We start from the raw sequence: 46,070 nt of genomic DNA, 5'->3' as shown, positions 1-46,070 counted from the left end.
GGCCGGGGACGTGCGTCATTCGATCGTGCGGGGCCGCGTGATCATGCGCGACCGGGTGGTGTCCGGCATCGACCTCGGCGCGGCGCTCGCGGCCGTGCGGGGCCTCCCACCGCGCAAGTCCCCGGCGACGCGGCCGAGGCGGCGGCGGGCCCGGCCCAGCGTCGCGACGTCGACGCCACCGCTTCCCGTGTCGATGCAAGTCGAGCGGTTTCCGGAGGCGCGCGACAGGAAATCATCATGCTGCGAAGGTCGTCGCCGTCCGTTCAGGCGAGCCGTCGCCGGATCAGTCCGCACGCTCGCTTGCCGGGAAAGATGGACCTCCCGGATGGTGTGGGCGAGCAAAGCGGTTTGGAGCGATACAAGCCGCCCGAGATCATGTGAGGCGGCTTGCGCCTCGCGTCGAGATCGCCCCCTGGTTCAAGCCGCTGATGGACGATCTCGCTTTCGGGCGGCCGGGTGCCGCCCAAGGGATGCGATGGCCGGTCGCGGCGTCGACTGGCGGACGAATGCTTGCATCGTCCTTCGCCTGGTCACGACAACGGCGGCGACCGTGCCTTCGATCCGGGGAACCAAAAGCCGTCTGGGAGGTTGTGACCTTGGCCGGCGAGGGCGCGGCGCGGAACGTCGAGCGCTGCAGCCGACCCCGAACAGCAAGACGCGCCGCGCCGCCCGCAAGCCGAAGCCCGAGAAAGCGGCTCGGGGCTTCATGGGAGACAGGAAGCGATGCGGCCGGGCGGCGCCTCGTCCGATCGGCCGTGACCGAGACGGCGGTGTCGCGATTGAATCGATCGCGCCGGCGCGCAACGCCAGTCATCAATCCGGAGAGAACAGCCATGCCCCGCAAGACCGACGTGACGAGCCTGCGCACCCAGGATGGCGGCTGGGTCGGCCCGCAGGAACTGCAGGCGATCCTGGCCGAGGAGGGCTACGCCTCCGGTCAAAGAGAGCAGTCGCTGAAATCCTTGCTCACCGAGCTCGGTCGCGAGAGCGCCGAGGGGCGGGAAGGCGAAGAGCGAGGCGCGCTGATCGCCGAAATCCGTTCGATCCTGTCGGATGAGCAGGACAAGACGAATGCGTCGCCGATCTCGGACGACACGCTGTAGCGACGACATTTCGTCCAGATCGCGCCACGGCGGCCGGGCAGGCGAGACCGGCGTTCGCGAAGGCGCCGATGCGGTTCCGGCTGGGTCGAGCGCCGGCGAGACATCGTCGCGCGACCCGGGATATTCCGCGCGTCGCCTTCCGGCCGGAGCCGCTCGCCGCCTGAGGCGAGGGCGGCGGGCGAGGGGCCGGTCTTGGCGGCGGGCCGGGGCTGCCCCGCCAGGTCAGTGCGAGGCGGCGAGCTTTTCCCGCAGGTTCCCGACCTCCTCCGCCGCGACGGAGGCGGCGGAGTTGCCCCAGCTCTGGCGGACATAGGTCAGCACATCGGCGACCTCCTGATCCGAGAGCTTCCAGTCGAAGGCCGGCATCGAGATCGGCGAGGGGTAGCGGTCGGTAGGCTGCGAGCGCGCGCCCTCCAGAACGACGCGGATCAACGTGGTCGGATCGGCGGAGTTCGCCTTGGCCGAGCCGTCGAGCCGGCCGAACATCCCCTCCACGCCGCCGCCGTCGCCGCCATGGCAGGCCGAGCAGACGTCCATGTAGATCGCCTCGCCGGCTTTCATCGCGGCGGGCTCGGCCGCCTCGACCGTGTCGCGCGCCGGGCCATTCAGCGATTTGAGATAGGTGGCGATCGCCAGCAGGTCGTCCCGGGTCATCCGGGACGTGGAATTGGTCACCACTTCGCCCATCCGGGTCAGCGCGGAGCTATGGCCGTTGCGCCCCTCGCCGAGGAACGCCGCGATATCCTCCGCGGTCCAGTCCTCCAGCAGGCCGCCTTCGCCGCCGCGGATTTCGGGCGCGAGCCAGTTCTCCAGCACGCCGCCGGTCAGGTGGGCGGCGGGCTTCCCTGTCCCCAGCAGGGTCTCGGCGCTGGCGCCGGCGAGGTTCTTGTCGCTGTGGCAGGCGCCGCAATGGCCCGGCCCCTCGACCAGATAGCGCCCGCGAAGCCAGGCGTCGGAGCGGTCGGGGGCGGGAGGCAGCGGCCCCTCTTCGAAGTAAAGCGCGTTCCACGCGGCCACCGTCTCGCGCACCGTCAGGGGGAAGGGCAGCGCGTTCTCGGGTTTCGGCTTGGTCTCCGTGGGCAGGGTGGAGAGAAAGGCGTAGATCGCGTCCACGTCCTCGCGCGGCATGCGGGTGAACCACGGGTAGGGGAAGGCGGGGTAGAGCTGCGCGCCGTCCGGCTTTTCGCCCTTGCGCATGGCGCGCCAGAAGTCGTCGCGGCTCCAGCGCCCGATGCCGGTCTCGTCGTCGAAGGTGATGTTGGGCGTGTAGATCGTGCCGAAGGGCGTCTCCATCGCCCGGCCTCCGGCCAGGGGGGCGCCGCCGTGTTCGGAGTCGGTATGGCAGCTGATGCAGTTGCCGGCGGCGGCGAGGTAGCGGCCCCGCTCGACCTCTCCGAACTGGATCTGGTCGGCGAACGCGGGGGCGGCGGCGAACGCGGCGAGGGCGAGAAGCGGGAGCCTGCGTCTCATGCCTGCACCATCGGGCCGGGGTTGCGCAGGTAGTCGGCGACGATGTGGCGGGCGGACCAGTAGGTCAGCGCGCCAACCGTGTCGGTGGGGTTGTAGCCGGCGTTCTGCGGGAAGGCGCCGGCGCCCATCAGGAACAGGTTCGGGACGTCCCAGCTCTGCAGATAGCGGTTGACCACGCTGTCGCCGGGCGAGGCGCCCATGATCGTGCCGCCGGTGTTGTGGGTGGTCTGGTAGGGCATCGAGTCGTAGGGCGCGTCGCGATCGTTGCGGTTCACCGTCTTGCCCCCCATGCCCTCGGCGATCCGCATGGCCTTGTCGGTGACGTAGTCCGACATCGCCAGATCCTGGGGGGTGAAGTCGTAGGTCATGCGCAGGATCGGCCGGCCGAGGTGATCCTTGTAGGTCGGATCGAGGTCCAGGCGGTTGGTCCGCCAGGCCATCGACCCGCCATGCACGCCCACGGAGGTCTTCTTGAGGAAGTTCTCCTTCATCGCCGCCTTGAACCTGGCGCCCCATTTCGGGGTGCCTTCGGGCGTGGGGTGGGATTCGATCGGCCGGGCGTTGGTGGTGGTGCAGGAGATGTAGCCGCCATGGATGAAGCCCAGACCCGAGTGGTCGAAATTGTCGCCGTTGTAGTCGTCGACCACCATGCCCAGCGCGCCGGCCCCGACGAAGCCGTTGACGTGTTCGTCCTCGAAGAACACGTCCGCCCCCGACATCACCTGATAGCAGTAGTTCCGCCCCACCTGCCCGCGGCCGGTGGCGGGGTCGTAGGGCTCGCCGATGCCCGAGATCAGCATCAGGCGCACGTTCTCCAGCGGGTAGGCGCACAGGAACACCATCTCGGCGGGCTGGAAATATGCCTCGCCCAGCGCGTCCACATAGGTGACGCCCGTTGCCCGGCCGCCGTCGCGCGACCGCTCGACGCGCAGCACCTCGGCCTCGGTGCGCAGGCTGAAGTTGGGCTTGCGCATCAGCACCGGCAGGATCGTGGTCTGCGCCGAGGCCTTGGAGTAGTTGCCGCAACCGTATTTCTCGCAGAACCCGCAGTAGGTGCAGGGCGCGAGCTGGCAGCCCAGCGGGTTGGTGTAGGCCCGGCTCATGTTGGCCGAGGGCACCGGGAACGGGTTCATGCCCAGCCCTTCGGCCGCTTCGCGGAAACGGTGCTGGGCGAAGGTCATGTGCATGGGCGGGTTGGGGTAGTCGTCGCTGCGCGGGCCCTCGAACGGGTTGCCGCCGGGGCGGATCTCGCCGTTGACGTTGCCGGCCAAGCCGCCGATGCCGCACAGTTTCTCGAAGCGGTCGTAGTGGGGCTCCAGCTCGTCGTAGGAGACGGGCCAGTCCTGAACGGTCATCTCCTCGGGCAGCGGACCGTAGCGCTCCTCGTTGTGGGAGCGGGTGCGGAAGTCTGAGGGCAAGAAGCGGTAGGTGATGCCGTTCCAGTGCACGCCCGAGCCGCCCACCCCCGTGCCCGGCAGAAAGCTGCCCCAGCGGCGCATGGGCCGCGCGGTCTGGCCGGCCTTGTTGCGCAGGCTGACGGTGGTTCGGTTCTCGGCCTGGAACGTCTCGTGCCGCCAGTAATAGCGCAGCTCGTCCTGGGAATGGGTGGTGGGGAAGTCGGTGGGAGTGTCGCGCCAGCCTCCGCGCTCCAGCGCCAGCACATCGAGGCCGGCGTCGGTCAGCTCCTGGGCCATGATCGCGCCGGTCCAGCCGAACCCGACCATGACGGCGTCGACGGGGGACAGTCGGGTGACCATAGACGGCCTCCTTTCATCCTTTGCAGGCGATCGCTCGCCGGCCGTCACCTGCGGGGGGCGGGAGTCCCGGCGCGGCGCCAGGCGGGACGACCGGCGATGCCGACCGGGGGCAGGTCGAGCCTGCGGCCGCCATGGTCGAGCCACGGGCGGTAGTCGTAGCGGGCGCCGGGAAAGCCGACGAGCCGCCAGCCGACCATGTCGACGTTGCCCCCGTAGATCGGGTCGCAGAAGAACCCCTCGATGGTGTTCTCGCGCATCATGTCGAAAAAGGTCTTGGCGGGGACGTGGTCGAAGCTCAGCGTCTCCTCGTCCATCGCGGTCAGGACCTGGTCCTGCTCGTCCTCGGCGAGGTCCGCGAAGCCGCGCCCGTCGAAGGCCGTCGCGCAGTGCTCCTCCACCGCCTCGATGGCGGCGCGGTAGAGCGCGGCGGGGGTGAACGCCGCTTGGTAGCCCTGCGTCGGCAGCCCGTCGGAGAAGGGGCCCTGCATGTACCACAGCTCCCCCCGGCCCCAGGGCGCGGCGAGCTGACGGTCGATGAAGACCGCAGCGCCCGCCTCCCGCGCGCCGGGGTCGTTTTCGTCGCCGGGGAGGATGCGCGCGCACATCGCCTCCACGACGGCGAACTCGGCGTCGGTGAGGAAATGCGCCTCGCGGGCGCCGTGGTAAGGCGCGTCGTCGTCGGAGGCGCTCCAAGGCACTTCGCCGCGATAGGTCTCGGCGGTGAGGCGTCCCGCCCAGGCGGAGGCGGCGGCGGCGGCGGCAAGCGAGATCACGCGCCGGCGGCTGGGTCGGGGCCCGGGCCGGGGGTCGCCTGCCCTGCGGGTGTCGTGGGGTCGGCAAGTCATGACTCGAAGCAAAACCCCGCCTTTCGGCGCCAATGAGACCAGACGGCGCCATGGATGACACATTTTGCGGAGCACCCATGTCCTGCCGCCCGGCGTGTCGGCGCGCGTGGCCTGCGGGCGGTTGCGCGAGCCGGCGGTCGGATTGAGCGAGACGCGACCGGAGACGGCGGGAGACCCGCTGCAGGGCGCCCGCCCCCTTTCCGCCAGCCGCCATAGGCCTCCGGCGGGGCTGCGGGTCAAGGCGCGGCGGGGCCTGCTCGCGACGGGACGCGCCACGCTCCTCTTCAGGGAGCGGGCAGGTTTGCGCGGCCTCCCGGATCCCGCGCAGACGCACGTGTCGGGCTGAGCCGGGGGCGACGTCGCCTCGCGCGCGCCGAACTGAACTGTGGCGCACTCGTCATGTTCTTGGCTTCTGACGAACATATTTAAAAAGTCTCATAAGATCTAATGTTAAACCTGATAATATACGTCAAGGCACAAGGTGACACGACATCTTGACTGCAGAAAACTCGACCTAATTTGATTGGGGCGCCCGCTGCCGGAGCCCGATTATGAAACATGACGCAGATCACCGTATCAGACTGGGCGCGCATGACCTGCTGCGACCGGACGGACGATCCGATCCATTCGGCACGGTACGCCGTCGACCGACCAGGCGAGCCGGAAGCCATGCCGTCGCGCGCGCCGATGTCGGAGGCGCCGGAGACACGGCCGCAGACGCGCGGGCGCGGCGGAGCGCCCGCTCCGGGTCTTGTCGGGCTCGCTGGCGCTCGCGCCCTCGCGATGGTCCGATACGGGCTCGGTCAGGCGCCGCGCCCCTCTCCGGCTGATCCCCCGCCGGGGAGGTTTCGACGGCCGCCGTGGCGCGGCCGCCCCCCGTTGAACGGAAACCGACGGCGGCGCGGCGCTTCCCGCCTCGCCCCGTCCCTGGCTCTCCCGCGAACAGGTTCCGCAACCATGCTCGACGATTCCTTTCCTGGCTCTTCGATCCGCCCCCCTTCGACCTCTTCCCCGTCGATCTGCGTCTCCTCCGCCGACATTCTCGCCCAGACCTCCGCGCTCCGGGTCTTTGCGCGCTCGCTCACGCGGGGCGGGGCCGACGCGGATGACCTGCTGCAGGAGACCTTGCTGAAGGCATTGTCCCGGCGCCGTCAGTTCCGGCCCGGGACCAATCTCCGCGCCTGGATGTTCACCATCATGCGCAACACCTTCCTGACCGCGCTGCGGAAGGCCTCGCGCGAGCGGACAGGCGACGCCGACTGCGTCTCGCTGGACGTGGCGTCGCCGCCGACCCAGGAATGGACGCTGCAGGGGCGGGAAGCGATGGACGCGATCCTCGGCCTGCCGCCGCATTATCGGGCGGTCCTGTTGCTGGTGTTGGTGATGGGCGAGAGCTATGAGGACAGCGCCCGCATCTGCAACTGCAAGATCGGCACGGTGAAGAGCCGGGTCGCCCGGGGCCGCGAAATGGTGGTCGAGAAGCTGGACCCCGCCCTCCGCTGACGGGGCGCCGCGGGCGGCCGTGGATCGGCCTGCGTCGTCCGTCTCCGTGCCGCTCCCGCCTCGCCTTGGGCGCCGGAGCCGGGTCTTGCCCGCACGGATCGAAATCGCCGCTCGGCCACTGGCCGGTCTGCCGGAGGGTGCGATCCGCCGGAACCGCTTGCGCGACGCTGGGAGGAGGCGCGGCGCCGGGAAGGCTGGACTTTCATCTTCTGGCGATGGACCGGCCGCTGCCGTTTCCGCCTTTGGTCGGCGTGCCGGTCACGACCGGGCAGGCGGCGCGCGGACTCGGGACGGTGGCACGAGATACCGGGCGCCCAGTGACCGAGCGCCCGGTGTTCGGCGCGACGATCACGCCTGCCGACCTTGCGGAGAGCGATCCTGGCGATGGTCCCATGGGCGCGGGCGGGGCGCGAAGGCCCCGGCTTCGGCTGAGCCGGCGCGCCCCTCGCCTGCAACCCGCGCCTCCGGCCAGCCCGCGCTAGCCGCCGCCCGTTACCGGCAGGATGGCGCCGGTCACATAGCTCGACATCTGCGGCGAGGCGAGGAACAGGTAGGCCGGCGCCAGCTCCTCCGGCTGCGCGGGGCGGCCCATCGGATTGTTTTCGCCGAAATGGGCCACGCCCTCGGCCGGGCGGTCGGCCGGGTTGAGCGGCGTCCATACCGGCCCCGGCGCCACCGCGTTCACCCGGATGCCGCGCGGCAGCAGGCTCTGCGCCAGCGAGAGCGTGAAGGAATGGATCCCGCCTTTCGTGGTCGCGTAGTCCACCGCGCGGCCCGAACCGCGCAGGCCGGCGACCGAGCCCGAATTGACGATCGAGCCCCCCTCCGGCAGGCGGCGCGCCGCCGCGCGGCTCATATGGAAAAGGCCCGCCAGGTTGGTGCGGAGCGTCTCGTTGACGTGGTCGGGCGTCAGATCCTCGAAATCGGCGGAATGCAGCTGGAAGGCGGCGTTGTTGACCAGCACGTCGAGCCCGCCGAAAGTCTGCGCGGTGCGCGGTGCGCGGTGCGCGGTGCGCGGTGCGCGGTGCGCGGTGCGCGGTGCGCGGTGCGCGGTGCGCGGTGCGCGGTGCGCGGTGCGCGCGACCGCGTCCTCGCAAAAGGCCGGGTCGCCGATGTCGCCGGGGATCAGCAGGCAGCGGCGGCGCTCGGCCTCGACCAGTCGGCGGGTCTCCTCGGCGTCGTCGTGTTCGTCGAGATAGACCACGGCCACATCGGCGCCTTCGCGCGGGAACAGCACCGCCACCGCCCGGCCGATGCCGGAATCGGCGCCGGTGATGAGCGTGGACATCCCTTCCAGCTTTCCGGAGCCGCGCCAGTAGGGCGCATCGCACATCGGCTGCGGGTCGAGATCGGCCTCCGAGCCAGGTTTCGCCTGGTGCTGGGCGGGCTGCGGGGCGGCGGGATAGTCGCGCGCGCCGGTCTGGGGCGGGCGGCGCGAGGGCGCCTCGCCGCCGGTCCCGGCGTCCTCGCGCGCGGCGATCTCGTCCTGGATGTCGCGATGGCGCGCGGCCGTCCCTCGAGCCTCGTCCTGTGCTTCCTCCCGTCCGTTCGTCATGCGGTCCTCGTCCATCCTAGGTCCTCCTGTTCGCGGGTCTCCCCCCTGCAACCGCTCAGGGCCATGGAAGTTCCGGGGCCGAGGAAGTTCCGATCCATGTCCGTCGTCCGCTGGCGGGCCGCACGCTGGTGGCTCTGGCCTCGATCGCCACCATGGCGCCGGGCTTCGTCGTGCAGGTGCACCCCGTGTTTGCGACCGGCATCCCGTTCCTTGCGTCTTTGTTCTTCCCGCGCGCGTCCCTTGCTGACATCGTTCACTCGGCGATGGCGGCGTTCGCGCGGATCGTCTGCGAGGGCGTCGACCCCGGCGCCCGCCGGTGCGCCGGGACGGGCTGATGGGGATGTCGCGGCGCATCTCCGCCTGTCCCGTCTCCGCGGGCTGGGAAACGCTGAACCTGATCTCCGCGGCCGGCCGCGGGCCTCGCGACAGTGGTGGGTATCCCCCCGCCACCACGCTCGACGCCGAGCCGGAGGCGATCGCGTGAATGGCGAGGGACACGCCCTGGCCGCGGCTCACCTCGCTGGCGCCGGGGCTTTCGCTCGCCGCATGGCGCGGTTGGCCAAGGGCGCGGTCGCAACCCTGGTCCGAATGATGTTTCGGCTGCGGCAAGGCCCGGAGCCGTGCTGCTTCATGCGCGCTGCGGGGTCATGCCGCTCGCTTGCCAGGCGACGGCGCTGCGGACGCTGATCATGCTCGACGTTTCGGCGCCCGGGCACGGGCTATGGGGATGTCGCACGCCAACCTGCGGCGCAGGCGGAGTGAGCGGGACCGCGCCGGCGAGGTGATGGACGCGGGCGAGGGGAGCACTGGCTTCCCCAGGGTCCGGGGCGTGTGGCCGAGCGCGCTGATCCTGCCGGGCATCGGCGCTGTGACGGGCGGCTTCCGGCGCGCCTGAACCACGCTGCAGCCCGCAGGACTGGTCGGCCGCGGCCCCGGCCCTAGGTGGAACCGGAAGGAGGCCGAGACCGCGCGCGGACAGGGGATCCCGCGCGCCGGCGGAAGACCAAGGAGAGAGCCCATCGACGGAGACCGCAAGCTCGGCCGCCTCGCGCCGATCGCCGCGATCCTGCCGGCGGCGAGCTTCGTCGCGGCCTGCGATGGGCCGCAGTCGGCGCTCGCCCCGCGGGCGCGGCAGGCGGTCGAAGTGGCGGCTCTGTTCGAATGGATGGCGCTGGCCGCCGTGGTGATCTGGGCGGTGGTGATGCTGGCGGCGATCCTGGCGGTGCTGCGGCCCGCCCTGCAGGGCGGGGAGCGCCGGGCTGACAGGCTGATCGTTTTCGGCGGCGTGGTGTTTCCGACCGTGGCGCTGGCGGTGCTGCTGGTCGCGGGCCTGCGGCTGCTGCCGGACTGGGGCGCATCGCCTGCCCGGCTGCGGGTCGAGGTGGGGGGCGAGCAGTTCTGGTGGCGCGTCGCCTACGCGCGCGACGATCTCACGTCCCCGGTGCGTTCGGCCAACGAGATCCACCTGCCGGCGGGGGAGCCGGTGGAGTTCGTGCTCAGCGCCCGCGACGTGATCCATTCGTTCTGGATCCCCTCGCTGGCCGGCAAGATGGACATGATACCCGGTCGCGTGAACCGCCTGCTGGTCGAGGACCCTCAACCCGGCGTCTATCGGGGCGTCTGCACGGAGTTCTGCGGAACCGGCCACGCCCTGATGGCCTTCACCGTCGTGGTCCACCCGCCAGAGGCGTTCGAGGCCTGGCTGGCGGCGGAGGCCCGCCCGGCGGCGCCCGAAGCCGCGCCGGAGGGGCGGCGGCTGTTCCTCGAGCACGGCTGCGCCGCCTGCCATCCGGTCCGGGGCCTGGTCAAGGCCGGCGATGTCGGCCCGGACCTGACTCATTTCGCCGCCCGCGCCACCTTCGGCGCCGGGCTCGCGCCGATCACGCGCGATGGACTGGTCGACTGGCTGCGCGACCCGCAGGCGCTGAAGCCCGGTGCGCGGATGCCGGGCTACGGGGCGCTGATGTCGGAGGCCGAGCTGAACACGCTCGCCGACTGGCTGCTTGGATTGAGGTGACGCCGATGAACGATCCCCAGGCTCCCACGCGCGCCCGTTCCGAGCGGCCCCATCCCGAGCGTCAGGACGATCCGGCCCTGCGCGCGGCGCAGGAGGCGCGGCTGCGGGCGGCCTGGGCCACGCCGAAGGGCTGGCGCTATCTGACCGCGGTGAACAACACCGAGGTGGGGCTGTGGTACGCGGGCTCGGCGCTGGCCTTCATGCTGTTCGCGGGCGCGCTGGCGCTGATCATGCGCGCCCAGCTGGCCGTTCCCGAGAACGACCTGGTGGGGCCGGATTTCTACAATCAGGCCTTCACCCTGCACGGCACGGCGATGATGTTCCTCTTCGCCGTGCCGATCTTCGAGGCGGTGGCGATCCTGATCCTGCCGGCCCTGCTGGGCGCGCGCGACCTGCCGTTCCCGCGGCTCTCGGCCTTCGGCTTCTGGTGCTATCTGATCGGGGGGGTGTTCGTCTGCGGCTCGATCCTCTTCGACGCGGCGCCCGACGCGGGCTGGTTCATGTACCCCCCGCTCGCCACCGAGCAGGGCGGCATCGGCGCCGACATCTGGCTGCTGGGACTGAGCTTCATCGAGGTCGCCTCGATCGCCGCCGCGGTCGAGCTGATCGTGGGCGTCCTGAAATGCCGCCCCCCCGGAATGCGGTTGAACCTGATCCCGCTCTACGCCTGGTACGTGCTGATCGTGGGGGCGATGATCCTGTTCGCCTTCCCGCCGCTGATCGCCGGCGACCTGTTGTTCGAACTGGAGCGGTTGCTCGACTGGCCGTTCTTCGACCCGACCCGGGGCGGCGATCCGCTATTGTGGCAGCACCTGTTCTGGATCTTCGGCCACCCGGAGGTCTACATCATCTTCCTGCCCTCGATCGCGCTGCTGGCGATGATGATCCCGACCTTCGCGGGCCGCCCCATCGCGGGCTATTCGTGGATCGTGCTGTCGGCGATGGGCACCGGCTTCATCAGCTTCGGGCTGTGGGTCCACCACATGTTCACGACCGGGTTGCCCTCGATCAGCCTTGGCTTCTTCGCGGCCGCGTCCGAGGCGGTGGCGATCCCCACCGGCATCCAGATCTTCGTGTTCATCGCGACGCTGATGCTGGGGACCGTGCGTCGCTCGGTCCCGATGCTGTGGAGCATGGGGGCGCTGGCGATCTTCGTGGCCGGCGGGCTGACCGGGGTGATGGTCGCGGTCGCGCCCTTCGATTTCCAGGCGCATGACAGCTATTTCATCGTCGCGCACCTGCATTTCACCCTGTTCGGGGGGATGCTGTTCCCGCTGGTGGCCGGCATCCACTATTACTATCCCCTGGTCACCGGGCGCATGCTGTCGCGCCGGCTGGGCGTCTGGTCGTTCTGGCTGTGCTTCCCCGGCTTCGTGATCTGCTTCCTGCCGATGCATCTGACCGGCCTGCGCGGGATGCCGCGGCGGGTATGGACCTATCCCGACGACCTGGGCTGGAACACGCTGAACCTGGTCTCGTCGCTGGGCGCGTTCCTGTTCGCCGCGGGCTTTCTGGTGTTCATCTGGGATCTGATCCGACCCAAGGGCGAGACCGACCGCGCCCCGCGCAATCCCTGGGGGGGCGGGGCGCTGGAATGGCTGCAGGAGCAGCCGCCCCGAAACTGGGGCGTGCGCTGCATCCCCCAGGTCTGGTCGCGCTATCCGCTGTGGAGCGATCCGGACTACGTGCGCGACTACGACGAGGGCCGCTTCTACCTGCCCGACGCCGAGGAGGGCCGGCGCGAGGGGCTGGTGACCTCGGTGCTCGACGCCGAGCCAGAGCAGGTGCTGCGCGTCGGCGGCCCCTCGGTCCTGCCGATCTGCGCGGCCGCGGCGCTGGGCGGCGTGTTCATCTTCGCCACGTTCCACTGGTGGTGGCTGACGGCGGTCTCCGCGGCGGGCGCGCTGGTCTCGATCCTGATCTGGGTCTGGACCGGCACCGGCGAGCATCCCGAAAAGTCCGTGAAACAGATCGGGATGGGGCGGGAGGCGGCGCTCTACGTCTCCGGGCCGAAGTCGACGGGGTGGTGGGCGATGTTCATCACCATGCTGGGCGACCTGACCGCCTTTCTCGGACTGATCTTCGGACTGTTCTTCTTCCTGACGGTGCATCAGGCGTTCCCGCCGCCCGGCCTGCCGGTCCCGGGCGTGGTCTGGCCGACGGCGGCGCTGGGCCTGGCGGTGGTGTCCTGGCTCGCCACCTGGGGCGGACGCCGGGCGAACGCGGCCGGGCGGGTCGGGGCGTTCCGGGCGCTGCTGGCCCTGGCGCCGGCGTCGGGGCTGGCGGCGGCGGCGGCGCTCGCCTGGGGGCCGTGGGCGGCGGGGATGGACCCGACGGTCCATTCCTGGCCGGCGATCGTGTGGGCGCTGGTGCTGTGGTCGGCGGCCCATGCCGCGGTCGGCGCGATCATGCAGGGCTTCTGCCTGGTCGCGAGCTTCGCCGGCCGCCTGACGCCCATGCATGACGCAGACATCCGCAACACCGAGGTCTTCGCCCATTTCCACGCCTTCGCCGCCATCATGACCGCCGTCGCGTTCGCCGCCTTCCCCGAGATCGGGGAGGTCGCGCCATGACCCGCCCCGCGCGCCGCGATCCGCAGGAGGCCGCCCGCCGCGACCAGCGCTTTCACGGCGAGGCCAAACGCCAGGCGCGGGGCCTGTGGCGGATCGCGACCGGACCGCTGATCTGGGGGGCGCATTTCCTCGTCTGCTACTGGATCGGCGCGAGCTGGTGCGCCCATGCCGGCCCCGGCGCGGGGCTCGGCCCCGCGTCCTGGGGCGTGGCGGCGGCGACGCTGGCGGCGCTTGTCGCGCTGTGCGTCGCCTTCCGCGCCCTGCGCCGGGTCCGTGGTCTGAGCCTCACCGGCGACGACCTCGTCTACGAAGCCGACGACCCCGAGGAGCGGCGCCGCTTCCTCGCTCATGTCGCCACGCTGCTCTGCTTCGTCAGCTTCGTGGCGATCATCTACACGGCGCTGCCCGCGGTGATGCTGGAGACCTGCCGATGACCGCGCCGGCCCTTCTCCGCCGGGCCGACCTGGCGTTCGCCGCCGGGCTCGGCGCGCTGGCGCTCGCTTGGGCGGGGCCGCTGCCGCGGTTGAGCGAGGGCAGCTTCGCGGCCCATATGGCCCTGCACATGAGCGTCGTGGCGATCGCCGCGCCGCTGCTGGCGCTGGGACTTTCGCGCGACGCGGCCCCGATGCCCGTCTGGGCGCCGGTCGCGGCATCGCTCGTCGATCTGGCTGCGATCTGGGCCTGGCATGCGCCGGCGCTGCATACGCTGGCGCGCACGACCTCCGTCGGGCTCGCGGCCGAGCAGGCGAGCTTCCTGGGTGCCTCGCTCGCAGTCTGGCTCACGGCGCTGGCGACAGCGCGGGAGCGGCGGTCCGGGGCTCTGGCCGGAGCGGGGGCGCTGCTGTTCACCACCATGCACATGACCATGCTGGGCGTGGTGGTGGCGCTGTCGCCGCGGCTGCTGTGCCGGGCGCCGACCGAGGGGCCGACGCTGTTCGGCCTCGATGCGCTGAGCGATCAGGAGGCGGGCGGCGTGCTGATGCTGGCGGCGGGCGGAGCGGTCTATCTGGCGGGCGGGCTGACGTTGGCCGGCCGCGCGATAAGGGGCGAGGAGACGAGCGCATGATCCGCGGGCCGATCCGTCTCCGCACGCTGGCCTGGATCCTGGCCGGGCTCTTCGCGCTCGCCGTCGTCGTTTTCGCGGTTGGGCTCTCGCCCATCGGCGCCGCGGGCGGGCACACATCGGTGGGGAGCTGGGTGCTGCACACGGCCATGCGCCGCTCGATCGCCTTTCACGCGCTGGGGACCAAGGTTCCCGACCTCTCCGCCCCCGGCCTCGCGCGCCTCGGCGCCGCGCATTACGAGAGCGGCTGCGCCCCCTGTCACGGCAGTCCCGCGGCGCCGACAGGTGGGGCGGCGCAGGCGATGCTGCCGCCGCCGCCCGACCTCGCGACGCGGATACCCCTGTGGACGCCGGCCGAACTGCACCGGATCGTCGACGCGGGCGTGATGATGACCGGCATGCCCGCCTGGCCCGCGCGTGGCCGCGAGGACGAGGTCTGGGCGGTGGTGGCGTTTCTGGAGAAGCTGCCCGAGCTCGACGCCGAGGGCTACAGGGCGCTGGCCCATGGCGGACCCGGAGGCCCGTCGCGGGGGCTGGCGCTGCCGGCCGACCCGCCCTTCGCGGACTGCGTGCGGTGTCATGGGACCGGCGGACGCGGGCCGGATGACGATGCGACCGCGCCGGGGCCGATCCCGCGGCTCGACATCCAGCCGCGTGCGGCGCTGGAGGCGGCGCTGAAGAGCTACGCCGCCGACGCCCGGCCCAGCGGCGTGATGCGCCACGCGGCCGCCGGGCTGGATGCGGCGACGTTGGCCCGGCTCGCCGCGCGTTTCGCCGACGCGCCGCGCGACCCAGCCGCCGCGCTCGATCCTGCTGCGGTGGATGAAACGCTGCTGGCGCGAGGTCGGGAGATCGCCCGCAGGGGCCTGCCCGCGCGCGACGTCGCCGCCTGCGACGCCTGCCATTCGCCGCCGGGCGAGCAGATGCGCGACGTCTTCCCCCGTCTCGCCGGACAGCGCCGGAGCTACCTGGAGGCGCAGCTTCGCCTCTACACCGCCGATCCCCCGGTCGCCGGCGGGCCCCTGGCCGAGCTGATGATCCGCGCCGCCCGCCACCTGCCGGCCGCGGACGCGGCGGCGGTTTCGGCCTGGTATGCCTCGCGCGCGCCGGCGCCGCGTTGATCCGGCCCGCGCCGGACCCAGGCGCGCCCAGCCGGCTCAGGTGGCGACGAACAGCGGCACGCAGGCGGCCGTCAGCACCATCGCGATGCCCAGCGACGCGAACAGCCCGTCGCGCACCAGCACCGAGATCGCCAGCAAAGCCGTCGCAAACCCCAGCACCGACGAGGTGAACGGCACCAGTTCCAGCATCGGCATCGCGAGCCCGCACAGCAGGCACAGCGCCAGCGGCAGCCGGTCCAGCGGCCAGCGGAACAACCAGGCGAGCCGGGGCCGCGTGCGCCGGTCGACCCAGCTCGCCGGCCGGCGCAACCAGGCTACCGCCTCGCGCAGACGCCGCCCTTCGGTCTGACGGTCGAGGATCCACCGGGGCAGCCAGACGCGCGGCCGCGCCAGCAGGGCGCTCGCCGCGATCAGCGCGATGCTCACCCCGCAGATCGAGGACAGCAGCGGAACGCCCGAGGCGGGCGTGATCACCACCAGCGCCGGCGCCAAGAGCAGCGCCGGCATCGACCGGTCGCCCAGCGCCGCGACCACGTCGCCGACCGAGAGGGTGTCGTTCCGCGCCGCCTCGTCCAGACGGTCGAGCACCTCTCCGATCGGGGCGTGAGGGGATTGTCCGGCCATCAGCGGCCCGCCTCGGCGTCGCGCGCGCCCGGCCCCGCAGGATGAGAAGCGGCTGGGCAAGGGGCGGCGGGCGCGGCTAGGCGGCCGAACGCGACGGCGGCCGAAGGTCCGCGCGCCCGCGCCCGCGTCGGGCCGGTGGTCGGCGATACGAGGATCTTTGGCAAGCGTCTCTCCCTGCTCGAGGCGTCGGCGCGCCGGGCGCGTGCTCCCGCCTGCGCCTCCGGCCCGCTGCACAATGCGCGAGGACGGGAAATGTTCCAACGGGAAGGCGCGCCATCCCGCGCCGGCCCGTCCTCCTCGTCGGCGCGCGGGCGAAAGACCCGCGCCGGCTGGGGGCGCTGAATAGGGCGCTTGGCTTCTCGAGAACATTCGCGCGGAAAGCAGGTCGCTTCATCGGCGGCGGACCACGCCGGTCGTCGCCCGGAATTCGACCGGCGTCAGAGGCCAAGCAGGAGACCCGGGCATGACCATCGACCCGACAGCGCCCCACGGGACCCGCGCAGGCGAGGGCGGAGAGCGGCACCAGATCGTCGCCGACGGCGGCGCGCGTATGACCACGCAGCTAGGCATCCCGGTCGCGGACGACCAGAACACGCTGCGGCAGGGCGTGCGCGGCCCGGCGCGGGTGGAGGACTTCCATTTCCACGAGAAGATCTTCCACTTCGACCACGAACGCGTGGTCCACGCGCGCGGCTACGGCGCCCACGGCTTCTTCGAGGCGTATGGGGACCTCTCCGACCTGACCTGCGCCCACGCGCTGACCCATCCCGGCGAGAGGATCCCCGCCTTCGTGCGCTTTTCGACGGTGGCGGGCGCCAAGGGCTCGGCCGATCTGGCGCGCGACGTGCGCGGCTTCGCCGTGAAGCTTTGCACCGCCGAGGGCGACTGGGACCTCGTGGGCAACAACATCCCGGTGTTCTTCATTCAGGACGCGATGAAGTTCCCCGACCTGATCCACGCCGCCAAGCCCGCGCCTGATCGCGGCTTTCCTCAGACCCAGACCGCGCACGACAACTTCTGGGACTTCATCTCCTGGATGCCCGAGGCGATGCACGCTGAGCAAGGTCGAGACGCCCGAGATCCGCACTCGCGTGCTGGCGCATCTGCGCAACGTGCACGCGGACCTCGCCTCGGCGGTCGGCGAGGGGCTGGGCATGGAACCACCCGACCCTGCGCCCGCGGCGCGCGAGACGCTGACGGACCTGCCGGTCTCGCCCGCGCTAAGCATCCTCAAGAACGGGCCTCTCAATTTCCACGGGCGCAAGTTGGGGATCCTGCTGGCCGACGGCGCGGATGCGAAGGCGGTGGCCGGCCTGAAAGACCGCGGCGGCGGAGGTGGGCGCCATGGTCGAACCGGTGGCGCCGAAGATCGGCGGCGTGCGGCTTTCGGAGGGCGGCGTCTGGCCCGCGGACCAGAAGATCGACGGCGGTCCCTCGGCGCTCTACGACGCGGTGGCGATCGTGCTCTCGGAAGAAGGGGCGCGGATGCTCTCCTCCATGCATCCCGCGCGGGTCTGGGCCGCCGACGCCTGGGCGCACGGCAAGTTCATCGCCCATTCCGTCGAGGCCGCGCCTTTCTGATGGCGCCCGGCCTGCCCGACGCGCCCGGCGAAGGGGTGTTCGAGCTGGAGAAGAACACCGCCCCCGACGTTCTGGACGCCTGCAGCCAGCTGCGGGTCTGGGACCGCGCGCCCTGATCGGCGGCCCGGCCTCCCGCTCGGACCGGGCGGTGTGGTTTCGCGGCGACGGGAACATCGGCCCGTCGCCGCGGTTGAACAAGGGAGGCGCGGCGGCCGCTGCCCTTTCTCGGCGGAGGGAAAGCCGCATCGAAGCAAGGAGGACGAGATGAAGAGCGCGGAATGCATGATACTCAAGGCCGTGTCCGCGGCCCCTGCGGTTTGGCGGCTGACCGGCTTGGGCGGCGCGTCCCGGATCTGTCGTCACGGCGTCCGGGTCCGGGCCCGTCGTCGACTTTCGTGGAATCCAGCCGCCTGAGGAACCCATGGATGCGCTCGCCTCACCCGATGCCGCCACTCCGGCGGCCGGACGCGGTCGGAACCCGGATCCTGCGCAGGCCTGGCGCCGTCTCGTCGCGCGCCTGGGCGAGCGGATCGCCCAGGGCGGTTCCGACGTCGGCGCCGGCGGGTTCCGCCGCGTGCGCGCGCATCAGGAGCGGGTCGCCGCGGTGACCGCGGATCTTGCCGAGGGCGCGCTCAGCCTGCGTGCGCCGACCCCGGCGCGCCGACCTGCCGCAGCGGGGCGGCTGGACCAGGCGCTGGCGCGCGGCAGGCGCGGCCCGGCGGACCCGGCGATCAGGGCGATCGAGCCCCTCGCCGGCGCGCTGGTCTGGCGCGAGGGCTACGTGCGCCCGCCCGCCGGTCTTCACGGCCGCTTCGCCCAATGCGAGGTCGCGGCCCCCGGCGGACCGGTCCATTGCCGCGACATGCGCCTGGGGCTGATCCTGTTCGCCCCCGGCTGCGTCTATCCCGCCCATGCCCATCCCGGCATCGAGGAAAGCTACGTCTGCCTCGCCGGTGCGGTTTCGCAGAACGAGGCGGGGCTCCGGACGCCCGGCGCCCTGATCCTCAACCGGCCGGACCGCGTGCACCGCCTGCGCGCGGACAGGGGCGGTCCGAGCCTGCTCGCCTATGCGTGGCTCGGCCCCGCGCCCCGTCTCGCCCGCGCCGCCACGCGCTTCGTGCGCGCCACGCCCTGCCGCCGGCGCGACGGCGCCTGACACGGAAAGGCCCGACACGGAAAGGCCTGACACGGAAAGGATCGACCATGACCGACCGCTCGACTCCGACCGACCTCGCCGACGCCCTGCGCCCCGACGCCGGACCCGACGCGACGCGGGGCGACCCCCGGGACGTCTCCGGCCGCGCATCCGCGGCGTCGTCCGATGCGGCGTGGTGGAAAGGCGCGGTGATCTACCAGATCTATCCGCGCAGCTATCAGGACACCACCGGCAACGGCGTCGGCGACCTGCCCGGCGTGCTGCGCCGGCTCGACCACATCGCCGAGCTGGGGGTGGACGCCATCTGGCTGTCGCCCTTCGTCGCCTCGCCGATGCGCGACTTCGGCTACGACGTCTCCGACTACCTCTCGGTCGATCCGATGTTCGGCACGCTCGAGGACGTGCGCGCGCTGGTCGAGGCGGCCCACGCCCGCGGTCTCAAGGTTCTGATGGACCAGGTGCTGTCGCATACCTCGAACGAGCATCCGTGGTTCGTGGAGAGCCGGCGCAGCCGCGACAACCCCAGAGCCGACTGGTATGTCTGGGTCGACGCGCAGCCCGACGGCTCGCCGCCCAACAACTGGCTGTCGGTGTTCGGCGGCTCGTCCTGGCAGTGGGAGCCGCGGCGCGGCCAGTATTATCTGCACAACTTCCTGCGCGAGCAGCCGGACCTGAACTACCATTGCCCGCAGGTCCAGGACGCCATCCTCGACGTCTGCCGGCATTGGCTGGACATGGGGGTCGACGGCTTCCGGCTCGACGTCTGCGCCTTCTACTTCCACGACGCCCGGCTGCGCGACAACCCGCCGAACCCGACGCGGCCGACGGGGTCGAGCTTTATGTTCAATCCCTATTCCATGCAGCTTCATGTCCGCGACATCGGCCAGCCCGAGAACCTGGAATTCCTGCGCCGCCTGCGCGGACTGTGCGAGGCGTACGACAGCGACCCCGACCGAGAGCGCGTGCTGCTGGGCGAGCTGCACGAAAGCGAGGCGGCCTCGCTCCACCACGCCTACACCTCCGCCGACCGGCTGCAGCTCGCCTACGGCTACTGGCTGCTGGGCGCGGACGAGATCGACGCCGGCCTGATCCGCGACACCTCTCGCGAGCTGGGCGAGGAGCTGTCCGACGGCTGGCCGTGCTGGGCGCTCGACAATCACGACTTCCCCCGCTCCGCCACGCGGCTGGGGCGCGAGCGGCCGCCGCTGGCGCTGACCGCGGCGCTGACCTGCCTGCGCGGGGCCTCGTGCCTCTACCAGGGCTCGGAGCTGGGGCTGCCGCAGGCCGACGTGCCCTATGAGCGGCTGGTCGACCCCTACGGACGTGAGTTCTGGCCCGCCTTCCGCGGTCGCGACGGCGCCCGCACCCCGATTCCCTGGGAGGCCGAGGCCCCGCATTGCGGCTTCTCCGAGGCCGAGCCCTGGCTGCCGATCCCCGACGCGCATGCCAGGCTTGCGGTCGACGCCCAGCGGTCGCTGCCCGGATCGACGTTCAACCGCCTGCGCCGGTTCCTCAACTGGCGGCGGGAGGACGCCGCCCTGCGCCGCGGCTCGATCCGCTTTCTCGAGGTTCCGGAACCGTTACTGGGCTTCGTGCGCCGCCATCAGGGTCGGGCGGTGACCTGCCTGTTCAACCTCGGGCCCGACGAGGTCCATCTCGACCTCTCCGACGACCGCCTCGGCAAGCCGATGGAGGGCCACGGGTTCGAATATGTGCGCGGGCAGGGTTGCGTGACCCTTCCTGCGCAGGGCGCCTACTTCGGAGAAACGGCATGAAGGACGAGGTCAAGGGGCGGCCCGGTCCCGGCGCGGCGGCGCGCAAAGAGGAGAAATTCGCGCCGATCCGTCCCGTGGAGGGGCCGGACTGGTGGCGGGGCGCGGTGATCTACGAGATCTACCTGCGCAGCTTCCGCGACGCCTCCGGCGACGGGCTGGGCGACCTGCGCGGCGCGCTGGAGAAGCTCGACCACCTGGTCGCGCTGGGCGTCGACGCGGTGTGGCTGTCGCCGTTCTTCAAGTCGCCGCAGAAGGACTTCGGCTACGACATCAGCGACTTCCGCGTGATCGACCCGATCGCCGGCTCCATGGAGGATTTCTTCGCCCTGCGCGACGCGGTCCACGACGCCGGCATGCGGCTGCTGCTCGATTTCGTGCCGGCCCACACCTCCGACGCGCATCCCTGGTTCCAGGAAAGCCGCGTCAATCCCGACGGCGCCAAGGGCGACTGGTATGTCTGGGCGGACAAGAGCGAGGATGGCGGGCCGCCGAACAACTGGCTGAGCTCCTTCGGCGGCTCGGCCTGGAGCTGGGAGCCGCGGCGCGGGCAATACTATTTCCACCCGTTCCTGGCGTCCCAGCCGGCGCTGAACCTGCTCAACGACGACGCGCTCGACCACCTGCTGGCGCAGATGCGCTGGTGGCTGGAGGCGGGGATCGACGGCTTCCGCCTCGACGCCGTGCAGTGCCTGGGCCACGATCCGGCCTTCCGGGACAATCCCCCCCGGGCCGGGCACGAGGCGCCGGTGCTGGTCGGCGGCGGGCCCGGCAACCCGTTCCGCGACCAGCTGCACATCTTCGACCGCAACGCCGAGGGCACGCAGCGTGTGCTGCGTCGGTTCCGAGAGCTCGCCGACCGGTTCGACGCGGTGCTGATCGGAGAGCTGGCCGACGTCTATACCGACGATGTGGCCGAGACCTACACACGCGAAGGCCGGCGCCTGCACGCCATCTACGACTTCGACCTGATCAATTCCGAGCCCGAGGTCGAAACCGTGACAGAGCGGCTCGAACAGCGGGGGGAACAGCTTCCGACCGGCTGGCGGATGAACGTGTTCACCAACCATGACAGCCGGCGCGCGGTCTCCAACCTGACCGACTTCGTGCCGGACGCGCTGCGCCCGAAGGCGGCGAAGATGCTGCTGTTCATGCAGCTCGGTCTGCGCGGAGGCGCCGCGATCTTCCAGGGCGAGGAGCTGGGCCTGCCGCATCCCGCCCTGACCTTCGACCAGCTCCAGGACCCCTGGGCCAAGGCCTTCTGGCCGGACTTCGAAGGCCGCGACGGCGCCCGCACCCTGTTCCCCTGGACCGGCGCGGCCCCCTTCGGCGGCTTCACCGAGGCCGAGGACGCCTGGATCCACCTCCCCGAGGCGCATCTGGCGTTCAACGCGCACGACCAGGCGCGCGATCCGGATTCGGTGCTGAGCTTCGCCCGCGCCTTCATCCGCTGGCGGCGCGAACACGAGATCCTGCGCCTGGGCGCGGAGCGCATGACCCGTGATTCCGCGCCCCTGATCCGCTGGCGCCGCATGTGGGGCGGCCGGGAATGGATGCTGGCTGTGAACTTCAGCGACGACCACGCCTTCCTGCCGTTGGAGGAGGGATCGCGCGTGGTCCGGGCCCCGGGCTGCGCGCAGGAACTCGGGCCCCACGGTCTCTCCCTCGGCCCGCTCGCTTTCGCCATCCTCGATGCGGGCGGCGAGCCCGCTCAGGGTGCGGAGGACGGCTGAGCGGCGCGAGCCGCCCCTGCGCCGGGCGATCATCTGCGCCTCGCCGGGGCACGCCCGATCCCGAGACGACGCGATGCCTCGGGCGGGCGCAAGAGATCCCTTCGCCTCCCGCGCCGTCCGAACCGGGCGGCGTCGCGTGTCGCTCGCCGCCATCCTGTCCGTCGACGATGGCGCGCAGGGTGTCGGCGAGCCAGGCGCTGTTTCAGGAAGATGGATGCGCCATGGCGCTCGTGTTGGCTGAGCCGGAGGGCCGGGGTCCGTAGCGACCTGCGATCGCCGACAATGCGCTCACAGGCTCCGTGCGGCAGGTCCCTGTTCCTGCGCTTCGCTTCCCTGATCCAGCCCTGAAAGTTCCCTGTATGAGTTGTATGGCTTCCCTCTTCCGAGCAGCAGGGAATTCGCTCGCAAGTCACTGTCATCACGCCGAATTCTGCGGTGGATTCGTCGTGCGCATGCTCAATATGTATGGATTTCCCTGTAAATTCCCTCTTTCTGCGGCGGAGCAGGGTTCGGGCGGGCCTGCGTCCACCACCACGCACCCCCCGAGCGAACCACTGATCCTGCGCCGTCACTGAAATCCAGGCGATTTCCGCGGCTTAGGCGCGTATGGCGGCTCCGGAACCTCACCAGAGCACGGATATCGGAGCGGAAACGTGTAAGGCGCAAAGAATGGTGGCAGATCGGCGGGATATCCGGGAATAAGCGGGAAAAGGCTGGATCTGGCGAAAATGGCGGCCACGCAGCAGGTTAGCGGAACTAGCAAGTCGATTGGTCAGAGCAAGGCAATGGTCCGACGCGCAGGAAATGTTTGCAGAAGCCCCCAAACTTGCGAGGCGAGCAGGGATGAAAGCTGCGAAAAGCCAAACGGAATCAATAGGACTGACTCTGCGAGGTCGGGCAATTTTGCGGCCCCACCTCGAAACTGTCCAGCCTGCGTTTCTGCGCATATTTGCAATGGCTTAGGCAAGACGTCGACTCTCGTCGCGCGCATTGAGGTCGGACAGGCGAGGCCGTCGCAGAACTGCCTTTAAAGGCCGGAATCGAGACCGGCAGCTCCACCCTTCGTGCGCCGAGCTCATGAGCTTGGAGCTCAAGGTTCATTTTCAGCCGCCCCGGTTTTCGTTGGTGTTCGGATCGGCGAAAAGTGAAATGGGCGGTCGCGCATGGCCGCCCATCCTCTTCTTGCCAGGGTGTTTGATCCCAGGCTTTGATGGTGCAATCTTCTCCTGCGAATGGAAGGATGCGCTATGGGCCAGGTACTGCATGGAAGCGCCACGACGACAGCGGCCGTCCGCCTGGCGATCCAGGCCAGCTCGGAGAGCCTGAGGGCGCTGTCGAAGCGCTAAGGCATAAACCCGAAGACGGTGGCGAAGGGACGGAAGCGGGCCAGCTTCGCCGACCTGCCCACCGGTCCGCGCAGCCCGAGCTCGACGGTGATCAGCACCGAAGACGAGGCGGTGATCGTCGCGTTCCGTCGCCACACGCTGCTGCCGCTGGATGACTGCCTCTATGCGCTTCAGCCGACGACCCCGCATCTCACGCGGTCGTCTCTGCATCGCTGTCTGCAGCGCCATGGCATCTCATAGCGCATCCTTCCATTCGTGGGAGAAGATTGCACCATCAAAACCTGGGACCAAACGCCTAGTGTTCCTTCAGGATGCCGATGATCTGCTCTTCGCTGAAACGGCTCTTCCGCATCGTCTGTCTCCTCATGCGAGGAACAGGCTAACTTCAAACCGCGGACTTTCAGGGGAGCAGGTCAAGCGCCACGATGCTGGCAAGGGCTGCGCTTCAAGATGGTGATGATATCGATGACGAGCGCGCCGATTACCCCCCTGTGCGGCGCAGGCGGTCGTGAGCCTTGGGCCTCATGACCATCTTTCCGCGCCGGCCTTCTCACCGAGGTTCCTCGCAGGCGGGTCCGAAAGCCTGCAGGCGGCGGCTTCCCCGGCTTCGACCGCTTCGCCGAGGCGCAGCTCGATCAGGGGGCCGAGCGCCTCGGGACGGTGGTGGGCGACCACGATGAAGCCGATCCCCGGCAGCGCTTCGGCGAGCAGGCCGAGCAGGCCCGCGGCGGATCCGGCGTCGAGCGCGCTGGTGGCCTCGTCAAGAACCACCCAGTCGGGTCGCGCCACCAGCAGGCGGGCGAATGCGAGGCGCTGCCGCTCGCCGCCCGAGAGGCCCTCGCCGCCGTTCTCGGCGTCGGGCGTCAGAGCCCAGAGGCGAGGGGCGAGGCCGACACGCGTCAGCGCCTCGGCCAACGCGTCCGGGGCGATGGAGGCGGGGTCCTCCGGATAGCAGGCGGCGGCGGCGAAGCCCGCTTCGGGGCGGTGGGGGGTCTGGGGCAGGAAGGCGATGCGGCCCCGGGGCGCCTCGATCTCGCCCTCGCCCCAGGGCCAGACGCCCGCGATGGCCGCCAGAAGCGTGCTCTTGCCCACGCCGGACGGGCCGTTCACCCAGACGCGGGCGCCGGGCGGGATCTCCACGTCCGGCGCCGGCGCCAGCCACTCCCCCCGCGGCGTGGCGAGCCGCACGCCGCGCAGCCGCAGCGCGCCGTCCTTCGAGATGCGGCGCGCAAGCCGCGTGGGCGCGTGCGGCAGGGGGGCGGGGGACTCGATCACCCGGAAGAGGTCGTCCAGACGCTCGGACGTCGCCGCCAGATCCGCCAGGTCGCGGTAGGAGAAGATGAACCAGCTCAGCGTGGTGGTGACGTTGGTGAAGGCGGAGGCCAGACCCATCAGTCCGCCCAGCGTGACCGTCCCCGCCAGATAGGCGGGCAGGGCGAGAAACACCGGGATGCGCATCACCGTCTGGAAATAGGGGCGGGTGAACAGGCCCAGGATGAATTCCCGCCCGATCATCCGCTTCCAGTTGACCGCCACCTCGTCGAAGCGACGGTCGAGATGGCGTCGTTCCGCCGTCTCGCCGCCGGCCAGAGCCACCTCGGACGCCCCGTCGCGAAGCCGGACCAGCGCGTAGCGGAAGTCCGCCTCGCGCGCCTGCTGCACGAAAAGCAGCGCCTTGAGCGGACGACCGAGGCGCTGGGTCAGCCCCGACGACAGCGCGACGTATAGGAAGGCGGCCCAGACCATGTAGTGCGGGATCGTCACCTCCAGACCGAACGCCGTGAAGTCCAGCGGGAAGACGGACAGCGACCACAGGATCGCGACGTAGGAGAACAGCCCCACGATGTTGGAGATCAGGTCCAGCGACTCGCGAAGGAAGCCCGAGACGAACAGCCGGCAATCCTCGGCGATCCGCTGGTCGGGGTTGTCGATCCCCTCGGGCGACAGGCCCGGGCGCAGCCGCCAGAACGTCTTGTCGCGCAGCCAGCGGTCCAGCGCCGCTGCGGTCAGCGCCCTGCGCCAGCGCAGCAGCAGCATCTTCTTCAGCCAGTCCGCCGCAAGATGCCGCCCGGCGCCCAGCGCCGTCAGCAGGCCGAAGACGCCGACCTGTCGCAGGGCGGCGTCGGCGTCCATGTCCTCCAGCGCGTCGTAGAAGGCGGCGTTCCAGGCGATGAACCGGACCGTCACCCAGATTCCCGCCAGCTCCAGCGCCAGCACCACGCCGTAAAGGACGATCCCGAACCGGCCCCCCGGCCCGGAGATCGCCAGCCGCACCAGCCGCCGGATGCGCCCCAGCACGGCGCCGATGGCCGCTTCCCGAAGGAAGCGGCCGCGCACGCGCGCCATCAGAACGCCACGTCCAGGCCGACGCGGAACGTCCGCCCGGGCGCGGTCTGCAGCTCCAGCGGGTTCTGCCGGGCCACGGCGTCGCTCACCGTGGTGTTGTAGGTGTTGGGGAAGGGCGCCTGGAAATAGCGGGCGTCGAAGATGTTGAGGATGGCCACCTTCAGGCGCACGTCCTCCACGATTTCCCACGCCGCATAGGCGTCGAAGACCGCATAGCCGCCGGGTTTGAACAGGTTCGGGTCGCTGGTCCGCTTCATCGGGGCCGCGAATGTCGCGACCAGATCGAATTCCAGCCCGTGGCGCGCGATGTCGTAGCCAAGGCCGAGCGTGCCCGTCAACGGCGCCACGTCGAAGGGCGTCGTGGCCGCATCGGGATCGACCTTCTGCTCTCCCTGCTGCCAGGAGGCGGACGCCGTGGCGGTCAGGCTCCGCGTCAGATGCAGCTCCCCCGACGCCTCCACGCCCCAGACCTGCACGGAAGAGAGGTTGCGGTAGGTGTAGTCGGTGGTGCCGGGCGGATTGTAGAAGCTCTGGATGAAGTCCTGGTAATCCGCATAGAACCCGTTCACCGAGAACCAGCCGCGCGACAGCCTGCCCCGGACCCCGATCTCGTAGCTGTCCACCTTTTCGGGCTTCAGGTCCGGAGCCGGGATCAGGTTGAACGACGTCCCGGGCAGCGAGGTGTAGAGCTGCTGCGCCGTGGGCATCTTGAACCCCTGGCCATAGGATCCGTAGACCGAAAACCGGTCGTCGATCCGGAACAGCCCGCCGATCTTGCCGGTCAGGGCCTGATCCTCGACCTTGTCCGGCTCTTGCCCCGGCACCGCCTGATAATCGGCGTTCGGCCGCGGATCGAGCGCGTAGGTCGCGTAGCGAAGCCCGGGGATCAGCTCCAGCCGGCCGTCCAGCAGCGCGATCTCGTCCTGCACGTAGAGGTCGGCGCGCAGGGTGTCGGCGTTGGCGAAGTTGAAGCCGCCGCCGCGGGTCTCGGTCGTCGTCCCCGTGGTCAGGTTCAGCACCTCGCTGACGCGCGAATAGTCGGTCTTGGTATAGTCCCCGTCGAAACCGTAGGTCAGCCGGTGGCGCGTCGGCCCGAGACGGAAGCTGGAGGAAAGCTGCACGTCCAGCTCCAGAAAATCCTCGCCATAGGTCAGCTTGTCCGAGGTGCTCAGCAGTTCCCCGGCGGCGCTGAGCGTCCGCTTCTCGCCCGAGCGTTCGTAGTCCTGCGGCGCATAGGCCAGCGTCCAGGACAGCGCGTCCAGCCAGCGCGCGTTCACGTCCCACTCATGCTGAAGCGCGAAGCGCCGCCGGTTGAGGTCCAGCTCCCGGTCGTCGTCGAGGATGACCTCGCCGGTGGGGGCGCCCGTGACGGAACTGACCACCGGACCCAGGGCCTGGTTGAACTCGACCTCCGTCACCCGGTTCATCACGTCTGCGGACAGCTCGAAGCGGTGCGCGGCCGTCGGCTCGAACACCAGCTTGGCAAGCCCGCGCCAGGACCGCATGTCCGTGGGGTCGAGCTCGTTGCAGGGCGTCGCGCCGTCGTCGAGATTGCGCGGGCAGCCGTAGATGCCGCCATCCGCGCGGGCGCGGCTCAGCTCCCCTTCCTGGGCGATGTCATGGGACAGCCCCGCCAGCAGCGACAGCGTCGGCGTCAGGCGCAGCGCGACCACCCCTTCGGTATCGATCCCCTGGTCGAAGCTGTCGTAGTTGGTCGACGCCCGCCCGCCCCAGGTCGCGCCGGGCTTGAGCAGGTCGTCTGGATCCACCGTCTCCAGGGCCAGGATGCCGCCCAAGGCGTCCGAGCCCCACAGCACCGAGCCGGGCCCTCGCACGACCTCGGCCCGCGCGAGAAAGTCCATGTCCAGAAAGTCCCGCGTCCCGTCCGTGATCCGCTCCGGCACGCGCGAGCCGTCGACCACCATCTGCACGCGGTTGCCGCCGACGCCGCGGATGGTGACGCCGCCGAAGGTGTTGAACGGATCCGTCGCCGTGGTCTGCCGGTTCACGACCACGCCTGGCTCGTAGCGCATCAGCTCTTGGAGGTCGGTGATCATCTCGCGCTCGACGCGCTCGCCGTCGATCACCGTGACGTTGCCCGGCACGTCGAGCACCTGGCGCTCCGTCCTTGTGGCGATAAGGCTGATCGGCTCCAGCAGCAGGGGTTCCGGCTGCGTGTCCTCTGTCGTCTGCGCCAGCGCGCACACGGGCGCGGCGGCGGCGAGAACGGCAAGCGCCGTCCTCCTCCACGATGGCGTGGTCATGGGTGAAGTCCCCTCGTTCCAGCCGCGGTCACCGCGGCTTGCGGCATCTGCTGGCTGGGGAAGGAGCTGGCCGACGTGATTGACCGGAGCGCTGCGGGCTCCGTGGCCGCAATCTTCATTAACCTAGTAAAACTGTCAAGAATGTATTCGGCGCCCTTGACCTGGGCCGGGCACGGGCTTCTTGTGCGCCTCGTGAACGGCGTTCCCAACGCAGCCCGGCCTGACGCAGGCGCGCCTCCCCTCTCCGCCGCGCCCGCGGCGCCGACACCGGATGGCATGCATGACCGATCGACACTGGTTCGCCCCTTCAACCGCAGAGCGCCTTTCCTGGGATGAGGGAATCCGCCGGCTCGCGACCGCCCGGGTGGCGTGCCTTGGCGAAACCCATGACCGCGCCGACATCCACATCTGGCAGCGGGACGTTCTGGCGGCGCTGCACGCGCTGCGACCTGAAATGGTCGTCGGGTTCGAGATGTTTCCGCGTCGCGTGCAGCCGGCGCTGGACGACTGGGTCGCCGGCATGCTGACCGAAGCAGGGTTCCTGGAGGCGGCGGAGTGGTCGTCCGTCTGGGGCTTCGACCCCGAGCTTTACCTGCCGCTTTTCCGCCTCTGTCGCGAGCGTGGCGTTCCGATGCGCGCGTCGAACGTGAACCGCCCCCTCGTCTCCCGGATCGGCCGCGAGGGATGGGAGGCCGTTCCGACGGCGGAGCGGGAAGGGCTGTCGCCCGCGGCGCCCGCGTCGCCCGATTACCGCGCCTACCTGTTCCGGATCACCGGCGGCGCGCGCCCTGACCGTGCCGCGAAGTCGGCGCAGGACCCGGCCTTCGACCGCTTCGTGCGCGCCCAGCAGGTCTGGGACCGCGCCTTCGCCTGCAGCTTCGCCGAGGCGGCGAACGGCGCGGGCCGGCCGCTCGTGGTCGGCATCGTCGGCCAAGGCCATGTGGCGTTCGGCGGCGGCACGCCAAGCCAGCTCCGGGATCTGGGACTGGACAAGGTGCAGGTCGCGCTGGCCGCGGATGCGGATACGCCGACGCCGCCGGGCTGCGCGGATCTCGTCTGGCGCTTGCGGTCGAGCTGACGCCATCCCGGCGATGCATCGCAGGCGCCGGGATCGCACGCCCGCTCGAGCGCCGAAGCCTGCAGGCTTCACCGGCGCTCATCCGCATTCCCTTGCGCTTCGAGGCCGCGATCTTGTCCCGGACCCGCGTCGCCGTGACCTCCCGCTCGAACTGCGCGAAGGACCAGAACACGTTCATGCTTACCCTTTGTTGACGGGCGTGCATCTGCGCTATGTTCAGCGCCGACCGACGGACCATTCGGATCGACGGGCGTGCTGGGGCTTACAAACGGCGGCGGAAGCGCAAGCGTCCGGCCTCGCAGCTCTGCCTGGTCTGCTGAAGCATCGATCGTGTCCATGAAGGGCTGATGGACACGATCGGAGGCGTTTTTGGGCAAGCGGGGTCGTCGCCTGGGCTTGCAAGGCGAGCAGCAGGGTCAGGATTGCGAGGGTGGGGAGGAGGGCGAGGGCGGGGGAGGCGCGCGAAGTTTCAGACCCCCCCTAGGCGTTTCCGCCACCGTCAACCGAGGTGAAGCCAGAGGCCAAGCACCACGAATGGCGAGTGGGATGGAACAAGAATATTCGCAGCTTGCGTTAACGCCAAAGCTCCTTCGACATTCTCCTTTGGGAATAAGTTGAGGCCTCTCCATCCAGACACACCCATGTGGAGAAACGAAAACAAGCCATCGATATCGCAAACATCGAAACCAATGAATTCCCATGCAGACCCGAATGATGAGTAGCACATCGGCTCGGGTCCCCAAGTGCGGGCCTTTGCAGCCACAACCTGATCGCTCGCCTCCAAGCCGATAACTTTGGCGGTGCCGTCACTTGCCGAAATATGCAGCAGTTCGCTCAGATCGGATTCACGATTGACGTGACTTAGTTGGTAGCTGTTCTGACTCACGCCCGCCAAGGCATCCGCTTTGATATTCGCTTCTTCATGATCAGGCCACACGGTCGCGTCGGCTGAAAAGCTCCCGGAATGCGGCCAAACGCGCATGTCATATCCGATGCAGGAAAAGCCATTTGTCTGATCACGCATTTTTACTCAACCCGGCCAGGACAGAAACGGCACGAACGAATGCGGGACCAATCAAATTGAAAAGGCCCTTCGTCCGCTCGGTGAGTTAAACAGTATGCTTTCACCCAATTTTTGTGAAAACTCAGAGAAAACGGCATCGTCGAAGCCCGTATCCGTTCGCGGAATATCGATGGATGTGTAGAAATCCTGCCTGCCGTCCTCGAAAACTCTGTAGATCAGCAGCTTATGGTCATCCGAAATTCGAACCAGATGGTCGTGCATATCGCGCTCCCAGTTGTTCCAATGCCCATCGCCGGCAATGCCCGCTTGCAAAACCTATGCAGACGATGTCGAAGCCACTTTCCGTCGGGCGCTGCCAGAGTGCACCACGGAGATGGACCTGAGGAGGGGCGAACTTTCAGGTCAGGGACGGTTGACGCTGCCCTGTCGCCCCGATTCCAACCTATCGCGCAGTCTGACCCCAAGCCCAGCCAGCGCATCCAGGGCGCGCCGATCCTCAACGGTGAATGTGTCAGCGAGCCTGTCGAAATCGAATTTTCGATCAAGACCATCCAGCAACCGACACATACTGCTAATACAGGCTGAAAGCTCCAGTGAAACAGACTCGCATTCCTTATGCGAGGCAACACTCGGAAGCCTAAGCGCTGCCGCAACCAGCATCAGGGAGTGATCGAGACTCGCCACAGAAAGCGCCAGCATCCCCTCGTCATTCAATTCACTCATGCCAACACCCCAGCCAAGGCGGCCCACACTAGCCCCCGACCACGCGCTGCAAACTCATCCATGTGTTATCGTCAATGTTGGTCCTCCCGACATCTCGCGCCAAGAGGCGAATTCGCTCATAGCGCTTAACTTCCTTTTCGAAAGAATCGATAATCGCAGCACTATGGCGCGTCAATAAGTCCTTGAGCGGCCCAGCCTTTAAGTTAGGCCGTGTTGACGAAGTGGAGTCCCAAATCGGCTGCTGCGTTATTCGGATTCCCTCCCTGGAAGCGAGAGGGATCTTGGCTCGCAACCTGATGAGCGATGAGGAATGGGCGTTCTTCGCGCCGTTCGTGATCGAGACCGACCCCAGGCGAGGCCGCCTGCCGCGCGATCACCGGCGGGTGCTGGGGGGATGGTCTGGATCGCGCCGACCGGCCCGCCCTGGCGCGACCTGCCGGAAAGCTTAAGCCCGTGAGCATCGGCGTTTCGCCAGTTCCGACGTGGACCTTGGCCGGGCTCCGGGGCCTGATCCTGCAGGCCCTGAACGCAGCCGAGGGATCGCCAGACAGCGTCCAGATGATCGACGGCGCCGTCGCCCGCGCCCACCGCTGCGCCGCGGGCGAAAGGGCGGGGCTTCAAGATCTATGGGCCGTGAGGCCCTGAGGGAGAGGAATTTCCGCTGTTCTTCGGGCTTTCATCAGGTTACCGCCATACCCCATGACCGACTCATTGCCGCCCTGTCCCGAATGTTCCTCGACCTACGTCTATCAGGTCGATGCCCTGTTGAATTGCCCGGAATGTGGTCACGAATGGGGCCCCGAGGCGCCGATCGACACAGCGCCGGACGTGCGTGACAGCGTCGGGAATGTCCTTGCGGATGGCGACACGGTCACTGTGATCAAGGACTTGAAGGTCCAGGGTTCTTCGTCGGTGATCAAAGTCGGGACCAAGGTTCGCGGCATTCGGTTGGTCGACGGCGATCACGACATTGACTGCAAAGTCCCAGGCATCGGCCAGATGGGCCTGAAATCTCAATTCGTGAAGAAAGTCTCTGGATAGGCCGCCGGGCACGAAAACCAAGCTGAATCGTTGTGGCCGTAATCGGATCATCGGCGCAATAAGTCGGCCGTTTCGTCTGCGGGCGTCATAAAGTACGGAACGCTGCGGATTTTTAAGAATGACGGCTGAGGATCTCCCCGATCCTTGGACAGGGTCCGGCGGTTTCCAAGCCGCTTTCCGGTTCTGCTGGTCGGGTTGCGTGATCGTCGTGCGGGCGCGGTGGACCACGTCCGGAGCCGGTCCGTCCATGCGAAGGCGGTGAACGGCGATCCCTGGTCCCTGTTCATGATCTCGGGCGGCCCAAAGCGCGCGATGGCCTCGTCGAGCGCCGCGACGCGGAAGTCGGCCTCCCTCGTGTTCGACAGCCGCAAGGACAGCACGCGGCGGCTGCGCCAATCCATGATCGCCACGCGGGGGAGGATCCCCCGCCGCAGGGGGAGACAGGTGATGTCCGCGCGCCAGCCCCGGTCCGGCCGCTCGATCGCCAGGCCCCGGAGCGGGCAGGGATATGGCTGGCGTCTCCTGGCCGGGCGACTTGTGTTCGGACGCCGATGGATCGGCGTCAGGCTCATCAGTCAGCTCCCCTTTCCGCACCGCCAACGCCACCTTCGACTTGAACGCGGCTGCATGCCGCTTCCTCTTCGCCATGTCATCCGTCTCATTCTCGAAGACCAGATGACCCCAGACAGCAGCTTCCGTCAGCGTCCCGTTTCCAGGGAGCGCCTCACTGAACTGGCCCCCCTTTCGACCGGACGATCAGGCGTTGTCATGGAGGCTCGGCCCGCTTGAGCCCGCGATCATAAACGGTGGACGGGGTGATCGGCGGAATGTTGCGGATCGGCTCGACCCCGTGCGCATCACGATGCGCGTCGATGACCAACGCCATGGCTTCGACCGGCGGTCGGGCTCCGCCATCGCGAAACAGGCGTTCGCCTTGTGCAGGATCTCGTTCGCCGAGCGGATCTCGCGCTCCAGCGTCTTCATGCTCTCGGCGATCTCTCGTCGGACGCCGGCGCTTCCTTCGGCGGACCCGGCGCGGTTCGATACGCTCCGCTAAAGTTATTGACTGATGAGTAGAACAATGTTCTCAATGTTCAAAGCACCCAAAGAGGCGCAGGACGGGGAGGAAACATGAGCGTGGTTCTGGACGAGGAGCAGCGGCTCCTCCAGGCGAACGTGCGGAAGTGGCTGCGGGAGAACGTGACCCCGCGGATCGAAGCCCATGAGGCGGCGAGGACCTTTCCGTTCGAGATCCTGAGCGACCTGCGGGACTTCGGCTATCTGGGGGGCAGGATCCCCGAGGCGGATGGCGGGTTCGACCTTTCCTTCGTCACCTGGGCGATGCTGATGGAGGAGGCGGGCTATTGCTGGGGCTCCCTCCGGACCATCGTCAACATCACCAACGGCACGATCCAGAAGCTGAGCCGTTTCGGGACGGCGGAGCAGAAGGCGCGATGGCTGACGCCGTTGCTGGAAAACCGGCTGAAGTGCTGCACGGGGTTGAGCGAGCCGAATGTCGGCTCGGACGTGCGGGCGATCGCGTGCCGGGCGGACTTCCGCGGCGACCATTACGTGCTGAACGGACGCAAGCTGTGGATCACCAACGGGATCAACGCCGACATCGCCCAGGTGGTGGCGCGGGTGTTCGGTTCGCCTGACTGCGAGGACGGCGCGCTGAGCACCTTCATCGTGGAGAGGGGGACGGACGGCTTCTCGGCGCGCGCGGTGGAGAAGATGGTGCTGCGCTGCACCGGGACCTCCGAGCTTGAGTTCAAGGATGTGGTCGTGCCGGCGGAGAACCGGCTGGGGCCGGAGGGCAAGGCGCTCGCCGGGACGCTGGCGGGACTGAACACGGCGCGGGTGAACATCGCCATGGGCGCGGTCGGGGCGGCGCAGGCGGCGCTGGATCTGAGCATCGACTACGCGAAGACCCGCAAGCAGTTCGGGAAGCCCATCGGGTCCTTCCAGCTGGTGCAGAAGCATATCGTGGACATGACCATCCGGGTGAAGGCGGCTCGGGCGCTGGGCTATTCGGCCGCCGCGATGCTGGACCGGGGGCTGGAGGCGCGGGAGGACTGCTCCATCGCCAAACTCTACGCCACCGGCGCGGCCTTCGAGGTCGCGGACATGGCGCTGCAGGTGCACGGGGGGCTGGGCTATGCGGTCGGCTACCCCATCGAGCGGATCTTTCGGGACACGCGGGGCGGCATGATCCCGGAGGGAACCTCCGAGATCCAGACGCTGATCGCGGGACGCGAGATCCTGGGGATCAACGCCATCGTCTGAGAGGCGCGCCGCGCCGTTCGATGCAGGAGCCGCCCGGGGAGACCCTCGGCGCGGGAGGGAGACTTATGTCTTACGAGTTCCAGGACCTGACGCCGCTGTTCAACCCGAGGTCGATCGCGATCGTGGGCGCCTCCGACCGCGAGGGGAGCATCGGGGGGCATGCGCTCGAGAACCTGCTGGACCACTCGGACTTCCAGGGAACGCTGTTCCTGGTGAACCCCAAGACGGACGAGATCCGGGGGATCCGGTGCCATCGGGACATCGCCTCGCTTCCCGAGGCGCCCGACGTGGCGCTGGTCGTGATCCCGGCCACGGGCGTGGTGGAGGCGGTGCGGCAGGCGGGGGAGAAAGGGGTTCCGTTCGCGGTGATCCTGACCTCCGGCTTCTCGGAGGCGGACGACTGGGGGCGCGCGGCCGAGGCGGAGCTGGTGGAAATCTCGCGCCGCACGGGGATACGGATCTACGGACCGAACTGTCCGGGGCTGGTGAACATCAACGCGCGGGTCGGCATGACCTTCTCGCCCGCTTACAAGAATGACCTGAGGGCGGGGCCGATCGGGCTGGCGACGCAGGGGGGCGGGCTCGGGCGGTCGATGATGCAGGCCATGGAGCGGGGGGTCGGCATCGCCATGTGGTCGTCCTCGGGCAACGAGAGCGACCTGCAGGTGGCGGACTTCATCCACCACATGGCGGGCGATCCCGGGGTCAAGGTGATCTGCACGCTGATCGAGGGGATCAAGGACGGGCCGAGGTTCGCGGCCGCCGTGGCGCACGCGGCGAAGATGGGCAAGCCGGTGGTGGGCGTGAAGGTCGGGCGTTCGGAATACGGCGCGCGGGCGGCGGCCTCGCACACGGCGTCGATCACCGGGTCGGCGGAGGTCAACTCCGCGGTGCTGCGGCAGTTCGGGGTGATCGAGGTCGATGACCTGGATGAGGTGATCGACGTGGCGGCCCTGCTGGCGCGCAAGATCCCCGACGGGACGGAGGAGGTGGCGGTGTTCGCGTCCTCCGGCGGGGCGGCGTCGCTTTGCGCGGACAATGTCGGGGCGGTGGGGCTGAAGCTGGCGGCTTTCTCGGCCGAGACGGACCGGGCGATGCGGGCGGTGCTGCCGGACTACGCGGCCTTCGGGAACCCGGTGGACACGACCTCGGTGACGATCTCCAACCCCTCGGCGTTCTCGGACAGCCTGGTTCCGGTGGCGAGAGACCCGTCGGTGGGCATCGTGCTGCTGCCGATCCCGATGGATTACCACCGCTTCACCGAACATACCGCCGGGCTGATGGTCGAGGCGCAGAAGGCGACCGACACGCCCCTGGTCCCGATCTGGATGTCGGACCGGCTGGGCGAGGGGTTCCAGGTCTTCAACCGGGCGGGGATCACGCCGTTCCGGTCCCTGCGGAACATGGGCAAGGCCGTGCGCCGGTGGGTGGACTACGGGAAATGGCGAAGCTCGGCGGATCCGGAGTGGCGGCCGGCGCTGCTGGACGCGTGGCGCCCCGCGGCGGAGGCCACGCGGACGCTGTCGGAGGCGGAGGGCAAGGCGCTGCTCGCGGCGGCCGGGGTCCCGGTGACGCGGCCGAAGGTGGTGCGCTCGGCCGATGAGGCGACGGCCGCGGTGCGGGACCTGGGCGGGGCTGCGGCGATGAAGATCGTCAGCCCGCAGATCGTGCACAAGTCGGATGTGGGCGGCGTGCGGCTCGGCGTGACGGCGGACCGGGCCGGGGCCTCGTATGACGAGATCATGGCGGCGGTGGGTCGCGCGGCGCCCGAGGCGACGCTGGACGGCGTGCTGGTGGAGCTGATGGCGGGGCCGGGGGGCGTGGAGGCCTTCGTGGGCGTCAGCCGCGATCCGGTGTTCGGGCATGTGATGACCTTCGGGCTCGGCGGCATCTACGTCGAGCTCTTCAAGGACGTGACGCGGCGGATGCTGCCGGTGACGCCCGGGATGGCGCGGGAGATGGTGGGGGAGCTCAAGTCTTCGCCGATGCTGACCGGGATGCGGGGGCAGGCGCCTCGGGATCTTGAGGCGCTGGTCGGGCTGATCTGCGCGGTGTCGGATTACGTGGTCGCCAATGCGGGGGCGGTGGAGGAGCTGGACCTCAACCCCGTGTGGGTCGGGGCCGAGGGCGAGGGGGCGCTGGCGCTGGACGCCGTGCTGCTGGTGCGGGAATGAGCGGGCCGCTCGCGGGCGTCCGGGTCGCGGACTTCACCGAGCTGCTGCCGGGGCCGTTCCTGACCCAGTGCCTCGTGGAGATGGGGGCCGAGGTTCTCAAACTGGAACGCCCGCGGGGGGATCTGGTGCGGACGGTCTCTCCGGGGCTGTTCGGGGCGGTGAACCGGGGCAAGCGCAGCCAACGCGTGGATCTGAAGACCGGGGCGGGGGTGGCCGAGGCGATGGACGTCGCGGCCGGCGCGGACGTGGTGATCGAAGGCTACCGGCCCGGCGTGATGGCGCGGCTCGGGCTGGGCTACGAGGCCGTGGCGGCGCGGAACCCGAAGGTGATCTACCTGTCGCTGACCGGATATGGGCAGGACGGGCCGCTCAGGCACGTGCCGGGGCACGATCTGAATTACCTGGCGAATGCGGGAATGACGTCGTTGTGCGGGGCGCCCGGCGAGGCGCCTTCGCACGGGGTGGGGCTGCCGGTGGCGGATCTGGGGGGCGCGGTCTACGGGCTTTCGGCCGTGCTGGGCGCCCTGTTCCAGCGGGAGCGGCAGGGGATGGGCCAGCATCTCGACCTCAGCCTGACCGACTGCATCGCGCACATGATGAACGCGCGGCGGGGGGTGTTCCACGCCAGCGGGCTGGAGACGCTGGAGGCGCAGCGGGGGGCGGCGCTGCGGCGGCCCGCCTACGGCGTCTATTCCTGCAGGGACGGCGCCGTGACCATCGCGGCGCTGGAGGGGCATTTCTGGAAGGCGCTGGCCGCGCTTCTGGAGCTGACCGAATTCCAGGGGCCCGAGTTCAACGACATGCCGGCGCGGGTGGCGAAGTGCGCGGAGATCAACGTCGCGATCGCGGAGCGGCTCGCGCCCATGACGCGGGAGCATGCGGTGGCGCTGCTGCTGTCGAAGGACATTCCGGCGGCGCCGGTGCTGACGGTGGCGGAGGCGGACGCCTCGGGCCATTACGCGGCCCGGGGGCTGGCGGCGGAGACCTGCGCGGGGCGGCTCACCCCGTTCCCGGTGCGGATGGCGGGCATGGAGGCGGCGCCGCGGGAGGCGCCCGAGCTCGGGGAGCGGAAGGCATGAACGACGATCCGGAACGGAGGCCGGTCAGGATCGCCGGCTTCAACGTGGTGGAGCTGGTGGGGGGCGGCGTGCTCTCCCTGGCGGGGGTGGCGGCTGCGGTGGCCTCGGCCGACTACGGGCTGGGGACGCTTCGGCAGGTGGGGCCGGGGATGTTCCCCATGTGCCTCGGGATCGTGCTGGCGCTGATGGGCGTGGCGGTGATCTTCGACGGGCGCAGGTCCATGAGCGTGGCGCCCAAGGCGCCCTGGCGGCCGATCCTGAGCATCTGCGCGGGGCTCGGAGCCTTCGGGCTGCTGGTCGAGGACATGGGCGCCTTCGCGGCCATCGTCGGTCTTGTGGTGCTGGTGGGCTTCGCGGAGCCGAAATACCGGCCCAAGACGCTGGCGGGCATCGCGCTCGGGGCCATGGTCTTCATGGCGCTGCTCGCCTGGGGGTTCTACGGCGCCGTCAACATCCAGCTTCTGCCGGGGGAATAGGGTCATGGAGCTTTTCGACAACATGGCGCTCGGGTTCGGCGTGGCGATGTCGTGGTCGAGCCTGCTCGCCTGCTTCATCGGGGTCACGGTCGGCACCTTCATCGGGGTGCTTCCGGGGATCGGGCCGCTGGCGGGGATCAGCCTGCTGCTGCCGCTGACCTTCACCCAACAGCCGGTGGACGCCGTCGTGATGCTGGCGGGGATCTATTACGGAACGATGTACGGGTCCTCGACGGCGGCGATCCTGCTGAACTTGCCGGGGACGGTGACGTCCGCGGTGGTGTGCTTCGACGGGTATCCGATGGCGAAGCAGGGGCGGGCGGGGGTGGCGCTCGCCATGACCACCTTCGCGAGCTTCATCGGGGGCTGCTTCTCCATCGTGCTGATGATGGCCTTCGCGCCGCCGCTGGTGGCGGTGGCGTCGTCGTTCGGCAGCCCCGAGTATTTCTCCATGACCATCCTTGGGCTGCTGGCGGCCTCGACGCTGTCCGCCGGCTCTCCCATCAAGGGGATCGCCATGGTGGTGGTGGGGCTGCTGGTGGGCATGGCGGGGACGGACGTGAATTCCGGCTACGCCCGCTTCACCTTCGGGGTGGACGAGTTCCTGGACGGCGTCAATCTCGTGGTGCTGGCCATGGGGATGTTCGGCGTGGGCGAGATCTTCTGGAACTTCACCGCAGGGCAGAAGAGCGCGCAGGTGGAGAATGTGGATACCAGCTGGAAGGCGCTGATGCCCTCGCGCAAGGACTGGGGCGACAGCGCCTTTCCGATCGCGCGCGGGGCGGGCCTGGGGGCGGTGATCGGCATCCTGCCCGGCGCGGGGGCGGCCATCGCGTCCTTCATCGCCTATTCGGTCGAGAAACGGGTGTCCAAACACCCCGAGAAGTTCGGCACCGGCATCATCGAGGGGGTGGCCGCGGCGGAGTCGGCCAACAATTCGGCGGCGCAGGCGGCGTTCATCCCGACGATGGCGCTGGGCATCCCGGGGTCGGTGACCATGGCGCTGATCCTCGGCGCGCTGCTGATCCACGGCATCCAGCCCGGGCCGCTGGTGATGACCACCAATCCCGAGCTGTTCTGGGGGCTGATCGCCAGCTTCTGGATCGGGAACGCGCTGCTCCTGATCCTGAACCTGCCGCTGATCGGGATCTGGGTCAGGATGCTGACCATCCCGTACCACGTGCTCTACCCGGTGATTTTGTTCTTCATCTGCCTCGGCGCCTATACCAGCCAGAACAACCCGTTCGACGTGTTCCTGGTCATCGTCTTCGGGGTGATCGGCTACGCGATGCGCGTCCTGCAGCTGCCGGCGGCGCCGGCGCTGCTCGGCCTGGTGCTGGGGCCGATGATGGAGGAGCACTTCCGGCGGTCGCTGCTGATCGCGCGGGGGGACGCCACGGTGTTCCTCACCCAGCCGATCAGCGCGGGGCTGCTGCTCGTGTCCGTGATCCTCGTCGTCTCCACCGTCCGGTCTTCGTGGAAGAAGCGCCGGCAGCCGGCGGAGCCGACGGGCGCCGCCTGAGCGCGGCATCGAGGGTTCCCGTCCGCAAGAAGACGGGACCTGCATCCGGGAGGGAACGGCGCGGTCGCGCCGGGTCCCCGTGACAGCGGACCTTCGGGTCCCGTGCAGAAGGAGACCAGACCATGAAGATCATCGCGAAACTGGCCGCGGCGGGCATCGTCGCGGCGGTGGCGGGGCCGGCGGCGGCGCAGTTCCCGGACCGGCCGATCACCTGGGTCGTGCCCTACACGCCGGGCGGGATCACCGACACCGGGTCGCGGATCATCGCCGACGTGCTGTCGAAGGAGCTGGGCCAGCCCGTGGTCGTGGAGAACCGCCCCGGCGCCGGCGGCATGGTGGGCACGGAATATGTCGCGCGGGCCGATCCTGACGGCTACACGCTGATCTACGGGACCCAGGGGACCATGGCGGCCAACGTGTCGCTGCGGAAAAGCCTGAACTACGACCCGCTGGCGGACTTCATCCCCATCCACGGCATGGGCAACTCGGTCAACACCGTCGTCACCTATGCCGACGCGCCGTTCGCCACCATCGCGGAGCTGGTGGAATACGGCAAGGCGCATCCCGGAGAGCTGAACTTCGGATCCGCCGGGGTGGGCACCTCGACGCATCTTTCGATGGAGCTGTTCAAGACCGTCGCGGGGATCGAGGGGCTGCATGTGCCCTACAAGGGCTCCGCGCCCGCGTTGAACGACCTGCTGGCGGGGCGGGTGGATGTGCTGTTCGACTACCCCGTGAGCTCGCTGGGCCATGCCGATGCGGGGACGCTGAAGGTGCTGGCGGTGAACTCGCCCGAGCGGATCGGCATCTTCCCCGACGTGCCGACGCTGGCGGAATCCGGCTACCCGGAGGCGACGGCGGGGTCGTGGTCGATGATCATGGTTCCGGCGGGCACGCCCGATGACCGGGTGAAGATCCTGACCGACGCGGCGGAGAAGGCGATCACCTCGGACACCGTGCGGGAGTACTACGAGAAGTACGGCTCCACGCTGCTGCTGGTGAAGGGCGATGAGGCGAAGGACTTCGTCAAGTCCGAGATCGACCGCTGGGCGGACGTGATCGAGGCCGCCGGCGTCCCCAGGCAGTGAACCGGACGGGGGCCTCGGGCCCCCGTCCTTCGGAAGGCCTATGTCAGCGACCGCCCGAGACGTGCATCACCTGCGCCGAGACGAAATCGGCCAGCGAGGAGGCGTGGAAGACCACGGCCTTGGCTATGTCCTCGGGCTCGGCCAGGCGGGGCAGGGGGGTCAGCGCCTTGGACCGCTGCTCGAGCTTCTCGAAGTCCTTGCGGGCGCGCAGGCGTGGGGTGGCGACCAGTCCGGGCGCAACCGCGTTGACGGTGATGTTGAAGGCGCCGGCCTCGCGCGCCAGCGCCGCGGTGAGGCCCACCAGCCCCGCCTTGGCGGAGGAGTAGTTCGTCTGCCCCGCATTGCCCTGGTAGGACATGGACGTGATGTTGACGATGCGCCCCCAGCGCCGCTCCATCATCCTCGGCAGCACCGCGCGGCAGCAGTGGAAGGTTCCCTTCAGGACCGTGTCGTGGACGATGTCCCAGTCCGCCTCCTCCATCTTCGTGAGGTACTTGTCGCGGGAGAAGCCGGCGTTGTTGACCAGCACGTCGATGGGGCCGAGCTCGGCCTCCACCCGCGCGACGGCGGCGGCGACGGCGGCGCGGTCGGTGATGTCGACGCCGAGGCCGAGGGCGCCGGCGCCCGTGGCGATGAGGTTTTCGGCGGTTTCCTTCGCCGCCGCCTCGTTGAGGTCGAGCAGGGCGACCTTCGCGCCCTCGGCCGCGAAAAGGCGGGCGGTGGCGGAGCCGATGGCGCCGCCCCCTCCGGTTATGGCGACGACCTTGCCGGCGAGCCCGAGGTCCATGATGCGTCCTCCCATGGTCTGTTTGAATTCTACCCTATGTTCAATAGCGGGCGCAAAACAGGATCGAAACCCTTATTTCGATGAGCTAAGGGATTGCGCGAAAATTCTACCCGTGAGTATAATTTCGGGAGGAACAGAGAGGATGCGCCCGATGGAGCTGGAGAAGCCCGACCTTTGCCGCCTGTCCGAGGACGGGCGCAGCCTGCGATTGCGGGCCTCGCGCTGCGGGTCCTGCGGGGGGCTCAGCTTCCCGCTCGCGCCCTACGGCTGCCCCCTGTGCGGGGCCGCGCCGGAGGCCGTCGCGGAAGAGACGCTGTCGGGGCGGGCCACCTTGCTGGAGTTCATCACCATCCACACCCGCATCGCGCCGGGGCTGAAGCCGCCGGTCGTGGTGGGGGAGGCGGAGATCGCGCCCGGCATCATCGAGGAGATCCACCTTGGGGTGGAGGAGGATCGTCTGAGCCCCGGGATGTCGGTGCAGGCGGTTCCGGTGGAGATCGAGACGGGCGAAGGGCCGCGGCTCGCGATCCGCTTCGTGCCGGCGGAGGGGCTGTGATGGGACGTGATCTGAGGAGCCTCCGGCCGGTCTATGTGATGGGCGTGGGGATGCACCGCTACCAGTTCGCCTCGGACACGCCGTTCATCCATATGGGGCTGACGGCGGTGCGGGCGGCGCTGGGGGACGCGGGCGTGGAGTTTCCGGCCGTGGAATCGGCTTATGTCGGGACCACGGGGCTGGGGATGGCGGCGGGGCGGGTGATGCTCCGGCATATCGGGTCCACGGGGCTGGCGGTCCAGCAGGTGGAGAACGCCTCGGCGTCGGGGTCCTTCGCGTTCGCGGATGCGTGCCTGGAGGTGGCCTCCGGCCGGGCGGACGTGTCGTTGGCGGTGGGCGTGGACAAGTACGGCGACCAGAAGCGGGCGGTGCTGAAGGAGGGGATCGGGCGGTTGTCCGACACCGCCCATGTGCCATTGGTGAAATATGCGCTGCTGTGCCGGACCCTGAAGCGGGAGAAGGGGCTGACGGCGGAGGACCTCGCGGGCGTCGCGGTGAAGAACCACAACAACGCGGCGACCAATCCCTTCGCGCAGTTCCAGAAACCCCGGACGCTGGAGCAGGTGATGGCATCCACCAACGTGGCCGGCGACCTGACCTCCCTGCAATGCACCCCGCGCGGCGAAGGGGCGGCCGCGGCGATCGTGGTCTCGGAGGACGCGATCCGGGCGCACGGGCTGGACCGAGCCCGCGCGGTGCGGGTGGTCAGCTCCACCGCCGGATCGGAGGGGCTGGCGCAGGGGCGTGAACCGGGATCGGTGACCGCCGCGCGCAACGTGGCGCTGAAGACCTACGAGGAGGCGGGGATCTCGTCCGCCGATCTCGACGTGGTGGAGCTGCACGACGCCTTCTCCATCGAGGAGCTGCTCTACACCGAGGCCTTCGGGCTTTGCGCCGCGGGCGAGGGGCATCATTTCCTGCGCGAGGGGCGGTCCCGGGTGGGGGGGCAATGCGCGATCAACTCCTCGGGCGGGCTGATCGCGCAGGGGCATCCGCTGGGGCCCACGGGCATCGGTCAGGTTCATGAGATCGTGAGGCAATTGCGCGGCGAAAACGGCGTGCGGCAGCAGCCGGGGGCCGAGGTCGGGATGGCGCACATGATCGGGCTGGGCTCGGTCGCCATCGCCCACATCCTGCGGCGGGAATGAGGGACGGATCATGGACGTGAAGCCGCTGGATACGGTGAACTACGCGGTCGAGGACGGGGTCGCGATCATCGAGATCAACCGCCCCGACCGGATGAACACGCTGGGCGCGACGCTCAAGCCCGACCTTGAAACCGCGTTCTTCAAATACGCCCGCGCCGACGAGCGGGTCCGCGCCGTGGTCCTCACCGCCGTCGGCGACCGCGCCTTCTGCGCCGGCGCCGACATCAAGGAGCGCGACGGGCGGGAGATCTCCACCTTCGACTACTTCGTGGCGCAGGAATACACCCACGACCTGTTCCGCCGCATCGAGACCTTCGAGCGGCCGGTGATCTGCGCGATCAACGGCGTGGCGCTCGGCGGCGGGCTGGAGATCGCCATGTGCGCCGACATCCGCTATGCGGCCGATCATGCGCGGCTGGGGCTGACGGAGGTGCGGCTCGGGGCGCTGCCGGCGGCCGGGGGGACGCAACGGCTGACCCGGCTGATCGGGGAGTCCGCGGCCAAGGAGATGGTCTACACGTCCGAGATGCTCTCGGCGGAGGAGGCGCTGCGCAAGGGCCTGGTTTCCAGGGTCGTGCCGCTGGCGGACCTGCGGGCGGCGGCGATGGAGACCGCGAGGAGGATCGCCGCGCAACCGCCGCTTGCGGTGGCGTTCTGCAAGCAGACCATGAACGCCGGGATGCAGGTCGGCATCGACGCGGGGCTGATCTACGAGCGCTACGCGGCCTCGATCCTCGTGAACTCCGAGGACCGCAAAGAAGGCTTCCGCGCCTTCGTGGAGAAGCGCAAGCCCGAGTTCCGGGGGCGGTGATGGAGGCCCCGCTCTTCCGCACCCGGCTGACCGAGATGTTCGAGGTTCCGCACCCCGTCGCGGCGGGGGGCATGATGTGGCTCTCCACCGCCGAGTTCATCGCGGCCGTCGCCCGCGGCGGCGCGATGGGCTTCATGACCCCCCGCTCCTACGGGGAGCCGGAGGCGTTCCGCGAAGGGCTGGGCAAGTGCATCGAACTGGCGGAAGGGAACCCCGTCGGGGTCAACCTCACCATCCCGCGCTACCACGCGCGCTCCGCCCCGAACCGCGCGTATCTGGACATCGCGCTCAACCTCGGCGTCCGGATGTTCGAGACGGCCGGCAGCCACCCGGGAGACCTCATCGAAGCGATCCATGCGGGCGGCGCTCGGGTGATGCACAAGGCGACGCAGTTCCGCCACGCGCTCGCGGCCGAGCGGGACGGGGCGGATGCGGTGGTCATCGTGGGCATGGAGGCCGGCGGCCACCCCGGTCTGAACCCGCATCCCGCGCCGGTGCTGCTGGCGCATCTCGCCCCGAAGATGCGGGTCCCGCTGGCGGTCGGCGGCGGCATCGGCACGGGGCGGCAGATGGTGGGGATGCTGGCGACAGGCGCCGAGGCGGTGCTGCTGGGCACGCGCTTCCTCACGGCCGAAGAGATCTGGGCGCATCCCGCCTACAAGGCGCGGCTGGTGGCGGCCTCCCACGATGACACCACCATCTGCATGGAGACGATCAAGGCGACCTGGCGGGTTCTGGACAACGCGACCGCCCGCGAGATCCGGCGGATGGAGCGGGAGGGAGACCCGGCCTTCGAGGATTTCGGCGCCGTCGTGCGCGGGACTTACGGCCGCGACAACGCCTATGTCGCGGGGGACCCGGAGCGGGGCCTCCTCTCCTGCTCATCCGCCGTCGGCTTCGCCGATCGGGTGGAGCCGGCTTCCGAAATCGTCGCGGCCATGATCCGCGAAGCGCGGGAGACGTTGGGGCGGCTGGACGCTCTCCAGGTCCGCGCGTCCGCCGCCGCCTGAGAAGGCTTGCGATCCGCCGCCCGCACAGGCGGGGCTGGCGCGATTTGCCGGGACGAGCCGAAGCCCTCCGTCGCGTGAAGGGCTCGAGGCCCTGCATCGGCGTCGCGCCGAACGACCGTGCCCCCGTTCAGCGCACGGCCGCGAGCGCCGCGCCGAGGTCGATGCCGGACACCACCCGGTCGCGCATGATCACGCGGCCCCGCACGATCGAATGACGCACGTCCCCGGCCCGCGCATAGAACACCAGCGAGGCGGGTTCGCCGTAGAAGGGCTGCATATGCGGCCGGTCGAGGTCGACGAGGATCATGTCGGCCTCCATCCCCGGCGCCAGCCGGCCCACGACCCCCTTCAGCTCCAGGACGTCGGCCGAGCCGGCGGTCGCGAGGTCCAGCGCCTCGGTCGACAGCAGCGCGTCGCTGCGGCCTTCGCGCAGGCGCAGCGCATTCATCGCGTAGCGCATCCCCTCGAACGGGTCGTTCAGCATCCAGTCGGAGCCGAAGCCGGTGCGGACGCCCGCCTCCCGGATCGCCTTGAGGTCCGGATAGAATCCCCTGCGCGGATAGATCGTCGAGCAATGCGCGTAGCCCGCGTCGGTCCCGGCCACCGCCGCATAGTCCCGCGGACCCGCCCGCGTCAGATGCGCCAGCACCCAGTCCGGCCCCAGCACGCCCAGCGACGCCAGCCATTCCGCCGGGCCGAGCCCGTGCTCCGCCTCGATCTGCGCGACTTCCTGCGGGGACTGGGCGACATGGCAATGCAGCCCGACGCCGAGCCGGCGCGCCGCCGCCGTCGCCTCGACGAACAGACCCGCCGAGCAGGTGTCGGTCGCATGCGGCCCGATCCGGGTGGTGATCAGGCCGTCGCCGGCGCCCTGCCAGGTCTCGACCACCCGCACGCCTTCGCGCAGGCGCGCCTCGCCCAGCGCGGGGCGGCGGGTGTAGTCGCGCTCGGCGAGGCCGGGCTTCTCGACGTCGAAGATCTCCGTCGAAAGCTGGACCCGCAGCCCGGTGACGCGCGCGAGCTCGCCCATCGCGTCGGGGCAATACCAGAAGTCGTTCAGCGTGGTGTAGCCGGCCTGGATCATCTCGGCGACGCCGAGCTGCGCCAGCACGGACCAATCTTCGGGCGCCACCCGGCTCTCGCCCCGAAACGAGATGGTGTAGAGGCCTTTCTGCCCGACGCCCTCGTCGGTCTGGCCGCGGAAAACCGTGGAGGCGGTGTGGCAATGCGCGTTCACGAAGCCCGGCATCAGGGCCATGCCCGCGCCGTCCAGCCGTTCCGCCGGCGCCCAGCGGCCGGGCGGGGACGCGGGGCCGGCCTGCACGATGCGGCCGTCGCGGACCGCCACCTCGGCGTCGCGCACCACCGTGTCGGCGCCGTCGACCGGATACATGAAATCCGCCGTGACCAGCAGGTCGACGGCTTCGGGCGGTTGGCC

Annotated in this window: 40 protein-coding genes, 3 pseudogenes and 1 other annotated feature; of the genes and pseudogenes, 27 read left to right on the top strand and 16 right to left on the bottom strand. The window is 69.6% G+C overall.

Features of this window, described 5'->3' with window-relative positions:
• Positions 1-833 precede the first annotated feature (833 nt).
• Positions 834-1,103, top strand: coding sequence for a hypothetical protein (locus ACTB72_RS05310; protein ID WP_463035942.1), 270 nt, complete (start codon positions 834-836; stop codon positions 1,101-1,103).
• A 222-nt stretch (positions 1,104-1,325) separates the two neighbouring features.
• Here ACTB72_RS05310 and ACTB72_RS05305 read toward each other — a convergent pair whose 3' ends face one another.
• Genes ACTB72_RS05305 through ACTB72_RS05295 form a run of 3 tightly spaced genes read right to left on the bottom strand, consistent with a single transcriptional unit; the run spans position 1,326 to position 5,103 of the window.
• Complete coding sequence (locus ACTB72_RS05305; protein ID WP_463035941.1) at positions 1,326-2,573, bottom strand: c-type cytochrome; 1,248 nt, start codon at positions 2,571-2,573, stop codon at positions 1,326-1,328.
• The gene (locus ACTB72_RS05300; RefSeq protein WP_463035940.1) at positions 2,570-4,330 is read right to left on the bottom strand and encodes a GMC family oxidoreductase; all 1,761 of its coding nucleotides are present in this window, start codon (positions 4,328-4,330) and stop codon (positions 2,570-2,572) included. The genes ACTB72_RS05305 and ACTB72_RS05300 overlap by 4 nt, the downstream gene beginning before the upstream one ends.
• A 44-nt stretch (positions 4,331-4,374) precedes the next feature.
• Positions 4,375-5,103: a gluconate 2-dehydrogenase subunit 3 family protein gene (locus ACTB72_RS05295; protein WP_463035939.1), complete on the bottom strand. Its 729-nt coding sequence runs from the start codon at positions 5,101-5,103 to the stop codon at positions 4,375-4,377.
• A gap of 1,029 nt (positions 5,104-6,132) precedes the next feature.
• Here ACTB72_RS05295 and ACTB72_RS05290 point away from each other — a divergent pair.
• Positions 6,133-6,678, top strand: coding sequence for a sigma-70 family RNA polymerase sigma factor (locus ACTB72_RS05290; RefSeq protein ID WP_463035938.1), 546 nt, complete (start codon positions 6,133-6,135; stop codon positions 6,676-6,678).
• 478 nt (positions 6,679-7,156) lie between these two features.
• Here ACTB72_RS05290 and ACTB72_RS05285 read toward each other — a convergent pair whose 3' ends face one another.
• On the bottom strand, positions 7,157-8,233 hold the full coding sequence (locus tag ACTB72_RS05285) for an SDR family oxidoreductase (RefSeq protein WP_463035937.1): 1,077 nt from the start codon (positions 8,231-8,233) through the stop codon (positions 7,157-7,159).
• A 128-nt stretch (positions 8,234-8,361) separates the two neighbouring features.
• Here ACTB72_RS05285 and ACTB72_RS05280 point away from each other — a divergent pair, with 128 nt between their 5' ends.
• The 7 genes from ACTB72_RS05280 to ACTB72_RS05250 all read left to right on the top strand — a co-directional run bounded on the left by ACTB72_RS05280 (position 8,362) and on the right by ACTB72_RS05250 (position 15,007).
• A complete protein-coding gene (locus tag ACTB72_RS05280; protein WP_463035936.1) occupies positions 8,362-8,568 on the top strand; it encodes a hypothetical protein in 207 nt (68 codons plus the stop codon).
• Entirely contained in the window at positions 8,568-8,717 is a 150-nt protein-coding gene (locus ACTB72_RS05275; RefSeq protein WP_463035935.1) for a hypothetical protein, read from the top strand. The genes ACTB72_RS05280 and ACTB72_RS05275 overlap by 1 nt, the downstream gene beginning before the upstream one ends.
• A gap of 660 nt (positions 8,718-9,377) precedes the next feature.
• On the top strand, positions 9,378-10,250 hold the full coding sequence (gene coxB / locus ACTB72_RS05270; protein ID WP_463035934.1) for a cytochrome c oxidase subunit II: 873 nt from the start codon (positions 9,378-9,380) through the stop codon (positions 10,248-10,250).
• Between the two features lie 5 nt (positions 10,251-10,255).
• A complete protein-coding gene (ctaD, locus tag ACTB72_RS05265; RefSeq protein WP_463035933.1) occupies positions 10,256-12,823 on the top strand; it encodes a cytochrome c oxidase subunit I in 2,568 nt (855 codons plus the stop codon).
• A complete protein-coding gene (locus tag ACTB72_RS05260) occupies positions 12,820-13,257 on the top strand; it encodes a hypothetical protein (RefSeq protein ID WP_463035932.1) in 438 nt (145 codons plus the stop codon). The genes ctaD and ACTB72_RS05260 overlap by 4 nt, the downstream gene beginning before the upstream one ends.
• Positions 13,254-13,889 (top strand): cytochrome c oxidase assembly protein, encoded by a 636-nt coding sequence (locus ACTB72_RS05255; protein WP_463035931.1) that lies wholly within the window; start codon positions 13,254-13,256, stop codon positions 13,887-13,889. The genes ACTB72_RS05260 and ACTB72_RS05255 overlap by 4 nt, the downstream gene beginning before the upstream one ends.
• A complete protein-coding gene (locus ACTB72_RS05250) occupies positions 13,886-15,007 on the top strand; it encodes a c-type cytochrome (protein WP_463035930.1) in 1,122 nt (373 codons plus the stop codon). The genes ACTB72_RS05255 and ACTB72_RS05250 overlap by 4 nt, the downstream gene beginning before the upstream one ends.
• 36 nt (positions 15,008-15,043) lie before the next feature.
• Here ACTB72_RS05250 and ACTB72_RS05245 read toward each other — a convergent pair whose 3' ends face one another.
• Positions 15,044-15,631: an exopolysaccharide biosynthesis protein gene (locus tag ACTB72_RS05245; RefSeq protein WP_463035929.1), complete on the bottom strand. Its 588-nt coding sequence runs from the start codon at positions 15,629-15,631 to the stop codon at positions 15,044-15,046.
• A 463-nt stretch (positions 15,632-16,094) separates the two neighbouring features.
• Here ACTB72_RS05245 and ACTB72_RS05240 point away from each other — a divergent pair.
• From ACTB72_RS05240 to ACTB72_RS05215, 6 genes and pseudogenes are all read left to right on the top strand, one after another.
• A pseudogene (locus ACTB72_RS05240) lies at positions 16,095-16,685 on the top strand (catalase); the annotation flags it as partial.
• A gap of 290 nt (positions 16,686-16,975) precedes the next feature.
• A complete protein-coding gene (locus ACTB72_RS05235) occupies positions 16,976-17,212 on the top strand; it encodes a type 1 glutamine amidotransferase family protein (RefSeq protein ID WP_463035943.1) in 237 nt (78 codons plus the stop codon).
• Between the two features lie 604 nt (positions 17,213-17,816).
• Positions 17,817-18,368, top strand: coding sequence for a dimethylsulfonioproprionate lyase family protein (locus tag ACTB72_RS05230; protein ID WP_463035928.1), 552 nt, complete (start codon positions 17,817-17,819; stop codon positions 18,366-18,368).
• A gap of 47 nt (positions 18,369-18,415) precedes the next feature.
• The gene (locus ACTB72_RS05225; RefSeq protein WP_463035927.1) at positions 18,416-20,143 is read left to right on the top strand and encodes an alpha-glucosidase family protein; all 1,728 of its coding nucleotides are present in this window, start codon (positions 18,416-18,418) and stop codon (positions 20,141-20,143) included.
• Positions 20,140-21,873 carry an alpha-amylase family glycosyl hydrolase gene (locus ACTB72_RS05220; RefSeq protein ID WP_463035926.1) on the top strand — a complete coding sequence of 578 codons (1,734 nt, stop codon included), beginning with the start codon at positions 20,140-20,142 and terminating at the stop codon, positions 21,871-21,873. The genes ACTB72_RS05225 and ACTB72_RS05220 overlap by 4 nt, the downstream gene beginning before the upstream one ends.
• Positions 21,874-23,120: 1,247 nt before the next feature.
• Positions 23,121-23,456: pseudogene (locus tag ACTB72_RS05215) on the top strand (IS481 family transposase); the annotation flags it as partial.
• Between the two features lie 285 nt (positions 23,457-23,741).
• On the opposite strand, the gene ACTB72_RS05210 reads toward ACTB72_RS05215, so the two are convergent.
• Positions 23,742-25,565 (bottom strand): ABC transporter ATP-binding protein/permease, encoded by a 1,824-nt coding sequence (locus ACTB72_RS05210; RefSeq protein WP_463035925.1) that lies wholly within the window; start codon positions 25,563-25,565, stop codon positions 23,742-23,744.
• Positions 25,565-27,829, bottom strand: a complete 2,265-nt coding sequence (locus tag ACTB72_RS05205; RefSeq protein WP_463035924.1) for a TonB-dependent receptor — start codon at positions 27,827-27,829, stop codon at positions 25,565-25,567. The genes ACTB72_RS05210 and ACTB72_RS05205 overlap by 1 nt, the downstream gene beginning before the upstream one ends.
• Positions 27,830-28,100: 271 nt before the next feature.
• Here ACTB72_RS05205 and ACTB72_RS05200 point away from each other — a divergent pair, with 271 nt between their 5' ends.
• Entirely contained in the window at positions 28,101-28,907 is an 807-nt protein-coding gene (locus ACTB72_RS05200) for a ChaN family lipoprotein (protein WP_463035923.1), read from the top strand.
• 79 nt (positions 28,908-28,986) lie between these two features.
• On the opposite strand, the pseudogene ACTB72_RS05195 reads toward ACTB72_RS05200, so the two are convergent.
• The 5 genes and pseudogenes from ACTB72_RS05195 to ACTB72_RS05175 all read right to left on the bottom strand — a co-directional run.
• A pseudogene (locus ACTB72_RS05195) lies at positions 28,987-29,076 on the bottom strand (recombinase family protein); the annotation flags it as partial.
• A 330-nt stretch (positions 29,077-29,406) separates the two neighbouring features.
• Positions 29,407-29,931 (bottom strand): hypothetical protein, encoded by a 525-nt coding sequence (locus tag ACTB72_RS05190; RefSeq protein WP_463035922.1) that lies wholly within the window; start codon positions 29,929-29,931, stop codon positions 29,407-29,409.
• A 51-nt stretch (positions 29,932-29,982) separates the two neighbouring features.
• Positions 29,983-30,192, bottom strand: coding sequence for a hypothetical protein (locus ACTB72_RS05185; RefSeq protein WP_463035921.1), 210 nt, complete (start codon positions 30,190-30,192; stop codon positions 29,983-29,985).
• A gap of 141 nt (positions 30,193-30,333) precedes the next feature.
• Positions 30,334-30,654 carry a hypothetical protein gene (locus tag ACTB72_RS05180; protein WP_463035920.1) on the bottom strand — a complete coding sequence of 107 codons (321 nt, stop codon included), beginning with the start codon at positions 30,652-30,654 and terminating at the stop codon, positions 30,334-30,336.
• 28 nt (positions 30,655-30,682) lie between these two features.
• Entirely contained in the window at positions 30,683-30,946 is a 264-nt protein-coding gene (locus tag ACTB72_RS05175) for a DUF6869 domain-containing protein (protein WP_463035919.1), read from the bottom strand.
• A 407-nt stretch (positions 30,947-31,353) separates the two neighbouring features.
• Between ACTB72_RS05175 and ACTB72_RS05170 the strand changes: the two genes are divergently transcribed.
• Positions 31,354-31,695 (top strand): zinc ribbon domain-containing protein YjdM, encoded by a 342-nt coding sequence (locus tag ACTB72_RS05170; protein ID WP_463035918.1) that lies wholly within the window; start codon positions 31,354-31,356, stop codon positions 31,693-31,695.
• Between the two features lie 47 nt (positions 31,696-31,742).
• Here the strand turns inward: ACTB72_RS05170 and ACTB72_RS05165 are convergent, their stop codons facing one another.
• Both ACTB72_RS05165 and ACTB72_RS05160 read right to left on the bottom strand, forming a co-directional pair.
• A complete protein-coding gene (locus ACTB72_RS05165) occupies positions 31,743-32,267 on the bottom strand; it encodes a DDE-type integrase/transposase/recombinase (RefSeq protein ID WP_463035917.1) in 525 nt (174 codons plus the stop codon).
• A 184-nt stretch (positions 32,268-32,451) separates the two neighbouring features.
• Positions 32,452-32,679 (bottom strand): hypothetical protein, encoded by a 228-nt coding sequence (locus ACTB72_RS05160; RefSeq protein WP_463035916.1) that lies wholly within the window; start codon positions 32,677-32,679, stop codon positions 32,452-32,454.
• Positions 32,507-32,623: a sequence feature (AL1L pseudoknot), on the bottom strand. Its footprint overlaps the gene before it by 117 nt.
• 147 nt (positions 32,680-32,826) lie before the next feature.
• Here ACTB72_RS05160 and ACTB72_RS05155 point away from each other — a divergent pair.
• The 6 genes from ACTB72_RS05155 (at position 32,827) to ACTB72_RS05130 (ending at position 40,320) form a co-directional block, all read left to right on the top strand.
• On the top strand, positions 32,827-33,981 hold the full coding sequence (locus ACTB72_RS05155) for an acyl-CoA dehydrogenase family protein (RefSeq protein WP_463035915.1): 1,155 nt from the start codon (positions 32,827-32,829) through the stop codon (positions 33,979-33,981).
• Positions 33,982-34,046: 65 nt separating this feature from the next.
• Positions 34,047-36,155, top strand: coding sequence for an acetate--CoA ligase family protein (locus ACTB72_RS05150; protein WP_463035914.1), 2,109 nt, complete (start codon positions 34,047-34,049; stop codon positions 36,153-36,155).
• Entirely contained in the window at positions 36,152-37,234 is a 1,083-nt protein-coding gene (locus tag ACTB72_RS05145) for a CaiB/BaiF CoA transferase family protein (protein WP_463035913.1), read from the top strand. The genes ACTB72_RS05150 and ACTB72_RS05145 overlap by 4 nt, the downstream gene beginning before the upstream one ends.
• Positions 37,231-37,710, top strand: coding sequence for a tripartite tricarboxylate transporter TctB family protein (locus ACTB72_RS05140; protein WP_463035912.1), 480 nt, complete (start codon positions 37,231-37,233; stop codon positions 37,708-37,710). The genes ACTB72_RS05145 and ACTB72_RS05140 overlap by 4 nt, the downstream gene beginning before the upstream one ends.
• Before the next feature lie 4 nt (positions 37,711-37,714).
• Positions 37,715-39,232: a tripartite tricarboxylate transporter permease gene (locus ACTB72_RS05135; RefSeq protein WP_463035911.1), complete on the top strand. Its 1,518-nt coding sequence runs from the start codon at positions 37,715-37,717 to the stop codon at positions 39,230-39,232.
• 122 nt (positions 39,233-39,354) lie between these two features.
• Positions 39,355-40,320, top strand: a complete 966-nt coding sequence (locus ACTB72_RS05130; protein ID WP_463035910.1) for a Bug family tripartite tricarboxylate transporter substrate binding protein — start codon at positions 39,355-39,357, stop codon at positions 40,318-40,320.
• 43 nt (positions 40,321-40,363) lie between these two features.
• On the opposite strand, the gene fabG is transcribed toward ACTB72_RS05130, so the two are convergent.
• Positions 40,364-41,107, bottom strand: a complete 744-nt coding sequence (gene fabG / locus ACTB72_RS05125; protein WP_463035909.1) for a 3-oxoacyl-ACP reductase FabG — start codon at positions 41,105-41,107, stop codon at positions 40,364-40,366.
• A 142-nt stretch (positions 41,108-41,249) separates the two neighbouring features.
• Here fabG and ACTB72_RS05120 point away from each other — a divergent pair, with 142 nt between their 5' ends.
• The 4 genes from ACTB72_RS05120 to ACTB72_RS05105 are packed head-to-tail and all read left to right on the top strand — an operon-like array spanning position 41,250 to position 44,632.
• Positions 41,250-41,663, top strand: a complete 414-nt coding sequence (locus ACTB72_RS05120; RefSeq protein ID WP_463035908.1) for a Zn-ribbon domain-containing OB-fold protein — start codon at positions 41,250-41,252, stop codon at positions 41,661-41,663.
• A complete protein-coding gene (locus ACTB72_RS05115; RefSeq protein ID WP_463035907.1) occupies positions 41,663-42,811 on the top strand; it encodes a thiolase family protein in 1,149 nt (382 codons plus the stop codon). Before ACTB72_RS05120 ends, ACTB72_RS05115 begins: the two co-directional genes overlap by 1 nt.
• Positions 42,812-42,821: 10 nt before the next feature.
• Positions 42,822-43,622: an enoyl-CoA hydratase/isomerase family protein gene (locus tag ACTB72_RS05110; RefSeq protein WP_463035906.1), complete on the top strand. Its 801-nt coding sequence runs from the start codon at positions 42,822-42,824 to the stop codon at positions 43,620-43,622.
• On the top strand, positions 43,622-44,632 hold the full coding sequence (locus ACTB72_RS05105) for an NAD(P)H-dependent flavin oxidoreductase (RefSeq protein ID WP_463035905.1): 1,011 nt from the start codon (positions 43,622-43,624) through the stop codon (positions 44,630-44,632). Before ACTB72_RS05110 ends, ACTB72_RS05105 begins: the two co-directional genes overlap by 1 nt.
• Before the next feature lie 127 nt (positions 44,633-44,759).
• Here the strand turns inward: ACTB72_RS05105 and ACTB72_RS05100 are convergent.
• On the bottom strand, positions 44,760-46,070 hold a 1,311-nt coding region (locus ACTB72_RS05100; RefSeq protein ID WP_463035904.1), incomplete at its 5' end, for an amidohydrolase family protein.

This window comes from Albimonas sp. (assembly GCF_055129145.1).
This window is presented reverse-complemented; position numbering and strand designations above follow the sequence as displayed.

Excerpts from the sequence above, each read along its gene's own strand:
- ACTB72_RS05310 (WP_463035942.1), top strand. The coding sequence starts at position 834 with ATGCCCCGCAAGACCGACGTGACGAGCCTGCGCACCCAGGATGGCGGC.
- ACTB72_RS05305 (WP_463035941.1), bottom strand. The coding sequence starts at position 2,573 with ATGAGACGCAGGCTCCCGCTTCTCGCCCTCGCCGCGTTCGCCGCCGCC.
- ACTB72_RS05300 (WP_463035940.1), bottom strand. The coding sequence starts at position 4,330 with ATGGTCACCCGACTGTCCCCCGTCGACGCCGTCATGGTCGGGTTCGGC.
- ACTB72_RS05290 (WP_463035938.1), top strand. The coding sequence starts at position 6,133 with ATGCTCGACGATTCCTTTCCTGGCTCTTCGATCCGCCCCCCTTCGACC.
- ACTB72_RS05285 (WP_463035937.1), bottom strand. The coding sequence starts at position 8,233 with ATGACGAACGGACGGGAGGAAGCACAGGACGAGGCTCGAGGGACGGCC.
- ACTB72_RS05275 (WP_463035935.1), top strand. The coding sequence starts at position 8,568 with ATGGGGATGTCGCGGCGCATCTCCGCCTGTCCCGTCTCCGCGGGCTGG.
- ctaD (WP_463035933.1), top strand. The coding sequence starts at position 10,256 with ATGAACGATCCCCAGGCTCCCACGCGCGCCCGTTCCGAGCGGCCCCAT.
- ACTB72_RS05260 (WP_463035932.1), top strand. The coding sequence starts at position 12,820 with ATGACCCGCCCCGCGCGCCGCGATCCGCAGGAGGCCGCCCGCCGCGAC.
- ACTB72_RS05255 (WP_463035931.1), top strand. The coding sequence starts at position 13,254 with ATGACCGCGCCGGCCCTTCTCCGCCGGGCCGACCTGGCGTTCGCCGCC.
- ACTB72_RS05250 (WP_463035930.1), top strand. The coding sequence starts at position 13,886 with ATGATCCGCGGGCCGATCCGTCTCCGCACGCTGGCCTGGATCCTGGCC.
- ACTB72_RS05245 (WP_463035929.1), bottom strand. The coding sequence starts at position 15,631 with ATGGCCGGACAATCCCCTCACGCCCCGATCGGAGAGGTGCTCGACCGT.
- ACTB72_RS05235 (WP_463035943.1), top strand. The coding sequence starts at position 16,976 with ATGGTCGAACCGGTGGCGCCGAAGATCGGCGGCGTGCGGCTTTCGGAG.
- ACTB72_RS05225 (WP_463035927.1), top strand. The coding sequence starts at position 18,416 with ATGACCGACCGCTCGACTCCGACCGACCTCGCCGACGCCCTGCGCCCC.
- ACTB72_RS05220 (WP_463035926.1), top strand. The coding sequence starts at position 20,140 with ATGAAGGACGAGGTCAAGGGGCGGCCCGGTCCCGGCGCGGCGGCGCGC.
- ACTB72_RS05210 (WP_463035925.1), bottom strand. The coding sequence starts at position 25,565 with ATGGCGCGCGTGCGCGGCCGCTTCCTTCGGGAAGCGGCCATCGGCGCC.
- ACTB72_RS05205 (WP_463035924.1), bottom strand. The coding sequence starts at position 27,829 with ATGACCACGCCATCGTGGAGGAGGACGGCGCTTGCCGTTCTCGCCGCC.
- ACTB72_RS05200 (WP_463035923.1), top strand. The coding sequence starts at position 28,101 with ATGGCATGCATGACCGATCGACACTGGTTCGCCCCTTCAACCGCAGAG.
- ACTB72_RS05190 (WP_463035922.1), bottom strand. The coding sequence starts at position 29,931 with ATGCGTGATCAGACAAATGGCTTTTCCTGCATCGGATATGACATGCGC.
- ACTB72_RS05185 (WP_463035921.1), bottom strand. The coding sequence starts at position 30,192 with ATGCACGACCATCTGGTTCGAATTTCGGATGACCATAAGCTGCTGATC.
- ACTB72_RS05180 (WP_463035920.1), bottom strand. The coding sequence starts at position 30,654 with ATGAGTGAATTGAATGACGAGGGGATGCTGGCGCTTTCTGTGGCGAGT.
- ACTB72_RS05170 (WP_463035918.1), top strand. The coding sequence starts at position 31,354 with ATGACCGACTCATTGCCGCCCTGTCCCGAATGTTCCTCGACCTACGTC.
- ACTB72_RS05165 (WP_463035917.1), bottom strand. The coding sequence starts at position 32,267 with ATGAGCCTGACGCCGATCCATCGGCGTCCGAACACAAGTCGCCCGGCC.
- ACTB72_RS05160 (WP_463035916.1), bottom strand. The coding sequence starts at position 32,679 with ATGAAGACGCTGGAGCGCGAGATCCGCTCGGCGAACGAGATCCTGCAC.
- ACTB72_RS05155 (WP_463035915.1), top strand. The coding sequence starts at position 32,827 with ATGAGCGTGGTTCTGGACGAGGAGCAGCGGCTCCTCCAGGCGAACGTG.
- ACTB72_RS05150 (WP_463035914.1), top strand. The coding sequence starts at position 34,047 with ATGTCTTACGAGTTCCAGGACCTGACGCCGCTGTTCAACCCGAGGTCG.
- ACTB72_RS05145 (WP_463035913.1), top strand. The coding sequence starts at position 36,152 with ATGAGCGGGCCGCTCGCGGGCGTCCGGGTCGCGGACTTCACCGAGCTG.
- ACTB72_RS05140 (WP_463035912.1), top strand. The coding sequence starts at position 37,231 with ATGAACGACGATCCGGAACGGAGGCCGGTCAGGATCGCCGGCTTCAAC.
- ACTB72_RS05135 (WP_463035911.1), top strand. The coding sequence starts at position 37,715 with ATGGAGCTTTTCGACAACATGGCGCTCGGGTTCGGCGTGGCGATGTCG.
- ACTB72_RS05130 (WP_463035910.1), top strand. The coding sequence starts at position 39,355 with ATGAAGATCATCGCGAAACTGGCCGCGGCGGGCATCGTCGCGGCGGTG.
- fabG (WP_463035909.1), bottom strand. The coding sequence starts at position 41,107 with ATGGACCTCGGGCTCGCCGGCAAGGTCGTCGCCATAACCGGAGGGGGC.
- ACTB72_RS05120 (WP_463035908.1), top strand. The coding sequence starts at position 41,250 with ATGCGCCCGATGGAGCTGGAGAAGCCCGACCTTTGCCGCCTGTCCGAG.
- ACTB72_RS05115 (WP_463035907.1), top strand. The coding sequence starts at position 41,663 with ATGGGACGTGATCTGAGGAGCCTCCGGCCGGTCTATGTGATGGGCGTG.
- ACTB72_RS05110 (WP_463035906.1), top strand. The coding sequence starts at position 42,822 with ATGGACGTGAAGCCGCTGGATACGGTGAACTACGCGGTCGAGGACGGG.
- ACTB72_RS05105 (WP_463035905.1), top strand. The coding sequence starts at position 43,622 with ATGGAGGCCCCGCTCTTCCGCACCCGGCTGACCGAGATGTTCGAGGTT.